This is a genomic window from Mycobacterium sp. NPDC006124 (genome assembly GCF_040614235.1).
Lineage (GTDB): Bacteria > Actinomycetota > Actinomycetes > Mycobacteriales > Mycobacteriaceae > Mycobacterium.
In genome coordinates this window covers 1-57,671 of the sequence record NZ_JBEXUA010000016.1, presented here as the reverse complement: position 1 = coordinate 57,671, position 57,671 = coordinate 1, and the positions used below count along the sequence as shown (strand labels likewise).

The window sequence follows — 57,671 nt, the reverse complement described above, 5'->3', positions numbered from 1 at the left end:
GCGCGCAACGGGCACGCGCCCTGGCGAGACCTCCTCGACGACCCGCTCGACGGTTTCGTCGCGCAGCCGAAGCCGGAGCCGATCGGCTTCGCGCACAACGGCTTCCACGTCGGCGACGAGGTGTTGCCGGCGTCCGGTCGGCATTCCCGCCGGGATCGGGAACCGGGCGAGGACGCGGGAACCTACGGCAAGCACTCGATGCGCTTCCGCGACTGACTCAGGCGAAGAGCACCGCGGGGTTGAGCAGCCGCTGCGGGTCGAAGGCCGCCTTGAGGGCACGCATCGCCGCGACGTCGGCATCGCTCCGCGACATCGTGAGATAGTCGCGCTTGCGGGTGCCAACGCCGTGCTCGCTGCTGACGTTGCCGCGATGCGCGGCGATCAACGCCATCATCGCCGAGTAGAGGGCTCGTTCGCGGTCGGCGTCGAGCACGCAGCGCACCAGGTTCAGGTGCAGGTTGCCCTCGCCGACGTGGCCGAACAGCACCGGGATCGCCTCGGGGGCGTGTTCGGCCACCAACGCCGTTGCCGCCGTGGCGAATTCGCTGATCTCCGACAGTGGCAGCGAGACGTCGAACTTCAGCGGCGGCCCGTAGACTCCCAGCACGTCGGCGACGGCCTCGCGGACCTGCCACAGCCGGAACTGGGTGGCGGCGTCGACGCCGACGGCGGGTTCACCGGTCAGCTCGGCGCTGGAGAGCAGGTCGGCCAACCGCTCGGTGAGGTCGACGTCGCCGGCGAGCTCGATCAACAGCTGCCACGCCCCGTCGACCGCGGGACCGACGCCGGCGTGCTCGGCGGTCAACGCGCTGGCTCTGGTGTCGACCAACTCGAGGGCCGCGATGCCGTCGACGTCGCGGAATTCGCGGCCGACGGCGATCAGCGCGTCGAGGTCCTCGAACCCCACGATCGCCGTCACCCGGTGTGCGGGGGTGGGGTGCAGCCGCAGGTCCAGACTCGTGATCACCCCCAGGGTGCCCTCGGCGCCGACGAAGAGGGAGGCCAGGTCGTAACCCGTGTTGTCACTACGCACTTCGCTGTGGCGGCGCACCACGGACCCGTCGACGAGGGCCACCTCGAGGCCCAGCACCTGCTCGCCCATGTTGCCGTAGCGCACGGTGCGCAGACCGCCCGCGTTGGTCGAGGCCATGCCGCCCACGGTCGCGGAGTCGCGGGCGGCCAGGTCGACGCCGAACGTCAGGCCCGCGTCGGCGGCGGCGCGTTGCACGGCGGCCAGGGTGGCACCCGCACCCGCGCGGACGCGTCGGTCGACGACGTCGACCCCTCCGACGGCGGTGAGTCGCTCGGTGGAGAGCAACACGTCGCCATGCTCGGGCACGGTGCCCGCGACCAGCGACGTGCGCCCGCCCTGCACCGTGACGTAGGCCCCGGCGTCGCGACAGGCTCGCAACACCGCGGCGACCTCCTCGTCGGCGCCCGGACGGACCAACAGGCTCGCCCGCCCCCGGTAGCGGCCCGTGTAGTCGACGCAGCGCCCGGCCAACACGTCGGGATCGCCGCTGACGTACTTGGCGCCGACGATCGCCGCGAGGAGGTCGGTGAGGTCGTCGGTCATCGAGTGGGTCCGTCACGGTCGGTCAGGGACAGGAACGCCCCGAGTTCGATCAGGCCGTCCGGGGTGGACGGCAGGTAGTCCGTCAGCAGCCGGGACCGCACGACCACCGCCGCGTACTTGGCCCGGCTCACCGCGACGTTGAGGCGATTGCGGTTGAGCAGGAACGAGATTCCGCGTGGCACGTCCTCGGCCGAGGAGGCCGTCATCGACATGAACACCATGGGCGCCTGACGGCCCTGGAACTTGTCGACGGTGCCGACCTGCACCTCGCCCAGGTCGGCGGCGTCCAGGCGCCGTCGCAAGGTGACCACCTGGGCGTTGTACGGGGTGACCACCAGCACGTGCTCCTGGCCAAGGGGAGTGGTCTGGCCCCCGTCGGTCCACGGCCGGCCAAGCAGCCCGCGGATCTCGGCGACGATCGCGTCGGCTTCCTCGGGGCTGTCGGTGGAGTTGCCGTCGTGGTCGACCTCGAGCACCCGCACGCCGGGGGTGACGCCGTCGAGTCGGCGCGCCGCGCTGACCGAGGCCATCGCGCAAAGCCGGTCGTCGTAGGACAGTCGCGACACCGGACCGCAGACGTCCGGATGCATGCGGTACGAGGACTCGAGGAAGTATCCGCGTTCCGGCGGCAGGGTGTGGTGACCGTCCACCAGCCAGCCCAGCGCCGAGTGATCCACGGGCGCGGGGTGGGTGCCCTGGCTGACCTGAGGCAACTGCTGCGGGTCGCCCAGCAGCAGCAGGTTCCTCGCGGCGCTGGCGACCGCGATGGTGTTGGCCAGGCTGTACTGGCCCGCCTCCTCGACCACTAGCAGGTCGAGGGCGCCTCGCGGGATGCGGCCCGCGTTGGCGAAATCCCATGCGGTGCCACCGATCACGCCGCCGGCGGGGTCGTCCACGAACGCCGCATAGTCCTTCTCGGCGACGTCGCGCCACGGCGCGTTCGGACTCTTCTTCTTGCCCACCCGGTCCGGATCCACGCCCGCGTCGACGACGCACCCGAGGAGATTCTCGACGACGGCGTGCGACTGGGCGACCACCCCGACGCGCCAGTGGTGCTCGTTGACCAGTCGGCTGATCACCTGGGCCGAGGTGAACGTCTTGCCGGTCCCGGGTGGCCCGTGCACCGCGAGGTAGGACGAGTCGAGGGCCAGCAGGGCCGCGGTGACGTCGGCGGCCACGTCACCGCTGCGAGGCAGCGCGCCGCCGCCGACCATGCGCGGCGGATGCCGCAGCAACACGTCGACGACCGGGTCGGCGGGCAGGTTCGGCAAGCCGGCGCCGATCGAGGCGGCGGTTGCCTCGATGGACTCCTGGATGGGCCGGGTGTTGATCGGCGGTCCCGGCGTCAAGGCGAAGGGCACCTGATCGAACACCTCGCCGTCGGTGGGCCGCTTCTCCACGATCAGCGCCTCGGTGGGTGCTTCCGGGTCGTCGCACCCGATCACCTCGACGGTGGCGAAACCGCGGCGGTCCGGGTCGTCGGCGAATCCGGCGGGAGCCGGCGGCTCGTAGAGGGCGTACATGGTGCGACCCAGGTCGCCGGTGGCGATCTCGCCGAACAGGCGCACGTGGCGCTGGGGCTTGCGCGCCCGCGGCGGCTGGTGCCAGTCGGCGACGATCTCGTGCCGGTCGGCGACGAACACGTCACCGTCGTCGGCCCATTCGTCGACGGGGCTGTTCACGCGGTCGAAGTGCGCCCACCAGAACGGCTTGTCCTCCCGCTTGTGATAACCGCGCGCGGCGGCGACCATCGCGACGGCGGTCTGCTCGGGGGAGCGCGCCTGGGTCCCGTCGCCGGCGAACGCCGTCAACCGGCGATCGAGGGCGTCGGAGATCTCCACGGCCTCGTCGGCCGCGGCGCCGCGGATGGGTTGCGGGCCGCGCGGGGGCACCTCGGACTCGATGGCGCGCGCCACCAGCCAGTCGCGAAGGCGGCGCGTGGACCGGCAGTCGTAGCGGTTGTACTCCTCGATCTGCTTGAGGACGACCGCCGCGTCCTCGGCCCTGCCCTCGTCGCGGAGTTCGCAGAAGCGCGCGTACTGGGTGATCGAGTCGGTCGCGGTGGTCACTTCGCCGTCACGCAGTTCGTTGCCCATGTAGAGCGGTTCGAGGTACTTGATGGAGTAGCTCTCGGTGCCCACGCGAATACTCTTGCGCACCAACGGATACAGGTCGACGAGCACGCCGTTGCGCAGCAGTTCGTCGACCGCGTTCTCCCCGACGCCGTAGCGCCCGGCCAGCCGCAGCAGCGTGCTCTTCTCGTAGGCGGCGTAGTGGTAGACGTGCATGCCGGGGTACTTCTTGAGGCGCTTGCCGACCATGGCCAGGAAGTCCCGAAGGGCCTGGCGCTCACTGGACCGGTCGTGGGCCCAGTAGGGGGTGAAGTCGTCGGTGCTCGTCAGCACGCCCCACAGGTATTCCAGCCCCCACTCCCGGCCGTCGAGCGTCCACAGCGGGTCGCCCTCGAAGTCGAAGAACAGATCGCCCTTGTTCGCGTCCGGCAGCACCATGAGGGGTTGTGCGTCGACCACCTCGTAGGGCGGTTTGACGTTGCCGTTCTCGACGACTCGGTCGGCGACCTGTAGCCGCGCCTGGGCGACCAGCGCCCGAGTGGTGCGCGCGGAGAGCTCGGGCACCGGCGCGTCCAGCTCGGCGAGATCGTGCACCGTGGTGACGCCGGCGTCGAGGAGCCGGGCTCGCTGGCTGACGCGCATGCCGGCGACCAGTAGCAGGTCGTCGCGGGCGCGCACCTCGACGCTGCACTGCGGGCAGCGGAAGCAGGCGCGGACCTCGGTGTCGTCCCAGCTGACCGGCCGGTCGCGGGCGAGGTGGTCGTCGAGCAGCCGCTGCAGCGCCGCCCGCCGCGGCAGGTAGACCGGCAGTAGTTCGTCGACCCGGTAGGCCGACACCGCGCCGTCGCCGAGCACCAGCTCGACCTCGTCGGCCACCGGTACGCCGCCGCGGGTCAGGGTGTCGGCGTAGGCGGCGAGTTGCAGAAGCGCCTCCACCTTGACCGAGCGGGCCAGCTTGGTGTCGCGCAGGACGTACCGGTCACCGGCCAGCACCAGAAAGTCGGCGAAACCCACGAAGCGGCCGTCGAACATCGCCGCCTGGTAGACCACCGGAGCACGGTCCTGGACCGCACGCATCGTCTGTGCCGCCGCGGCGCGCAGTCCCGACGCGCTGTAGGCGGGCCGGCCGATGACGGTGACGTCGCCGAACTCCGCTCGAAGGTCGTCGAGCTGACGGCGTTCGTGGTCGTCACCCAGGGTCGAGGTGCGGGCGAGCAGGTCGTCGGCGACGACGGTCTTGGGGCTGCGGCCCAGCTTCTCGTCGAAGGCGCGCAGCAGCGCGTACTCGCAGCGCGCAGCGGCGGCGAGATCGGAGGCGCTGTAGACGACGCGGTCGACGCCTGCATCGGCTAGGACGAACACGAGCTCGACTGTAGGTCAGCGCGACGACGTCGACGACGAGACGAGCCGGGCCCGAACTAGCCGGTGTTGCCGATCAATTCGACGCCGTTGCCGTTCCAGCGGAACCGCACCACGCTCTTGAGCTTGCTGGTCTCGTTGACGTAGGCCAGCGCGACCGTGTCACCGGTGGTGGCGGTCTCGTCGATGCCGTTGAAGCCGTAGGTGTCCGGAACGCCCGTGGGGATGACCTTGCCCAGGTGGAACATCACGGCGCGGGTGTTCGGGTTGTCGGCGTTGGTGTTGGCCTTGATGACGACCGCCGACAGCTGCGCGCATTCGTTGTAGTTGCCGGCCAGCGGCTCGGAGCTCCACGGCTGGCCGCTGCGAGGGTCGCGCGGCAACTCCGAGACGGCCTTGGCGATCTCCGGCGCGGCGAGGTTCACCGCGCAGGGATCGGCGGGCGCCGGGGTCGGCGACGGTCCGGCGGCCACGGTGGGTGCGGGCGCGGGCGGGGTGGTCTGCGCCGGGGGCACCGTCGCCTCCGGAGTCTTGGACACCGTCGAGTCGCTCGCCCCGCAGCCGGCCAGTGCCGCGACCGCGACCAGAACCGCGAACCACCACTGCAACCTTCGCTTCACCCTCACGCCGGGCCACCGTACCGGCTCCGGGTGTCGTCGCGGCTACGACATGGGGGAGAGAGCTGCGACTACCCGTAGACTGCCACCTCGATGAGCTCTGAAGAATCCGACGCGACGAGCGCCGAAGTGACCTTTGCTGACCTGCAGATTCACCCGAAGGTGCTGCAGGCCCTCGCCGACGTCGGCTACGAAACGCCCTCGGCAATCCAGGCCGCGACGATTCCCGCCATGATGGCCGGCTCGGACGTCGTCGGCTTGGCACAGACCGGCACCGGCAAGACCGCCGCGTTCGCCATCCCGATCCTGTCGCGGATCGACGTCTCCAGCCGCACCACGCAGGCCCTGGTGCTCGCGCCCACGCGCGAGCTCGCCCTGCAGGTCGCGGAGGCCTTCAGCCGCTACGGCGCGCACCTGCAGGTCAACGTCCTGCCGGTGTACGGCGGCTCGTCCTACGGTCCGCAGCTGGCCGGTCTCAAGCGAGGCGCGCAAGTGGTCGTCGGCACCCCCGGCCGCGTGATCGACCACCTCGAGAAGGGCAGCCTCGACGTCTCGCACCTCGACTACATGGTGCTCGACGAGGCCGACGAGATGCTGCAGATGGGCTTCGCCGAGGACGTCGAACGCATCCTCGCCGACACCCCCGAGTACAAGCAGGTGGCGCTGTTCTCCGCCACGATGCCGCCGGCCATCCGCAAGATCACCTCCAAGTACCTGCACGATCCCGTCCAGGTCACCGTGAAGTCGAAGACCGCCACGGCGGAGAACATCACCCAGCGCTACATCCAGGTGGCCGGACCGCGCAAGATGGACGCGCTGACCCGGCTGCTCGAGGTGGAGCCGTTCGAGGCGATGATCGTCTTCGTCCGCACCAAGCAGGCCACCGAGGAGGTCGCCGAGAAGCTTCGGGCCAGGGGGTTCTCGGCCGCGGCGATCAACGGCGACATCGCCCAGGCCGTCCGCGAACGCACCATCTCCCAGCTCAAGGACGGGACGATCGACATCCTGATCGCGACCGACGTGGCGGCCCGTGGGCTGGACGTGGAGCGCATCTCCCACGTGCTGAACTACGACATCCCGCACGACCCGGAGTCCTACGTGCACCGCATCGGGCGCACGGGCCGAGCCGGCCGCTCGGGTGCCGCGGTGCTGTTCGTCACACCCCGCGAGAAGCATCTGCTCAACTCGATCGAGCGGGTGTCACGGCAGAAGCTCGTGGAGGCGAAGCTGCCGTCGGTCGACGACGTCAACGACAAGCGGGTGGAGAAGTTCCGTGAGTCGATCACCGAGGCGCTCAACGCACCCGGGATCGAGTTGTTCCGCAAGCTGATCGAGGACTACGAGCGCGACCACGACGTCCCGACGGCGGAGATCGCTGCGGCCCTGGCCGTGCAGAGTCGTGGCGGCGGTGAATTCCTGATGACCGAGCCACCGCCGGAGAAGCGCCGCGAACGCCCGGACCGTGAGGACGGGCCGCCGCGCAAGCGTCGCGAGAACGTGCGCAGTGACCTCGCGACCTACCGCATCGCGGTCGGCAAGCGGCACAAGGTCGGCCCCGGGTCCATCGTCGGCGCGATCGCCAACGAGGGTGGACTACACCGCAGCGACTTCGGCCACATCACCATCAAGATGGACCACTCCTTGGTCGAGCTGCCGGCGAAGCTCTCCCGGGAGACGCTCAAGAAACTGGAGCACACCCGGATCTCGGGCATCCTGATCGACCTCACACCAGATCGCGGGCCGAGCCACCACAAGCCGAAGTGACGCAGCGCGACACTGACGTTGGCGGCCTCGAGTCGGCGAGCCGGGGCAGAGTCGCCGCACTGACCGGCATCCGAGCGGTCGCCGCGCTGCTGGTGATGCTTACCCACGCCGCGTACACGACGGGCAAGTACACCCACGGCTACGTGGGACTGATCTACTCCCGCATGGAGATTGGCGTCCCGATCTTCTTCGTGCTCTCCGGATTCCTGTTGTTCGCGCCGTGGGTGCGCGCGGCGGCAGGCGGCGGGGAACCGCCGTCGGTCCGTCGTTACGCCTGGCATCGGGTGCGGCGCATCATGCCCGCCTACGTCGTCACGGTGCTGGCCGCCTACCTGCTGTACCACTTCCGTACCGCGGGGCCCAATCCCGGCCACACCTGGATCGGGCTGTTCCGGAACCTGACCCTGACGCAGATCTACACCGACGACTACCTGTATTCCTATTTGCACCAAGGGTTGACGCAGATGTGGAGCCTGGCCGTGGAGGCCGCGTTCTACGTCGCGTTGCCGTTCCTGGCGTACCTGCTGCTGGTGGTGGTGTGTCGCAGGCAGTGGCATCCGGTGCGCCTGGTCGCCGGACTGCTGGCGCTGACGCTCGTCAGTCCGGCGTGGTTGACGCTGGTGCACACCACCGACGTCCTGCCCGACGGGGCACCGCTGTGGCTCCCGACGTATCTGACGTGGTTCCTGGGCGGCATGCTGCTCGCGGCGCTTCTGCCGCTCGGGGTGCGGGCGTACGCGGCGGTCTGCGTGCCGCTGGCCCTGGCCTGCTACTTCATCGTCGCGACGCCGATCGCCGGGGCGCCGACCACCTCGCCCGCCGAGTTGCGGGAGGGCTTGGCCAAGACGGTGTTCTACGCCGTCATCTCGACGCTGGTGGTGGCGCCGGTGGCCCTGCGGGGTGGCGAGGACCTGCGGGGGTGGTACCTGCGGTTCATGGCGAGCCGGCCGATGGTGTTCCTCGGCGAGATCTCCTATGAGATCTTCCTGATCCATCTGGTCACGATGGAGTTGGTGATGGTCGAGATCCTGCGGTTCCCGATCTACACCGGGTCGACGTGGTGGCTGTTCGTGGTCACCCTGGTCGTCACCGTGCCGCTGGCGTGGGGGTTGCACCGGCTGACGAGGGTGCGGACCTAGAGGAATCTCCGCGGCGGCTGCCTGTGCCGCCTACGCTGTGGCCCTCGGGCTCGACTCGATGGTCCGGGATCGCCGGCCGCGGCGATTCATTTCGGCGATCGGCAGCCCAGTGAACTTCTCAGAGCATCCGCCCATCCGACGTGACATCCTGCCCGTTCCCGACGTCGCGCACGTCGGCCTCACGACGTACGACGCGAAGGACCCGGATACCAGCTACCCGCCGATCCGGGACATTCGCCCGCCCGAGACCGCACCCAACGTCCTCGTCATCTTGATCGACGACGTCGGCTTTGGCGCCAGCAGTGCGTTCGGGGGGCCGTGTGACACTCCCAACTTCGAGAAACTGGCTGCGGGTGGGTTGAAGTACAACCGCTTCCACACCACGGCGCTGTGCTCACCGACACGCCAAGCGCTCTTGACCGGTCGCAACCACCACTCGGTCGGCATGGGCAACATCACCGAAACTGCAACGGCCGCACCCGGATACACGTCGGTGCTACCGAACACCAAGGCGCCGCTCGCGTTGACGTTGAAGCTCAACGGATATTCGACTGCGCAGTTCGGCAAGTGCCACGAGGTTCCGGTGTGGCAGACCAGTCCGGCGGGTCCGTTCACGGCGTGGCCCACCGGTGGCGGCGGGTTCGAGTACTTCTACGGGTTCATCGGCGGGGAGAACAACCAGTGGGATCCGGCGCTGTATGAGGGCACCACGCCGATCGAGCCGCCGAAGACGCCGGCCGAGGGCTACCACCTGACCGAGGACCTGACCGACAAGGCCATCAACTGGGCGCGCCAACAGAAGGCCCTGCTGCCCGACAAGCCGTTCTTCATGTACTTCGCGCCCGGTGCCACCCACGCCCCGCACCACGTACCTGCTGAGTGGATCGAGAAGTACAGGGGCAAGTTCGCTCACGGCTGGGACCGCCAGCGCGAGATCACCTTCGAGCGCCAGAAGGAACTGGGCGTCATTCCGCCAGACGCGGTGCTGACCCCGCGCGATGCGGAGATTCCGGCCTGGGACGACATGGACCCCGCACTCACACCGGCGCTCGAACGTCAGATGGAGGTCTACGCCGCCTTCATGGAACACACCGACCATCACGTCGGCCGGTTGCTCGATGCGCTGGAACCCGTGCTCGAGGACACGCTGGTCTACCTCATCATCGGTGACAACGGAGCATCTGCCGAGGGCACCCTGCAGGGTGCGTTCAACGAGATGGCCAACTTCAACGGCATGGCCGACATCGAAACCCCCGAATTCCTGGCGTCGAAGATCGACGAGTTCGGCGGCGAGGGCTCCTACGGCCACTACGCGGTGGGCTGGGCGTGGGCGATGGATTCGCCGTACCAGTGGACCAAGCAGGTGGCGTCGCACTGGGGCGGCACCCGAAACGGCACGATCGTGCACTGGCCCAAGGGTATCGAGGACAAGGGCGGCCACCGCAACCAGTTCAGCCATGTCATCGACTTCGCGCCCACGGTGTTGGAGGTCGCCGGCATTCCGGCGCCAACGTTGGTCAACGGCGTCATGCAAAGCCCGTATGAGGGGACGAGCATGCTCTACAGCTTCAACGACGCCGATGCGCCGGAGCGGCACCAGACCCAGTACTTCGAGATGTTCTGCAATCGTGGCATCTACCACCAGGGTTGGAGCGCGGTCACCAAACATCGCACCCCGTGGGCAATGGGTGGCGCCGTGATGCCGGCCTTCGACGACGACGTGTGGGAACTCTACGACGGTGACGTGGACTGGACCCAGGCCAATGATCTGTCGAAGGAGAATCCGGAGAAACTGCACGAGCTGCAGCGGCTCTGGTTGATCGAGGCGGTCAAGTACAACGTGCTCCCGCTCGACGATCGCCAGATCGAGCGCATCAACCCCGCCACGGCGGGCCGACCGTCACTGATCAAGGGCAACAGCCAGTTGCTGTTCGCGGGAATGGGTCGGCTGTCGGAGAACAGCGTCGTCGACGTCAAGAACAAGTCGTTCGCGGTGACGTCCGCAGTGGACGTGCCCGCCGACGGCGCCGGTGGCGTGATCATTGCTCAGGGTGGCCGGTTCGGCGGTTGGAGCCTCTACGCCAAGGATGGCAAGGCCAAGTTCCATTACAACGTGCTGGGCATCAAGTCCTTTGACGTCGAGGCGACCGAACCCGTTCCGGCAGGCACCACCCAGGTGCGGATGGAGTTCGCCTACGACGGGGGTGGGATGGGCATGGGTGGCACCGTGACGCTCTACTACGACGGTAGGGAAGTCGGCACCGGTCGCGTCGACCAGACGCAGGGCTTCATCTTCTCGGCCGACGAGACGACCGACGTCGGCTATGAGTCCGGGACCACCGTCAGCCCGGATTACACCGCTCACACCAGCAGGTTCACCGGCAAGATCGACTGGGTGCGCATCGATCTCGGCGGGGATGCCAAGGACGCCGACCACTACGTCGACCCCGACGAGCGATTCAGGATCGCGATGGCCAGGCAGTAGCTCAGTGGGCGTGGTCCGTGACATCGGGGGCGACCACCGGAATCACGAACTGGTGCACCATCATTCGCTCGTCGGCGTCGTCTAGTCCGGGGAACGTCAGCAATGAGACGATGACGCGTACCAGCCACCGGGCGGAGGCCTCCACGTCGTCGACCTCCAGTGACGCCAGGAAGGCCTCGGTCAATCCCTGGATCACCGCGGAGCGCTCGGCCATCTCACCGCCGATGGGCCGCTGGCTCGGCGCGAACCACGATGCCAGCGCGGGGTTGTCGCGAACCAGGCGCAGCGCGGCGAGCACGCCGAGGCTCAGTCGTTCTCGGGGATCGGTGACACCGTCGAGATGTTCGCCCAATCGGCCGAAGACGCGGTGGGTCTCGCGATGGACGTAGGCGGTGTAGAGCGCGTCCCGGTTCTCGAAGTAGCGGTAGACCGTGGCCCGTGAGCAGCCTGAGGCCGTGGCGACGTCGGACATGGCGACGGTCGCGGCGTCGTGGCGGGTGAACAAGTCCTCCGCGGCGTCGAGGATACGGTCCGCAGCGACCTCCGAGCGGCGGTCGGCCAACCAGTCGCCTGCCATCAGAGGACGCGCAACGGCATCGACAGCGGCCGGCGCACGTACGCGCCTGGCGCCCAGGCGATCCGGTCCTCGTCGACCTCGAAGTTCGGGATCGACGCCAGCAGTTCCTCAAGCGCGACGCGGGATTGCATGCGGGCTGCGGCGGCACCGAGGCAGTGATGCGCCCCGTGGCCGAATGTCAGGATGTTCCGTGGCCTGCGGATGACGTCGAGTTCGCCTGCGTCGTGGCCGAATTGGCGCTCGTCGCGGTTGCCCGAACCGTAGTGCAGCATCACCCGCCGTCCCGCCTCGATGGTGGTGTCGCCGATGGTGACGTCGCGGGTGGTGGTGCGGCCCAGCATCTGCACCGGTGAGGTCAGGCGCAGGAACTCGTCGACGGCGTCGCCGATCAGCTCGCGGTTCGCGGTGAGCACCATGCGCTGGTCGGGCCGCTGGTGCAGCAATTGCACGGTGCCGCCGAGCATTCCGGTGGTGGTGTCGTTGCCTCCGGTGACCATCGTGAAGGCGAACGCGAGGATCGACAGCAGGCCGGTGACGTCGCCGTCGACGCCGATGCCCGCGTCGACGAGGTGGGAGACGGTGTCGTCGCCCGGCTCGGTCCGGCGGCGTTCGACCAATGCGGTGAAGTAGGCCATCATCTCTCCGAGGGCGTCTCCGAGGGTGCCCAGCGCCCCGCCGATGCCCTCGGCCGAGGTGTTGGCGGCGACGATCGCGTCGGTCCAGCCGTCGAAGCGGCCACGGTCGGCCTCCGGCACACCGAGGTAGTGCGCCACCACCATCGAGGGCAGCGGCTTGAACAATTCGGCGACGACGTCACCGCCGCCGTCGGCCCGCAACGCCTCGACGCGCCCCGCGACGAAGCGTCGCACCGCCGGTTCCACGGCTTCCACCTGGCGCGGTGTGAATCCCCGCGACACCAGCTTGCGGAACGCGGTGTGCGCCGGCGGGTCCTGCATCACCATCGGCGGATTGTCCGCCAGCCCAATCAGTTCCAGCTCGTCGTAGTTCACCGTCAGGCCCCGAGCGGAGGAGAAGGTCTGGTGGTCCCGGGCCGCGGCGAACACGTCGGCGTGCCGCGTCAACACGTAGTAGTCGTGCTCCGGTGCGTCCGCGGGGATCACGTGGTGGACGGGATCGTCGTCGCGCAGGGCGCGGTAGGTCGGCCAGGGGTCCGCCCAGGTCTCGGCGGTCGCCAGCCCGAACCGCGCCGCGCCGCCATGAGACATCTGAGCCGTCATGTCTCATGAATACGACGATGAGGGTTCGGTGTCAACCCCCCGGCGGAGCTAGATCGCGGCCCCGGGGTTGAGGATTCCGTCGGGATCGAGCGCCTGCTTGATGCGGCGGTTCAGGTCCATCGCCTCGGGGCCGAGGTAGCCGGCCAGCCACGGACGCTTGAGCCGGCCGACGCCGTGCTCCCCGGTGATGGTGCCGCCCAAGCCGACCGCGAGATCCATGATCTCGCCGAAGGCGGTCTGCGCGCGCTCGGCCTCGTCCAGATCGGTCGGGTCGAACACGATCAGCGGATGGGTGTTGCCGTCGCCGGCGTGGGCGATCACCGAGATCATCAGCTGATGTCGATCGGCCAGCTTCTCGACGCCTGCGACCAGGTCGGCGAGAGCCGGCAGTGGCACTCCGACGTCCTCCAGGAGCAGCGACCCCTTGGCCTCGACGGCCGGGATCGCGAAGCGACGCGCGGCCACGAAGGCGTCACCCTCGTCGGGGTCGGAGGTCGAATACACCTCCGTCGCACCGGCTTCGGTGAACACCCGGGCCATGAACTCGGCGTCCTCCGACCCGGCGGGTCCACGATCGTCGGACGCGGCGACCATCATTGCGGCGGCACTGCGGTCCAGGCCCATCTTCAGCTTGTCCTCGACGGCGTTGATGGCCACCGAGTCCATGAACTCCAGCGTCGACGGGCGGATCTTGCCGGTGATGGTGACGACGGCGTCGGCGGCCGCGGCGACGTCGTCGAACGAGGCGACGACCGTGCAGCCTCGGTGCTGGGTGGGCAGCAGCTTGAGCGTCACCTCGGTCACGACGCCGAGCGTGCCCTCGCTGCCCACGAACAGCTTGGTCAGACTCAGGCCTGCCACGTCCTTCAGACGGGGCCCACCCAGCCGGACGGCGGTGCCGTCGGCGAGGACGACCTGCAGGCCGAGCACGTAGTCGGTCGTCACGCCGTACTTCACGCAACACAGACCGCCGGCGTTGGTGGCGATGTTGCCGCCGATGCTGCAAATCTCGTACGACGACGGATCCGGCGGGTACCACAGTCCGTACTCGGCGACGGCCGCCTTGACCTCGGCGTTGAACAGGCCCGGTTGGGTGACGGCGGTCCGGGTGACGGGGTCGACGCTGATGTCGCGCATGCGTTCGGTCGAGAGCACGATGCCGCCGTCGAGTGCGGTCGCCCCGCCGGACAGCCCGGTACCCGCGCCGCGGGGGACCACCGGCACCCGGTGCGCGGTCGCCCATCGCATCACGGCTTGCACCTCCTCGGTGGTGCGCGGCCGCACGACCGCCATCGCCGTGCCGGCGTTCGGGTCGGCGGCGCGGTCCTGCCGGTAGGACGCCACGATGTCCGGGTCGTCCACGACGGTGCCCTCGGGCAATTCGGAGATCAGGTCAGCCAGCATGTCCGCGCTCACGATTCGATGCTACGAGTGTCATGGCACCATCCACGACAAGACGGGCGAGGCCTGCAGCGCCGACAGCCCGCACAGGACGAGGAGGAAGCCGAGGCTCCAGAGGACCACCCTGCGGAAGATCTCGCCCTCCTTGCCGTCGAGCCCCACCGCGGCCGCGGCGATGGCGAGGTTCTGCGGGGAGATCATCTTGCCCAGCACGCCGCCGGAGCTGTTGGAGGCGGCCATCAGGACCTCGGAGAGACCGGCCTGGTTCGCGGCGGTCACCTGCAGGGCGCCGAACAACGAGTTCGCCGACGTGTCGGAGCCGGTGACCGCGACGCCCAGCCAGCCCAGGATCGGCGAGAGCAACGCGAACGCCGAACCCGCCCCGGCCATCCACGTGCCCAGGGTGATGGTCTGGCCGGACACGTTCATCACGAAGGCCAGTGCCAGCACGGCCATCACCGTGAGGATCGCCCACCGCAGCTGGTGCAGCGTCGCGCCGTAGGCCTTGAGTGCCCTGGCCGCCGACAGTCTCAGCACGGCCATGGTCAGCACGCCGGCGACCAGCATCTGCGTGCCGGGTGTGGTCAGCAGGTTCAGGGAGAACTTCGCCAGGCTCAACGGGTCGCCGTCGGCGTTCACCACGTCGAGGCCGGGCCAGCTGAAGGTGAACGTGGCGCGGTCGAGCAGCTTCTTGATCGCGCTGATCTGGCAGACGACGAAGACCGCGATGATGATGCCGTAGGGCGCGTAGGCCCTGACCACGTCGGCCCGGGAGTCGGTGACCTCGGCGTCGTCCGGGCCGTCACTCGTCCCCGACGCGCCGACCCGCGCGGCGAGGTCGGCGGTGCGGACCGGGCGCCGGACTCGCACCATGACGACGACGGCGGCCGCGGACGCCAGGGCGGCGACCACGTCGGCCAGCGGCACGGAGACGAAGTTCGAGGTGACGTATTGCGCGACGGCGAACACGACGCCGCACACCAGCGCGACCGGCCAGGTCTGCCGGAGGCCGCGCCGACCGTCGACGATCGCCACCAGGGCCAGCGGCACGAACAGCGCGAGCAGCGGCGTCTGACGGCCGATCATCGCGCCGAGCGTGTCGACCGGAAGTTCGGTGACCCTGCCGAGGGTGATGATGGGGGTGGCCATGGCGCCGAAGGCGACGGGGGCGGTGTTCGCGACCAGTGCCAGCACTGCGGCCTTCATCGGCTGAAAACCCAAGGCCATCAACATGACCGACGTCACCGCGACCGGGGTGCCGAAGCCGGCCAGTGCCTCCATCAGCGCGCCGAACGAGAAGGCGATGATGATGGCCTGCACGCGCTGGTCATCGCTGACGCTGGCGAAGGAGCGCCGCAGGACGTCGAAGTGCCCCGTCTCGACGGTCATCTGGTAGACCCAGATGGCGTTGATCACGATCCACAGGATGGGAAAGAAACCGAACGCCGCGCCCTCGGTGCCGGCGAGCAGTGCCTGCCCGACGGGCATGCCGTAGACGGCGATCGCGATCGCCAGCGACACCGCCAGCGAGATCAGCGAAGCCACCCACGCCGTCATCTTCAGCGCGCCGAGCAGCACGAACAGCAATAGCAGCGGGATGGCCGCCACCACGGCGCTCCAGGCGAGCGAACCGGCGACCGGGTCGAGAACTTGCTGGTACACGCTTACCTCGATTGTGGTGTGTGTCACATGCGAGGGAGGGGTTACCCGAACCGATCAGTCGGAAACCGCGTCGTCCGGATCGTGGTCCAGGTGGCGCAGCGCCGGCAGGAAGATGGCCGCCACCCCGAGCAGCAGCATCGGCAGCGACAGTGCCAGGAACGTGACGTGCAAACCCGCGGTGTCGGCGAGCGGCCCCGCGACGATCAACCCGAGCGGGCCGGCCGCGTAGGCGAGTGACCCCATCACGCCGACCACCCGCCCGCGAAGGTGCGCGGGCGCGCGGGTCTGCATGACGTAGTTGTAGATCGGGGCGATGGGACCGTAGACGAACCCGACCACGGCGCACAGCACCAGGATCACCGGCAGCGGAGGCAGGAAGGCGATGACGGTCATCGACACCCCGAGCACCAGCAGCGCGACGAGCATGATCGTCCGCCGGTCGGAGTACTTCGACAGCACCGCGTAACCAAGGGCGCCAACCAGTCCGCCAATGCTCAACGCCACCAACACCCACCCCAGTTGGGCGGGTTCGCTGCGGTCGGTGAAGTACTTGGGGAACAGCACGCTCTCCATCGGCATGTACAACCCGGTGGCGGTGAGGTCGACGAACGCCAGCGTGCGCAGCACCGGCGTGTGCCAGACGAACTTGAGCCCCTCGACCACACCGGCCCACACCTTCGGCATCTGGTCGCGGTGGGGGACGCCGGCGCCCTCGAGTCGCAGCGCCGCCACCGCCGAGATGGACAGCAGGAAGGCACCGGCCGTCACCCACATGGAGTCGACGCCGCCGAGGGTGGTGATCAGCAGACCGCCGACGCCGGGACCCACGATGTAGGCCAGGTTGAACACCGCCTCGTAGACGCCGTTGGCGCGGTCCAGCGGCCACGCCGCTCGCAGCGCGGCCTCGGGCAGCATGGTCTCGCGGGCGGTCATGCCGGCCGGGTCGAAGAACGCACCGAGCGCGGCGAGTGCGGCGAGCACGGTGACGTCGACCGCGTCGACTCCGAAGGTCAGCGCGATCACCGGCACGGCGGCCACCGAGACGGCGGACAACGCGTCGGAGATCATCGACACCCGCCGACGGCCCAGGTAGTCGACCGCTGCGCCCGCCATCAGCGTGGCGACCAGCAGTGGCAGCGTCCCGGCCATGGCGACGATCGACGCGTCGACCGCAGAACCGTTGCGTTGCAACACCAACCACGGAAAGGCGACCATCGAGACGCCGTTGCCCGCGCCGGCGGTCAGCGCGGCGAAGAAGATCAGGAAGAGGGGACGCCGGGTGGTGGTGATCATGAGGTCTCGCGGCTGAATCTAACAGCGGGTCCGCCCGGTCGGCGAGCCCTCTTCGCGCACGGGCACAGTGAGGGGGTGACACTTCCGCATCCGCGTACGGGTGAGGCGTTCGACTCGCCGGTGCCGCCCGCAACGGGCTGGCCCGGTGACCCCGCGAGTGCCGACACCGCGGTGGCGACGACGGCGGCGCGGGTGCGCCGGTTGGCCTCCCGGGCGCACGAGGTCGCCGAACTCGACGCCGAGGTGAGCGTGTGCCGGGCGTGCGCGCGGCTGGTGGCCTGGCGCGAGAAGGTGGCCGTCGAGAAGCGTCGGTCCTTCGCCGGCGAGCCCTACTGGGGGCGGCCGGTGCCCAGCTTCGGTTCGGCCGAGCCGACCATCCTCGTGGTGGGGCTGGCCCCCGCCGCCAACGGCGCCAACCGCACGGGCCGGGTGTTCACCGGTGACCGCAGCGGCGACGTCCTCTTCGCCTCACTTCACCGCGCCGGTCTGGCGAGTTCGCCGTCGAGCGTCGACGCGGCCGACGGACTGACGCTGATCGGCACCCGCGTCGTCGCCGCCGTGCGCTGCGCTCCGCCGGACAACGCACCGACACCGCAGGAGCGGGCCACCTGTGCGCCGTGGCTCGCCGCCGAGTGGCAACTGGTCCGGCCAGGCGTGCGCGCGGTGGTGGCCCTCGGCGGATTCGCCTGGAAGGTGGCGCTGGACATGGTGCGTGCCGGCGGCGGAACGGTCCCTCGACCGCAGCCCAAGTTCGGCCACCTCGCGGTCGCGGACCTGCACTCGGGGCTCGGCGAGGTCACGTTGATCGGCTGTTTCCACCCCAGCCAGCAGAACACCTTCACCGGTCGGCTCACGCCTGCGATGCTCGACGAGGTGTTCGCCGCGGCCAAGGCGATCGCGGCCGACGGGAACGATCGGCCCGGCCCGGCGGTTGAATGAAGCGTGCGACTCTCGGTACTAGACCTCGTCCCGGTCCGCAGTGACCAGACCACCTCTGATGCGCTCGCAGCCACGGTGTACCTCGCCCAGACGGCGGACGACCTTGGCTACACGCGCTACTGGGTGGCCGAACACCACAACATGCCCGCCGTCGCGGCGACCAGTCCGCCGGTGGTGCTGGCCTATCTCGCGGGCCAAACCCGGCAGGTGCGGCTCGGTTCCGGCGGGGTGATGCTGCCCAATCACGCACCGCTGGCCGTCGCCGAGCAGTTCGCGCTGCTCGAGGCAGCCGCCCCCGGTCGCGTCGACCTGGGCATCGGGCGGGCGCCCGGCTCGGATCCGGTGACCTCGATGGCGCTGCGCGGCGCCGCGGGCCGGGACGATTCGGACATCGAGAACTTTCCGCAGTACCTCGACGACGTGGCCGCGCTGATGGGCACCACCGGCGTTCGGGTCGCCGTCCGCAGCAGAGGGCTACTCGACCAGAACTACGTGCTCAAGGCGACGCCCGCGGCCAAGAGCCAGCCTCGGCTGTGGCTGCTCGGGTCCTCGCTGTATTCGGCGCACCTGGCGGCGGCGAAGGGTCTGCCGTACGTGTTCGCCCATCACTTCTCGGGGCAGGGCACCGAGGAGGCGCTCGCGACCTACCGGTCGGAGTTCCGGCCCAGTGACCTGCTCGCCGAGCCCACCACCTTCATGACGGTCAACGCCTCGGTCGCGCCCACCCGCGAGGAGGCGATGGACCTGATGCTGCCCAACCTGCACATGATGGCGTTCCTGCGGACGGGTCAGCCGTTGCGCGCGCTGGACCTGGTCGAGGACGCCAAGCAGGTGGAGCTCAGCTTTCAGCAGGAGGCCATCGTCGACGCCGGCCTGGAACGGGCCATCGTCGGATCCCCGACGGAGGCGGCCGGTCAGGTGCGCGAATTGGCCGCCCACTTCGGGGTCGACGAGGTGATGGTCAACCCAGTCGGCTCGGCCTTCCGGGGGGTCGACCCGCGGCTGGCGCCGGCCCGAGACCAGACGCTGGAACTGCTCGCCAAGGAGCTGTTCTAGGTCGTCGGTGTCAGCGCGATGATCGGAATCGGCCGCGACGTTCGCTTCTGATACCCGTCGTAGCGGCCAGAGTTGTTCTCGTTGACCAACTTCCACAGCCGGGCGTAGTCCGGATCGTCGGCGCCGATGATGCGGGCGGTGGCCGGCATGCGCGTGGGCCCGACGTTGACCTCGACGTTCGGATCGGCCTTGAGGTTGAAGTACCAGCCGGGGGCCTTGGGATCGCCGCCCTTGGACGCGACGACGTGGTACGAGCCGCCGTCGAGCAGGTAGCTCAGCGCGTTGGTCCGCGCGATCCCGGTCTTCGCGCCGACGGTGTGCAGCAGCAGGATGGGTGCCTGCCCCGGGATCTTGTGGCCGACCCAGCCGTTGGTCTTGCGGTAGATCGCGTCGTGGACCTTGAGAAGCGGAATGCCGAGGTAGCGCTCCCAGACGGGAATGGTGCTCATGGGCCTCAGTCTGTCATCCGATGGCGGTGTGGCGAGGCGGCCATAGCTTGCCGAGGGGATGTGTAGCGGCTGACATTGTCGGTCGTCGTCGCGTCGCGCATGGTGGATCCATGACGACCGGTCCGATCGACGTACACGCGCACTGGCTCCCCGAGGATCTGTTCGGCCTCCCGCCCGGGTCGCCGCTGCCGCCGTTGCACGGCCGCGACGGTCAGATGTACCTCGGCGAGTTGCCGCTGTACATCGACACCGCCGCCATGACCGATCCGGCTCGGGTGCTCGCCGACACCGCCGCGGCGGGGCTGGGCACCAGGGTGCTCTCGGCGCCGCCGTTCGCCTTCCCGGTCGCCGACGACGACGGGGTGGACGACTACGTCGGGCAGTTCAACGACGCGTTGACCCGGGTGTGTCACGACAGCGGTGGTCGACTCCTCGGGCTGGGGCTGGTGTCGCTGCGCGACCCCGATGCCGCACGGGCGCAGATGGATTCGATCGCGGCGACCGACGTCGTGCGTGGCATCGCCGTGCCCCCTCTGCTCGGGTCGACGTCCTTCGACGTCGACCCCATGCGCGAGCTGCTGCGGGCCGCCGCCGAACGCGACCTCGCCGTGCTGGTGCATCCGATGCAGTTGCCCCGGCCGGAGTGGTCGTCGTACTACCTGGTCAACCTGATCGGCAACCCCGTCGAAACCAGCACTGCGGCAGCGTCCCTGGTGTTGGGCGGGGTGCTCGAGGAACTGCCCGGCCTGCGAATCTGCATGCTGCACGGCGGTGGGTGCGCACCGGCGCTGGTGGGCCGGTGGCAGCATGGCTGGGACAAGCGCGCCGACGTTCGCAGCGCGGAAACTCGTTCGCCACGTGAGGGTTTCGCCGGTCTGTGGTTCGACACCCTGACCCACGACGCCGCGACACTGGAGTTGTTGCGCGCGCAGGCCGACCCGACGCACCTGATGTGTGGCAGCGACTACCCGTTCGACATGGGGGTGGCCCGGCCGCAGGACATGCCGAACGCCGCCGGCATCGACGACGTGACGCTGGAACGCAACGCGCGGCGCTTCCTCGGGTTCTAGGCGTCCAAGGCGGTCAGCGCGTCGCGCAGAATGGCAGCGGTCGCCTCCCGGTCGGGATCGCGACGGACCACCAGACCCTTGGCGAAGGTCAGCTTGTCGCCGGTCTTGCGGGGCGCGACGTGCAGGTGGATGTGGAAGACGGTCTGAAACGCCGCCTTGCCGTCGTTGACGACGACGTTGTTGCCGTCGGCGTGCAGTTCGGACACCCGGGCGGCCCTGGCGATCCGTTGCCCGATGCGCATCATCGCGGCCACCGTGTCGGGCGGGGTGTCGGTCAGGTCGACGGTGTGCGCCTTGGGGATGACGAGCACGTGCCCGCGCACGATGGGCCGAATGTCGAGGATGGCGAGGTACTCATCGTCCTCGTAGACGCGGATCGCCGGAGCGTCACCGGCGACGATGGCACAGAACACGCAGGACATGGGGCCACCGTATGGGGCGCCGCGTCAGGTCCTCCGGTCAGGCCTTCGTGAAGGCGGGCCGGCCCCGGTCCGCGTGGACGCGGTCGGCAGCCGGTTCGGTGCGACGGTCGAACATCGCGATCACGTCCTCGGGCATCGGTGCGTGGTCGACCGCGCGGACGAAGTCGCCGATCGAGGAGCCCGTGCAGCGGCCGTCGACGTTTCGCGCACCGAGCCCGGCCCGGACGTCACCGACGTCGACGGTCTCGAATTCGACGGTGAACCGGGTTCGGTCGCACTCGGTCGGGGCGCTGGAGTACAGGTGTTGGCCGGAGAACTGCAGCACGCCCCCGACCGGGGTGACGAACGCGGCGGCCGAGAACGGGTCGACCGTCTCGGTCGGTCCGGGACGGGGCCGAGCGGCGCGGTGCGGATCGTGATGGTGGTAGTGCGCCGAGTCGTTGGCGACCGCACGGCTGAAGTAGTTCGGGTAGAGCGTCATCGTCATGAGTTCGGGTGAAGCGTGCTCGTCGACCTCGTACACGGGAACCCAGTGGTCGAGTTGCGCCGGGGGAGCCGCCCGCCACGTGTCGCGGCACGGACGCCATCCCCCGGGGCCCGTGACGTTGCTGGTCTGGGCGTTCAGGCGTGGTCGGGCGACGTAGGTGGTCTCGGGATCGCAGCCCCGCTTGAGCAGGAGGTCCGCGACCAGTCGAGCGGCCTCGGGGTGGCCGGTGAACCGGCAGAGCAGCGTGCCGAGGATGGCGTCGTGGTCTGCGGCGGGGAGGTCGAACTGGGCGAGTTCGGGGTCCCGTCCGCCAAAGGCGTCGCCGATCAGCTCCCTGGCGAACATGGCCAGGGCGACGGAGGTGGGTGAGGGGGAGGTGACGTTGACCGCGCCGCCGTGGACGAGGGCACGTCGAATGGAACCGCCCACCGGCTGGTCGAAGTGCACTGCGATCGACATGAGCCCGATACCTCCACCCCACGATCAGGCGTTAGCTGCGAGCTGACCGCAGCCGACGAACACGAGCGTGGTACGGCGACTATACCGCCCCCGAGGTTTGCGCGGCAGCGGCAACGCGGGCCGTCGGCTAGAGCACTTCGCGCCACCGCTGGAGCTTGTCGGCCAGCGACATGGGCAGCGCGCCGCTGCTTGACGGCAGCCGGACGGCGGGGATCCCGGTGTCCACCCGCGCCGTGTAGAGATCGAAGGCGGTCGAGCCGTTGGCGAAGATCCGCTCGATTCCCGGGTGCCTCGACAGCAGCGGTGCGACGTCGTTCACCACCAGCGTCGACCGGTCGATCTTGGCGTCCAGGCTGCCGACCCTGCGGCAGCTGTGCACGACGTCCCACAACGCGATCCCGTGATCGGTGAGCGCGTGGATGCGCCGGGGATAGGGCAACTCCACGTCGACGTCGACGAGCGCCGACATCAGTTGCCAGAACTGGTTGCGCCGGTTGGCGTAGTACTCACCGGCAGCCAGTGACCGCTCGCTGGGAAACGAGCCCAGGATCAGTACTCGGGCGCCGTCGGCGACGACGGGGGGAAGGCCTTCTCGCATCGGTTCGGTCATCGGCGTCGATCCTCTCAGGGCGGGGCGCGATCACGGGAGTCCTCCTCGAGTGTGGTTCGAGGGTCTGGACGACTCAGCGGCCCGGAACTCATCGTGGCCGGGATGTCGTCGGATACGTTTGCCGAGTGAAGGACCTCGAGGACTTGGAAGCGGCGGGCCTGCTGGACGGCCTGGAGGGCGCGGCGCGCGCCGAGCGTGCCGAGCTGGTCGAGTGGCTGATGTCGAAGGGCTACACCGCCGCCCAGATTCGCGAGTCGTTCGCCCCCATGCTGCTGGCGACTCGGGCCGCCATCGGTGACGACGGGACTCTGGTGTCGGCCCGGCACATCAGCGAGTCGGCAGGTCTGGATCTCGAACTGCTGGAACGCATGATGCGTGCGGTCGGGTTGCCCAGGGTGGAGGATCCCGACGCCGTCGTGCTGCCGAAGTCCGACGGCGACGCCTTCGCCAGCGCACGGAAGTTCCTCGACCTCGGCATCACCGCCGACCAGGTCGTGCTGGTCCTGCAGGTGCTCGCCGACGGGCTGACGCGCACGGCCGAGGTGATGCGGTACGCGGCGCTGGCCGCCGTGCTCGAGCCCGGCTCCACCGAGTTGGAGACCGCGATGGCCTCCGAGGCGCTGGTGCGGCAGGTGGCGCCGCTGCTCGGTCCGATGATCGAGGACACCTTGCGGTTGCAGCTGCTCCACGTCATGGAGAACGAGGCGGTCACCAACACCGAACGGGCGGAGGGTCTTCCGCTGCCCGGCGCGCGCCTCGTCACGATCGCGTTCGCCGATCTCGTCGGCTTCACCCGCCTCGGTGAGGCCGTGCCGCCGGAGGACCTCGAGGCGCTGGCCCACCGGCTCGCCGATCTGGCGCGCGAGGTTGCGGAGCCTCCCGTGCGCTACGTCAAGAGCATCGGTGACGAGGTGATGCTCGTCAGCAGTGATCCGGTGGCGATGGTCCACGCCGTGCTGAATCTGTTGGCCGCCACCGAGGTCGACGAGGACTTTCCCCGGCTGCGGGTGGGGCTCGCCACCGGAATGGCGGTCAGCCGGGCGGGCGACTGGTTCGGCAACTCGGTGAACCTCGCCAGCCGCGTCACGGGTGCCGCCCGGCCCGGCGCCGTTCTGGTCTCGGAGTCCACCCGGGAGGCCGTCGGCGAGGTCGACGACTTCTCCTGGTCCTTCGCCGGCGCGCGACACCTCAAGAACATCAAGGACGAGGCCAAGCTCTTCCGGGTCCGCCGGGCTACCGCGACGGAGTGAACCGCCGCAGCCGCAGGCTGTTGCTCACCACGAACACCGAGCTGAATGCCATTGCGGCACCGGCGATCATCGGGTTGAGCAGGCCGAGTGCCGCCAGCGGTATGGCCGCGACGTTGTAGGCGAATGCCCAGAACAGGTTGCCCCGGATGATCCGCAGGGTCGCCCGGGAGAGCCGGATGGCGTCGGCAGCCGCGCGCAGGTCGCCGGTGACCAGCGTCAGGTCCGAGGCCTCGATGGCGACGTCGGTACCGGTGCCCATCGCCAGGCCGAGGTCGGCCTGCGCGAGGGCCGCTGCGTCGTTGACGCCGTCGCCCACCATGGCGACGACCTTGCCCTCGGACTGCAACCGCTTGACGTGGTCGACCTTGTCGGCCGGGAGCACGCCGGCGATCACCGCGTCGACGTCGGGGTCGATCCCGACCTCGCGGGCCACCGACCGGGCCGCGCGTTCGTTGTCCCCGGTCAGCAGGACGGGGGTCAGCCCCAGTCGGCGCAACTCTCGGATCGCCTCTGCAGCAGTGTCCTTCACGGTGTCGGCGACCACGACGACGGCCTCGATCTCGTCGCAGACGGCGATCCACACCGGTGTGCGGCCCCGGGATTCGGCGTCCTCGGCGGCAGCCGTCAGATCCGTCGACGGCGCGGCGATCCCGCCGTCGCGCAGCCAGCTCAGGCGACCAGCCGCGACCCGTACCCCGTCGACGACGCCGGTGACGCCGTTACCGCCGTGGTTGACGAAGTCGACGACCGGGGCGAGCGGACCGGCAGTGGCGGCGTGGTCGGCGATCGCCCTGGCGATGGGGTGTTCGGATCCGCTCTCGAGAGCGCCTGCGCGCCGCAGGGTCTCGTCGTCGCCGACGACGTCGACGACCGTCATCCGGCCGGTGGTGATCGTGCCGGTCTTGTCGAGCACGATGGCGTCGACGCGTCGGGTCGACTCGAGTACCTGCGGCCCCTTGATCAGGATGCCGAGCTGGGCGCCGCGGCCGGTGCCCACCAGCAGTGCCGTCGGGGTCGCGAGCCCCAGGGCGCATGGGCAGGCGATGATCAGGACGGCGACCGCAGCGGTCAGTGCGGCCGTGGCGGAGCCGCCGGCCAGCAACCAACCGGCGAACGTGACTGCGGCCAGGGCGATCACGATCGGTACGAACACCGCCGAGATGCGGTCGGCCAGCCTCTGCACCTCGGCCTTGCCGCTCTGGGCGTCCTCGACCAGGCGGGCCATCTGCGCGAGCTGGGTGTCGGAGCCGACGCGGGTCGCCCGGACCCGAAGTAGTCCGCTGACGTTCACGGTGGCTCCGGTCACCTCGTCGCCGACGGCGACCTCGACGGGCACCGACTCGCCGGTGAGCATCGAGGCGTCGACCGCCGACGCGCCGCCGACGACCACGCCGTCGGCGGCCACCTTCTCACCCGGTCGCACCACGAAGACGTCGCCGACGGCCAAGCGCTCCACCGGAATGCGTTCCTCACGGGTGCCTCGGACGACGGCGACGTCCTTGGCGCCCATGTCGAGCAGGGCCCGCAGGGCGGCTCCGGACCGGGTCTTGGCCCTGGCCTCGAAGTGACGTCCGGCGAGGATGAAGGTGGTGACGACCGACGCAACCTCCAGGTAGAGCTGGTGGTGGGTCTCTCCGGAGAACACCTGAACCGCCGACCACAGGTAGGAAGCGAGCACGCCGATCGAGACCAGGGTGTCCATCGTGGTGGCGCCGTGCCGCAAATTGGCCAGCGCCGCCCGGTGGAACGGCCACGCGCCCCAGCTGACCACGGGGGTGGCCAGGGCCAGCGCGGCCCACTGCCAACCGGTGAACTGCCAGGCCGAGATCATCGAGACGGCCAGCACGGGCACGCTGAGGACGGCGGAGACCACGAGCCGCCGTCGGTATTCGTCGTCGTCGCGACGGCGTTCGGTGCGGTGAATCGTCGCGGTGTAACCGGTGGCCTGGACCGCGGCCACCAGGTCGTCGGTGGTGACGCCCGCGTCGAAGTCGACGGCGGCCTGTTCGGTCGCGAAGTTGACGTTGGCGCGCACGCCGTCGATCTTGTTGAGCCGCTTCTCGATTCGTGCCGCGCAGGACGCGCACGTCATGCCGTCGACGTCGAGGGTGACGGTGCTCATCTCGTGACGACCGGCACGGTGACGTCGTAACCGGCGTCCTCGATGGCCTCGGTGACTGAGTCGAGGTCGGGGGTTCCCTCGACGCGCACGGTGCCGTCTGCCAGCGCTACGTCGACGTCGGTCACCCCGGGCAGCGCAGACACCGCGGAGGTGATCGACGCGACGCAGTGCGCGCAACTCATGCCGTGCACGTTCAGCAAGACGCTCATGACGCCACTATATACCCGTAGGGGGTATGGGTAGGTGAGTCGTCGGTCACCCGAAAGCGGCGGCCAACCTCTTCTTGTCGACCTTCTCGCCGGCGAGGGTCGGGAGCGGTTCGGCGCGGATCTCCCAGCGTGTCGGGATGGCGAAGTAGGACAGCACCCCGTCGAGGTGGCGGGCCAGCTCCTCCGGCGTCGGCGCGGCGGCGCCCGGCTGGTGGACGACGACGGCCACCAGTTCCTCGCCGAGGTCGGGGTGGGGCAGGCCGAGGGCGGCCACCTCCACGACGGCGGGATGGGTGGCGATGGCCGCTTCGACGTGCGGGCAGGCGATGTTCTCCCCGCCCCGGATGACGACGTCCTTGCTCCTGCCGTCGATGAACAGGTAGCCGTCCGTGGTGAGGTGGCCGAGGTCTCCGGAGTGCAACCACCCGTCGGCGTCGACGGTCTCGGCGTTGACCGTGTCGTCGACTCCCACGTAGCCGTTCATTACCGTGGGAGAACGGGCCAGCACCTCGCCGACTCCGGCGTCGTCGGGATCGGCGATCCGGATCTCCACGACCGGGTAGGGCCGTCCCACCGACCCGGGGTGCACGGCCAGGTCCCGGGCGTCGGCGACGGTGAGGAAGCCGCCGGCCTCGGTCATGCCCCAGGTGTTGCTCAAGCCCCGCTCACGCAGCTTCGGCAGCTTGGTGCGGATGCGGTCCAGCAATGCGGTGGTGACCGGTGCCCCGCCCAACGGCCACGACTTCAAGCTCGACAGGTCGTGGGCGTCGAAGTCGGGATGCTCCAGGATGCGGATCGCCATGGTGGGCACCGCTCCCCACACCTGAATTCGCTCGCGCTCGATCAGGGTGAGGATCTGTCCCGGGTCGAATCGGCCCTCCGTCATGACGATCTTGCCGCCGGTCAGGAAGTGGGTGAGCAGGCTCGACAGGCCGCCTACGTGGAACATCGGCGTCGTCGCCAGGCTGACCACCTGGGCCGACTGGTCGTCGAGCAGATGCGGAAGCCGACCCGTGCGCGCCATGATGTCGTGCTGGTTGCAGATCACCGAGCGGCGGGACAGTTCGACGGCCTTCGGCATGCCCGAGCTGCCCGAGGTGAACAGGATCAGCGCGGCCGCGTCGGAATCGGACTCGGCCGACGGGGAAGGCTCGACCGCGGGCGCGTCGAAGACGGCGCGCAGATCGCCGAGCCGGCTGACCGGCACGGACACGTCCAGCACGGTGTCGGCCAGCACGTGGGCGGGAGCGAGAACGCTTACGGCATGGTCGATTTCGCTCGCACTCCACCACCGGTTGGCCAGCACGGGCACCGCGCCCGCCAGCCACAGCCCCCACAGCGCGACCACCCATTCGGGACTGTTGTAGCCGTGCACCATCACGCGGTCGCCAGGCCGGATGCCGAGCCCGGACAGGTGGGTGCGGGCGGCGTGGGTGGCGGCCCGGAACCCCGAGAAGCTCACCCGTCGGTCGCCGTGGACGAGGAACGTCCGGTCGGTCCACACCTCGGTGCCGGCCATCAGTTCTGCGAAGCCGTCGGGGGTGCGGTCGTAGAGCAGTCCCGGGTGCCCGCCGTAGGTGCCCTCGCGGACCTCGATTCCCCACGCGCCCGTCACGGCGTCGGAATCTGGATGCCCTCCGAGGGCTGCACGATGACGAAGCCCTGACCGTGGAAGGCGACCTGCAGGGCCTCGCCGGACCCGCGCCCGATCAGTGCGCCCGCCTTGAAGCTGGTCTTGAGCTGGGTCTGCAGATTCGCCGACCAGGCGACGACGGCGTTGGTGTCGGCGAAGGTCGGCGCCTCCCCGGCGTTGAGCACCACCGGGGGTCCGTCGGTGGTCAGGGCCACCCAGCCGGTGCCGCGCAGCGTCGTGTTGAACAACCCGCCGGTGGCCATGCTGCCGCCCTTCACCCGCTCGATGTTCCAGTCCAGGCTCGAGGAGAACGCCAGCACGTTCTTGCCGCTGATCGACAGACCCGAGTTGGTCAGGTTCAGCAGGTGCACGTCGTGGGCGAGTTCGGCGAGGAAGACGTCACCCTGACCCTGGCAGCGCATCAGCGGGACACCCTCGCCGGTCAGGGCCTTCTTGATGAACTTCGACGCGCCGCCGCCCTCGAAGGCGAAGTCCACGTTGCCCTGGTAGGCCACCATCGAGCCCTGTCGTGCCATGAACGGCTCGCCCAGGCGGACGCGGAGCAGCTTCGCGTTCTGGTTGGCGATCGGTGTGGATTCCTTCTCGGTGAACCGGCCGTCGACCAGGTCACCGGTGATGCCCTCGAAGCCGTCGCCGACGGGCTGGCCGGGGTCGTACACCGACGCCTGCGGAGCCTGGGCCTGGGCTTGGGCTTGCGGCGCCGGCGCACCGCCGAGTGGTGCGCGCCCGGCCTGGCCCTGGTGCGACACCTGGTCGGTCCAGGCCTGACCGTCCCACCAGCGGTAGTCGAAGCGGCCCTCGGGATCGGGCTGCCAGCTTCCTTGTCCGGGTCCAGTCACCGTGTCACTCCTCGGTTCGATGTCGGCGTCTCCTGACCCGACCCTAGGCCAACTGACCTGGCTGACGTGGCGGGTGCTGGCATGCTGGGGCGATGTCCAAGGAGATCGACCCGGCGCGTGCCCGCAGCGCCCTCGAGGTCGTCAAGCAGCATCCCGGAATGGTCCTGTTCCTCGCCTCGCCGGGGATCGTGGCGGTCGTGGCGGTCTGGCTCTTGGCTGGCGCCGGCTGGGGGATCGTGCTCCTGCTCGCGTTGCTCGTCGGCGGCGGTGTGGCGCTCAATCGCAAGCTGCGCTGAGGGTGTCCGTTCGCCCTGGGAGAAGTCTGCCCCGTTGAGTCTGTAACAGCGTAATCATGTAATCATGAAACAACATCACCGCGGCCGCTCCGGCGGCTGGCAGCAGTCCCAACAGCCCGACGCGACCGACGCTCCCGACTGGATCGCCGGACGCCTGCCCGAGGGCTGGTTCTCGGGTGACCCGACGGTCGTCGTCGACCGCGAGGAGATCAGCGTCGTCGGTCATCTGCCCGATGCCGACGGCGAGGAGAGTGACGCCCGCGCCTCCGGTCGCGCCGCCCGCTTCCGCGAGGAGACGCGGTCGGAACGGATGCGGATTGCCGACGAGGCCGAGCACCGCTACGGCCGCAAGGTGGCCTGGGGCGTCCAGGTCGGATCCGAACGAATCCTGTTCACCCACATCGCGGTACCGGTCATGACGCGCCTGCGCCAACCCGAGCGTCAAGTCCTCGACACCCTCGTCGACGCCGGAGTGGCACGGTCGCGCTCGGATGCGCTTGCGTGGTCGGTGCGACTCGTCGGCGAGCACGCCGACGAATGGCTCGGCAAGTTGCGTGAGGCCATGACCACGGTCGACGACCTCCGCGCCGAGGGCCCCAAGCTCTGAGTCAGGCCTGGGTCATCGCCCAGTACTCGCCGCGACGGGCGACCAACTCGTCGTGAGTGCCGCGTTCGCAGATCCGGCCCGCCTCCATCACCAGGATCACGTCGGCGTCGCGAATCGTCGAAAGGCGGTGCGCGATGATGAAACTCGTCCTGTCCCGGCGAAGTTCGGCCGTCGCCTGCTGGATCAGCAGCTCGGTGCGGGTGTCCACCGAACTGGTGGCCTCGTCGAGGATCAGCAGGCTCGGCTGGGCCAGGATCGCCCTGGCGATGGTGATCAGCTGCTTCTCGCCGGCACTGATGTTGCCGCCGTCGTCGGCGATGCGCGTCTGATAGCCGTTGGGCAGGGTCGCGACGAACCGGTCGACGTGCGCGGCCGTCGCAGCCTCGACCACCTGCTCCTCGGTGGCCTCGGGGCGACCGTAGGCGATGTTGTCATAGATGGTGCCGCCGAAGAGCCAGGTGTCCTGCAGCACCATGCCGATGCTGGACCGAAGGGCATGGCGGCTCATCGCGGTGACGTCCACGCCGTCGATGGTGATGCGACCGGAATCCACCTCGTAGAACCGCATCAGAAGGTTCACCAGGGTCGTCTTGCCCGCTCCGGTGGGCCCCACGATGGCTACGGTGCTGCCCGGCTCGGCCACCAGCGACAGGTCCTCGATGATCGGCGTGCCCGGGCGGTACTCGAACTCGACGTGCTCGAATTCCACCCGGCCCGGTCCCCGTCGCTCGGGGGCCGAGTCGGGTGGGTCGGGCGTCTGCTCCTCGGTGTCGAGGAGGTCGAATACCCGCTCGGCACTTGCAATTCCGGACTGCAGCGTGTTGTACATCGACGCCACCTGCGTCAGCGGCTGGTTGAACTGGCGGACGTACTGGATGAAGGCCTGGATGCTGCCGAGGGAGATCTGACCGGTCGCCACCTGCAGACCGCCGACCACGGCGACCGCGACGTAACTCAGGTTGCCCACGAAGGTGGTCGCGGGCGACACCAGACCGGAGAGGAACTGTGCCCGGAAGCTGGCGTGGTACACCTCGCCGTTGAGTTCGCGGAACCGTTCCTCGGCGATGGCGCGGTGCCCGAAGGTCTTGACGACGGTGAACCCGCTGTAGGTCTCCTCGACGTGCGCGTTGAGACGGCCGGTGTTGCGCCACTGCGCCACGAACTGATCCCGGCTACGACGGGCGATCGTGCGGGTCGCCCACAGCGACAACGGCACGGTCAGCACGGTGATCGCGGCGAGCACCGGCGAGATGGTCAGCATCATCGCCAGCACCGCGACGACGGTCAGGACCGAGGTCAACAGTTGGCTGATGGTCAACGACAACGAGGACTGAATGTTGTCGACGTCGTTGGTGACCCTGCTCAGCACCTCGCCGCGCTGGCGAGAGTCGAAGTACGACAACGGCAGTCGATGAACCTTGTCCTCGACGTCGGAGCGCAGCGACACCATCGTCTTCTGGATGATGACGTTGAGCAGGCGGGCCTGAATCCAGACCATCAGGGCGGCAACCAGATACAACGCGAGCGCCAACAGCAGCGTCCGGCCGACCGCGTCGAAGTCGACGCCTCGGCCCGGCACCACGTCCATGCCGGAGAGCAGGTCGGCGAACGTGCTGTCGCCGCGGGCCCTGGCCGCCTCGACCGCCTGCTCCTTGGTGAGGCCGGCGGGCAGCCCACGTCCGATGACGCCGCTGAACAACAGGTCGGTGGCGTGGCCGAGGATCAGCGGTCCCACCACGCCGATGGCGATGCCGACGACGCCCAGCGACAGCACCGTGACGGTGGGGATCCGTTGCGGGGTGAGTCTGCGCACCAATCGCACCGCGGTGCCCCGGAAGTCCCTGGAGCGCTCCGTCGGGGTGTCGAGTCCGGCGTTGAGCCGGCGGCCGACCGGCCCGCTCATCGACGATCCCCTATCGCCACGGCCTGGGAATCGGCGAACTCCGCGTAGACGGGGCAGTCCAGGATCAACTCGTCATGGGTGCCGACGCCCACCACCGCGCCGTCGTCGATCACGACGATCTGGTCGGCGTCCATCACCGTCGAGATGCGTTGGGAGACGATCACGACCGTGGCGTCGGCCGATGCCTCGGCCAGGGCGGCGCGCACCCGCGCGTCGGTGCGCACGTCGAGGGCGGAGAACGCGTCGTCGAACAGATAGACCGCCGGGCGACGGATCACCGCGCGCGCGATGGCCAACCGCTGCCGTTGTCCGCCGGAGAAGTTGATGCCGCCCTGGGCGACGCGCATCTGCAACCCGTCGGCATGTGCGGCGACGAACTCGTCGGCCGCCGCGACGCGCAGCGCAGCCCACATCTCGTCGTCGGTTGCGTCTGCCCTGCCGTAGCGCAGGTTCTCGGCGACCGTGCCGGAGAACAGGTAGCCGCGCTGGGGAACGAGCCCGATCCTCGACCACAGGGTCTCGACGTCGTAGTCCCTGACGTCGACGCCGTCGATGGTCACCGACCCCTCCGTGACGTCGAACAACCGGCAGATCAGGGAGATCAGCGTCGACTTGCCCGAGCCCGTCGAGCCCACCACGGCGGTCGTGGTGCCGGGTTGGGCCGTCAGGGAGACCCGTTGCAGCACAGGGCGGTCCGCGCCCGGATACCGAAAGCTGGCGTCGACGATCTCGACGGCGCCACGGGCGAGGGCCGGGGTGGTGGGCGTCGCCGGGCTGGTGATCGCCGGCGTGGTGCCGAGCACCTCGCTGATGCGCTCGGCGCACACCGAGGCCCGCGGCAGCATCACCAGCAGCAGCGTCGCCATCAGGACCGCCATCAGGATCTGCATGAAGTAGGACAGGAACGCGATCAGCGAGCCGACCTGCATCTCACCCGCGTCGATGCGCAACCCGCCGAACCAGATCAGCGCCACGCTGGACAGGTTGATCACCAGCGTGGTGAACGGCAGCATCAGGGCCTGCAGCCGGCCGACCGTCATCGCCGTGTCCGCGAGCGCCTCGTTGGCCTCGCCAAACCGGCTGCGCTCGAACGGCTCCCTGGCAAAGGCCCGGATGACGCGAATGCCGGCGAGCTGCTCGCGGAGCACGCGGTTGATGCCGTCGATCAGCCGCTGCATCCGACGGAAGATCGGCAGCAGCTTGGAGACGATGATCCAGTTCGACAGTCCCAGCAGCGGCACGCTGACCATCAGCAGCCAGGACAGCCCGGCGTTCTGGTGGATCGCCATCGCGATGCCGCCGACGCACATGATCGGTGCGGCGATCAGCATGGTGCACGTCATCTGCAGGAGCACCTGGATCTGCTGGACGTCGTTGGTGGTGCGGGTCAGCAGCGTCGGGGCGCCGAAGCGGGCCGTCTCCTCGGCGGACAGTCCGACCACGTGGTGAAACATCGCCGACCTCAGGTCGCGGCCGAAGCCCATGCCCACGCGCGAACCGAAGTAGACGGCGCCGATCGCGCAGAGCACCTGCAGTGCGGTGACGCCGAGCATCATCGCGCCGAGTTCGACGATCGTGGTGGTGTCGCCCTTGGCGACGCCGTCGTCGATGATCGCGGCGTTGATCGTCGGCAGGTATAGCGACGCGAGCGAACTGACCATCTGGAGCGCGGCGACGACGGCGACCGCCCCGCGGTAGGGCCCCGCATACCGTCGCAGCAACGCCCAGAGCATTCCGCAACTGTCGCACACCGGGGCCGCGACGCTGACACCCGTGGATTTCCTTAGAAAACTCCAGGTCAGTCGGCATGTCGGTGGTTGTGCCCCCAGGCTGCCGCTACAGTGTCGGGCGTGATGGGAAGACGCGGCCACCGACTGGGCGGACGCACCACGAAGGCGTTGGCGGTACTCGCCGCCGCCGTGATTCCACTCGTGGCGGCGTGCTCGGGAAGCTCCGAGGAGTCCAGCGGGCCCGGCAGTTCGTCGGCCCCCGCGCCCGCGGGCGACGCCAAGCACGGCGCGATGTTCACCGAGTGCGGCGGCATCACCGACGACACGATGGCACAGCTGACGAAGATCAACGGACTGGTCAACACCGCGAAGACGTCCGTCGGCTGCCAGTGGTTGCTCGGCGGCGGCATCCTCGGTCCCCACTTCTCCTTCAACTGGTACCGCGGCAGCCCAATCGGGCGTGAGCGCAAGACCGAGGAACTGTCGCGCACCAGCGTGGAGGACATCAACATCGAAGGTCATGACGGCTTCATCGCCAAGAACGACGATCCGAACCTGGGCACTTCGCTGTGCGAGATCGGCATCCAATTCGACGACGACTTCATCGAGTGGTCGGTGAACTTCACCGAGAAGCCGTTCCCGGATGCCTGCGACGTCGCCAAGGAACTCACCCGCCAGTCGATCGTGAACTCCAAGTGAGCGCGCTGAGGCGCGGAACTGCCGCGCTGGTCGCCATTCTGGCGACGGTGACGATGCTCGTCGGATGTTCCCGCGACGTGACGGGCCAGGCCGTCAAGGCCGGTGCCGGCGGCAACACCCCCCGCAACGACAACTCCGCCAAGACCTACCCCAACCTGCTCAAGGAGTGCGACGTCCTGACCACCGACGTCCTCGCCAAGACCGTCGGCGCCGATCCGCTGGACATCCAGAGCACCTTCGTCGGCGCACTGTGTCGCTGGCAGGCGCTCAACCCCGCCGGGCTGATCGACATCACCCGGTTCTGGTTCGAGCAGGGCAGCCTGGACAACGAGCGCAAGGTCGCCGACTTCCTGAAGTATCAGGTCGAGAGTCGTTCGGTGGCGGGCGTGCAGTCGATCGTGATGAAGCCCAACGACGCCAGCGGGGCGTGCGGCGTGGCCAGTGACGCGGCCGGCGTGGTCGGCTGGTGGGTCAACCCGCAGGTGCCCGGCATCGACGCGTGCGGCATGGCGATCAAGCTGATGGAGCTCACGCTCAACACGAACAACTAGCGCTGGCGGCTAGCGCGGCACGTGGAAGTCGACCAGGGTCGCGCCACCGAGTTCCAGACGCGACCAGGGTTGGTCGGTGACGAGCACCGCGATCGCCGACGTCGGGTACTTCTCCGTCATGCGTTCCAACGCGGCAGGGTCTGAATCACCCCCGGCAAGGCCGAAGGCCACGCTCGACGTCGTGGGCTCGTGGCCGACCACCAGCAGCGTCTGGACGTCGTCGCCGACGCCGTTGACCAGGTCGACCACGATGCCGGGCAGAGAGTCGTACAGGGCGTCCTCGTAGCGGGTGTCCGCCTCGATTCCGGTGCGCGCCAACGTCTCACGAGTCCGCGTGGCCGTCGAGCACAGCACGGCGTCGACCGGGGCGACGTTCGCCCGGATCCAGTCGCCCGCAAGCGCCGCCTCCCTGATGCCGCGCGGCGCCAGCGGCCGGTCGTGGTCGGAGACGCCCGTCGGGTAGTCCGACTTGGCGTGCCTCAGCAGGATCAGGGTGCGCTCTGGGCTGGTCATCGACATCACGTTACCCACATGCCGACCGAGGTCCGCCGACTTGTCGGAGTGCCCACCTACACTCGCCGCATGCGCTTCCTGCACACCGCCGACTGGCAGCTCGGCATGACGCGCCACTTCCTCAACGGTGAGGCGCAGCCGCGGTATTCGGCCGCGCGCCGCGACGCGGTCGCCAGCCTCGGTGCGGTGGCGGCGCAGACGGGCGCCGAGTTCGTCGTCGTCGCCGGTGACGTCTTCGAGCACAACCAACTGGCCCCGCGTGACGTCAGCCAGTCCCTGGAGGCCATGCGGGCCATCGGCGTGCCGGTGTATCTCCTTCCCGGCAACCACGATCCGTTGGACGCGTCCTCGGTCTACACCAGTGCACTGTTCGCCGCGGAGCGCCCGGACAACGTCGTGGTCCTCGACCGTGCAGGCACGTTCGAGGTGCGCCCCGGTCTCGAGATCGTCGCGGCGCCTTGGCGTTCCAAGAAGCCGACCACCGATCTCCTAGGTGAGGTCCTCGAGGGGATTCCCGCCGACGGCGTCACCCGCATCGCGGTCGGGCATGGGGGCATGGATCTCTTCGAGCCCGATCGCGACAAGCCGTCGCTGATCCGGCTGGCCACCGTCGAGGCGGCGCTCACCCGCGGCGCCGTGCACTACGTCGCGCTTGGCGACAAGCACTCGCGCACCCAGGTGGGGTCCACCGGCCGCGTTTGGTACTCGGGTTCGCAGGAGGTCACCAACTACGACCACGTCGAGCCCGACCCCGGTCACGTCCTCGTGGTCGACGTCGACGAACGCGACCCGGCCCGGGCGGTCCACGTCGACGGCCGGCGGGTCGGTCGCTGGAAGTTCCTGACGTTGCGTCGATCCGTCGATGACGCACGCGAAGTCGTCGACCTCGACATCAACCTCGACCAGCTGCCCGACAAGGAGCGCACCGTCGTGCAGATCGCGTTGACCGGCACGCTGACGGTGACCGACAAGGCGGCGCTGGACGCCTGCCTGGACAAGTACGCCCGCCTGTTCGCATCCCTCGGCACGTGGGACAGGGAGACCGACATCGCGGTGATGCCCGCCGACGGCGAGTTTGACGACCTGGGCATCGGTGGCTTCGCCGCCGCTGCCGTCGACGAGTTGGTGGCCACGGCGCGCACCGACACCGCGCAGGCCGACTCTGCCCGGGCGGCGCTGGCGCTGCTCCTGCGACTGACCGATCGGGGGAACGTGGCGTGAAGCTGCACCGCCTGGTCCTGCGCAACTATCGAGGTGTGGCGCACCGCGACGTCGAGTTCCCCGACCGCGGCGTGGTCGTCGTCTCCGGTGCCAACGAGATCGGCAAGTCCTCGATGATCGAGGCGCTCGACCTGCTGCTGGAGTCCAAGGACCGCTCGACCAAGAAGGAGGTCAAGCAGGTCAAGCCGACTCACGTCGACGAGGGTGCCGAGATCACGGCCGTCATCTCCACCGGCCCCTACCGCTTCGAGTACCACAAGCGCTTCCACAAGCGGCCCGAGACTCGCCTGACCGTCACGGCGCCGCAGCGCGAGCAGCTCACCGGCGACGAGGCTCACGAGCGGGTGCTGGCCATCCTCGCCGAGACCGTCGACGCAGAACTGTGGCAGGCGCAACGAGTCCTGCAGTCGGGTTCCACTGTGTCGGTGGATCTCTCGGGATGTGACGCCTTGGCGCGTGCGCTCGACGCCGCGGCCGGCCAAGCGGTGACGCTGTCGGGGTCCGAGCCGCTGCTCGTCGACCGGATCGACGCGGAGTGCCGCCAGTACTTCACCGCGACCGGCCGCGCGGCGGGCCCCCTTGCCGCGGCGGTCACCCGATTGCGGGACGCCCGGCTGCACGTCGAGCAGTGCCGAGCCGCCGTCGAGGAGGTGGACGAGGCCGTCGTGAGGCACGCCGAGCTCTCGGAGGAGGTGGTCCGGCTCTCGCAAGAGCGGGCGCCGGCCGCCGAACGGACGCGAGTCGCCGGCGTCGCCGCGGCCGCCGTCAAGCACCTCGAGGACCGGCTGGCGCATGCTCGCGCGCTGGCCGCACCGGCCGAGATGGCCCGGGCCGCTTCGGAAGCCGCGCTCGGCGAGCGCCGCAGGCTGCGCGCCGACTTGACCGAGCGCACGGCCGTCATCGCCCAACTGGACGCGTCGGTGGCGGTCGCGGTGGAGGACGAGGTCACCACCGGCCGGGCCGCCGTGACGACCGCCGCAGCCGCCGAGGCGGCACGTGCCGCGGTCGCGGATTCGTCGGCACGGGTGGAGGGCGTGCGTCGAACCGTCGAACGAATCGCCCGCCGCGACGAGATCGCGAGACTGACGGCCAAGCTGGCCAAGGTCGACGCCACCACGGCCGAGCTCGCCGACGTCGAGGCGGAGTTGGCGCGGATCAACCTGACCGACGAGGTGATGCGCGACGTCGAGATGGCTGCCCTGGCGACCGAGCGCGCCGCGTTTCAGGCCGAACTCGCCTCGGCGCGAATGGAACTCGACGCGGCGGTCGCGGTTCAGGTGCTGGTCGACGGTCAACCGGTCGAGATGTCGCCGGAGGTCGAGTGGACCCAGAGCGTGACGACCTCGACCACGCTCGAACTGCCCGGTGTGATGACCGTACGGCTCATTCCTGGTGCGCCCGCGGCGGATTCGCAGGGCACGCTCGACAGGGCACGGGAGATGCTGACCGCACTCCTCGAGGAGGCCGGTGTCCCGGACCTGGCGGCGGCGCGGGTGGCCGACGCCCGGCGGTGCGAGCTGTCGGGGACGGCGGACCGGTTGCGCGCCATCGGTGATGCGCTGCTCGGCGACGAGTCGGCCGCCGACCTGCGCGCCCGACTGGCGGAACTGCGGGAGCAGGTGGCGTCGACCGGTGACGTCGACGACCCGGGCGTCGACGCAATCCGGGCCGAACTCGAGGCGGCGACCGAGGCCCTCCACCTCGCGCGGGCGGACGACGAGGCGCGCCGCGCCGCCGCCACCGCGGCCAACGCGCAGGCCGTGTGCGCAGCGGGTGTGGTGACGGTGTTGAGGTCGAAGTTGGACACCGCTCGCGATGAGGTCGCCACTGCCTCGGATCGTCTTGCCCGGCAACGGGAGTCGCAGTCCGACGACGATTTGGCGATCCAGGCCGAGGCCGACGCCGAGCGGGCGGCGGCGATCGTCGCAGGGGTGACGACGCTCGAGGCCGAACTCGCCGACATGGGCCCTGCGGCGGTGGCCGCCGAACTGGCCGATGCGGAGGCCGCCGTGGCCACGCTCGACGAGCGCCACGGGGCCCTCACCGGTGACCTTCGCGAGGTGGCGGCGCAACTGAGGGTCTACGGTTCCGAGGGTCGCAAGGGTCGGCTCGACGCGGCGCTGACCGAGTACGAGCACGCCACGACCGAACACGACCGGGTGCAGCGGCGGGCGGCCGCGGCCCAGTTGCTGCACTCGGTGATGACGCGCCACCGCGAGGAGTCCCGACTGCGCTACGTCGAGCCGTTCCGCACCGAGGTGCAGCGGTTGGGCCGCATCGTGTTCGGCGCCGACTTCGAAGTCGAGATCGACGGTGACCTGCGCATCCTCAATCGCACCGTCAACGGCTGCACGGTGCCGTTCGACTCACTGTCCGGTGGGGCGAAGGAACAACTGGGCATCGTGGCCCGCCTGGCCAGTGCGGCGCTGGTGGCCAAGGAGGACGGCGTACCCGTGGTGATCGACGACGCCTTGGGCTTCAGCGATCCGGACCGACTGGCCAGGATGGGCGAGGTGTTCGACGCCGTAGGCGGCGACGGTCAGGTCATCGTCCTGACGTGCAGCCCGGAGCGGTATGCGGGCATCGTCGACGCCCACCATCTGGAACTGAGCGCCTAGCTCGCGGCCGCCACACTTCGGCGCCGCGGCGTCTGGAACGTCGCGGCCGGAAGGCCCAGGTGGTCGCGCAGCGTGGTGCCCGTGTACTCCTCGCGAAAGAGCTTGCGGCGCTGCAGTTCCGGCACCACGAAGTCGACGAAGTCGTTGAAGGTGCCCGGCGACTGCGCCGCGGAGACCATGAAGCCGTCGGCCTCGCCGGCGGTGAACGATTCCTCGATCTGGTCGGCGACCTGTGTGGCGGTCCCCACGAACTGGGGCAGCAGCACACCCTGGGCGTACCACTTGCCGATGTCGCGCAGGGTCAGGTTGTCGCGCTGCGCGACTCGCCGGGCGGTGTCGAACAGGCCCTGGGTGCCCGTGACGGCGATGTCCTCCACGGGAGCGTCGAGGTCGTAGCGGGAGAAGTCGTGGTCGGTGTGCACCGACAGGGTGATCAGCCCCGAGATCGGGTCGGCGAGTTCGTTGTGGAAGGCCTGCTTCTCCCGGGCGATGGACTCGGTCTCTCCGATGAACGGGATGAACGCCGGGAAGATCTGCACCCCGTCGGGGTCACGGCCGTAATCGGAGACCCGGCTCTTGATGTCGTCGTAGTACGCCTTGCGACCCTCGGGCGTGGGGTCGATCTCGAAGATCGCCTCGGCCCATCGCGCGGCGAAGTCCCGTCCGGTGCTCGACGATCCGGCCTGGATCAACACCGGCCGGCCCTGCGGTGAGCGCGGCACGTTGAGCGGTCCGCGGGTGCGGAAGTACTCCCCGTCGTGATCCACCCGTCGCACCTTGTCGGGGTCGGCGAACACCCCGGCCTCCTTGTCGAACACCAGCGCGTCGGCATCCCAGCTCGACCAGAGCTCCAGCGCCGTGCGGACGAACTCCTCGGCACGGTCGTAGCGGTGCTCGTGGCCAAGATGCTCGTCGTGGCCGAAGTTCTGCGCCTCGCTCTGGGTCAGCGAGGTCACGATGTTCCACGCCACCCGGCCGCTGCTCACGTGGTCGAGGCTGGCGAAGATGCGGGCCAGCTCGTAGGGATGGAAGTAGGTGGCGGACTTGGTGATCGCGACGCCCAGCTTCGTGGTCACCGCGGCGATGCTGGCGGCCACGATCGACGGGTCCAGTGTCGCGGTGGCCTGCGTCCCGCGACGCAGCGGTTCGGTCACGTCGTCCCCAAAGCGGGCCGGTGCGGCCAGCAGGTCGGCGAAGAAGACGAAGTCGAACTTGCCGCGTTCGAGAATTCTCCCGATGCGGTGGTAGTACTGCGGCGTGGTGAACCCGGTGTCGCTGCCGGGGTGCCGCCATGCGGCGTGGGAGTGGGTGACCTGGGAGGCGATCTGGAATCCGCCCAGGTGCAGTTGACGCGTCATGGGGTTCTCATTTCCTCGCGATTTGTGCACGCGCAGTTGCGCTCACCGCAACCACGCGTGCACGAATCGCGTGTTAGAAGTAGGCGTTGGCGGGCAGGGGAGTGCCATGCAGCAGGTTCGCACCGATCGCGACGGCCTTGTAGGCCACCGGATTGTGCAGCGTGATGGTGCGGATGTTGCGCCAGTGGCGGTCGAGCCCCTTCTGCCGGCTGGCCGCACTGGCGCCCCCGAGCTCCAGCAACCGCGTCGCGGCTTCCGGGGCGATGGCGTCGAGGTGGACCTTGACCTGGGCGACCTTGACCTGGGCGTCCTGAGCAAGCTGGGCGTCGGGGTTGCCGTCGGGTGTCGTCGCCGCGGAGTTGGTGGCGACCGCGACGGCCTCGGCTGCGTCGAGCACCGCTGCCTTCGCGATGAAGGCCGTGCTGGCCAACTCGCCGAGCAGGCGCTGCAGCAGGGGATCGTCGGTGGGGCGGTCGGTGGGGGCGTGGCTGAAACTGCGGTCGCGCGATCGCAGCAGGGCGACCCCGTCGTCCACCACCCCGGCGAGGATGCCGGCCACGACGGCGTGGATGAACAGCTGCAGCGAGGCATACTGCACCGACGGCACGGGTTGGGCGTCATAGGGCGAATCGGTGAGGATCTCGTCGCTGGTGACCGCCACGTTCTTGAACACGGTGGTTCCCGTGCCGGTGCGCCGCTGGCCGAAGCCGTCCCAGTCGTCGATCAGCTTGACCCCGGTGCGGTCGGCGGGCACCACGACCGTGGCGACCGAGTCGTGGTCGGTGGTGGCCGTGACGGTCAGATGGTCGGAGAACAGCGTGCCGGTGCTGTAGAACTTCTCGCCCTCGAGGCGGTAGCCGCCCGCCGGATCGGGCAGCAGCCGGGTGTTGAACACCAGGCTGCCGACGGCATTGGTGCCCTTCTCGCTGAACGCGTTGCCGAAGAGCTGCCCGTCGGCCACCTTGCGCAGCCATTGCCGTGACGTGGGGTCACCCAGGGCGGCGGTGCGCAGCCGTTCCTCGGTGAACCAGAAGTGCGTTCGGAAGATGTGTGCCACAACCGGATCCGCGCGGGCCACATCGACGACCGCGGAGAACAGCTGTGGCACGGTCAATCCTGCGCCACCGAGCTCCGGTGGTAGCCGCAGCGTGCCGAAGCCGGCCTGCTTGAGGGCGGCGACTTGGTCAAAGGGATTCTCGTCGTTGAGGTCTCGGTCCTTGGCTCCTGCCGCGATACGGCCGAGCAGCTCGTCCCACTGAGGCGAGCCGGGGAGAATGCGTGCGTTGTTCTCGACGGTGGTCATGTCGTCGTTTCTACGCAAGGCCCGCACCGGCGACACTGCTTTGGCTCACCCCGAACCTAAGAGCGTCCGGTGAGGGCACAATGGGGGGCGATGACGATGAATGCCGGACGCCGGCGAGTGCACGACAGGTTGGCCGCGTTGCCCGGGGTCACCTCGGTGCGCAGGCCCATTCTCGACGGCGGGTCCGAGGAGTTCGACCTGTTCTACGTGCGGACGGGGGAGAAGTCCGACCACCCGCTGCTGATCATTCCCGGCGGGCCGGGCGCGGCGTCGATCGCGCTGTACCGGAGTCTGCGCAAGCATGCCGTCGCCGAGGGGCTCGACGTCATCATGGTGGAGCACCGCGGTGTCGGGATGTCTCGGCACGACGACGACGGTGCCGACCTGCCTCTCGAGGCGATGACCGTCGAGGCGGTGGTCGGTGACCTCGCCGCCGTACTCGAGCACGCCGACGTCGAGTCGGCCGTGGTCTATGGAGCGTCCTACGGCACCTATCTGGCTGCGGGGCTCGGCGTCCGCCATCCCGACCGGATTCACGCGATGATCCTGGATTCGCCGCTGCTGTCGGCCGATGACGTCGACCTGGTCCGCGAGGCGGTGCGTCGTGTGCTGTGGGACGGCGTGGACGGGGAGACCGACGAGCTCGCCGCGAAGGTGCGTCAGCTGGTCGCCGACGGGGTGCTCACCCCGGCGGCCACGCAGCTGGCCGCCGACATGTACGGACTCGGGGGCGCCGACCTGCTCGGCCGTCAGCTCGACCTGTTGCTCTCCGATCACGACTGGGTCTGGGGTGCGGTCGGATTGGGCACGCGCCTGCTCGTCGAGCGCAAGACGCCCTTCCACAACGAGCCGGATCTGGTCGGGCGCATCGGCTATCGCGAACTCAACTACGGGGCGGTGCCCGACGGGCACCCCCTCGACCCGGCGGTGGCGCTGCGTGACATGGCCACCGGGGAGGTCGACTTCGTCGCGGAGCCCTACGACCTGATCTCCGAAATGCCGAAGTTCAGCTGGCCGACCGTGATCGTCTCCGGCGGCCGGGACCTGACCACGCCGCGCGCGGTGGCGTGCCGGATCGCCAACCTCGTCCCGAATTCGGTGCTGGTCGAGATGCCCAGCAGCGGGCACAGCATCATCGACACCAAGGAGCGTCCGGCGCTGGACGTCGTGCAGGCCGTCTACGCCGGCGAGTTCGGCGAACTGCCCAGTCGCTCAGCCGAACTCGACGCCGTGCCAAGCCAGCTCAGCGTTCGCCTGCTCAAGCGCGCGATCACCGCGGCCGCCGTCGCGGAGTCGGTGGTGCCGTCGGCGGTGCCGCGCGCGGTGCGCAACGTCACGACTTCATGAACCCGATCGCGGTGTAGTCCACGTCGGCCAGCCCGGCCGCACCGAAGTTGGCCAGATTGCTGCGCACCGCGACGTTTCCGGCGGACTGGAACAACGGCAGGCTCGCGCCCTCGGCCCAGACCAACTCGTCGACCTCGTTGGCCAGCGCGCGGGCCTTGTCGGCGTCGAGTTCGGAGAGGGTCTGCTCGATCTTGGCGTCGATCTCCGGGCTGCCGATCTTGCCGAAGTTGCTGTCGCCCTGGGACGCGTAGATCTGCGTCAGACCCGAGAGCGGGAATGCGTCGGCCACCCAGCTGAATTGGGCGATGTCGAAGTTTCCGACGGTGATGTAGTTGGTGAAGAAGCCACTGCCGCCCTTGGCCTGAAGATCGAGTTTCACCCCGATCTGCGCCAGGCTGTTCTGGGCGATCTGGCCCACCTGGCGGGTGCTCTGCGCGTCGTAGAACAGGTCGCGGATGACGAGTTGCTTGCCGTCCTTCTCCCGGAACTGGCCGTTCATCTTCCAGCCCAGCTCGTCGAGTTCCTTCTTGGCTTCCTCGGGGTTGAAGGCCACGACGCCGCTGTTGTCCTGGTAGCCCTTCTGGCCTGCCACGTAGATGTGGTTGTTCAAAGGTGCCGGGTTGTCGGCGAGTCCGCGCTGGGCCACGTTGGCAATGGTTTGGCGGTCGATGCCCTTGGCGATCGCGTTGCGCAGCTTGGGGTCGGCGAGGATCGATCCGGGCGCGCCGTTGAAGGTGAAGTGGTACCAGCTGGGGCTCGGTGCCCGCCGAATGGTCACGCCCGCGGTGCGGCGGGCGATCGTCACGTCGTCCAGCGACGCGAGCCCGGCGGCGTCGATGGCGTTGTTCTGCAGTGCCGGCAGCCTCGCGGCGTCGTCGAGGACCAGGAACGTGATCGTGTCGAGCCGTGGCGGCGTTCCCCACCACTTCGGGTTGCGGCCCAGGGTGATTCGCTGCGCCGTGCGATCCAGTGCGGTCACGATGAACGGCCCCGCAGACGGGCCCGGACCCTTCAGTTGTGCGTTGTTGAAGGCCTCCGGGGTGGCGGTCATGCTCTTGGGCGAGAGAACGGTGTTGCCGGCGAACATGCCCTTCCACTCGGCGTAGGGCTTGGCGAAGGTCATGACGGCTTGGCGGTCGTCGACGCCGCGCGTCACCGAGGCGACTCGGTCGCTGCCATTGGGCGCCGAGATGGCGAAGTCCTTGTTCTTGCCGCTGGTCGCGTCGATCTGGGACTTGATGTCCTCCCAGGTGACCGGCGTGCCGTCGCTCCACACCGCCTTCGGGTTGATCGTGTAGGTGACGACCTGGGGATTGGTCTTGGTCAACTCCACGTTGGTGAAGAAGTCGGTGTTCACCGATGCGGTGCCGTCGGCGGCGATGCGGAACGCCCGGGGCATGGTGGCCCTCGAGATCGCGGCCGCATCGGAGGTGGGTCCGTTGATGTGCATCGTGTTGAAGTTGTCGGGGAAGTTCGTCAGGGGGATGCGCAGGTTGCCCCCCTCCTGCAACGAGGCGGGATCCTGCGGGTTCATGTCGTTGGTGGAGCCGACCTCGGCCTTGCCGCCCGCCGACGGTGCCTCCTGGTTGCCGCCGGAACACCCGGCGAGCACGAGTCCGGCGACGAGAAGTGCACTGGCGAGACGTCGGATCTGCATGGGACAGACTCTAACCGCTCACGGCTGCGGCACGGCGGCCAGCAACTTCTGCGTGTAGTCGTGCCGAGGGCGGGCGAATATCTCCGCCGCGTCACCCGACTCGACGATCGACCCCTGGAACATCACGACCAGTCGGTCGGCGAGGTGCTTGACCACCGACAGATCGTGGGAGACGAAGAGATACGAGAGGCCGAAGCGCTCCTGCAGATCCAGCAGCAGGTTGACGATGCCGGCTTGAATCGAGACGTCCAGGGCGGACACCGGTTCGTCGAGCGCCAGGATCTTCGGTCGCAGCGCCAGCGCACGGGCGATCCCGATCCGCTGCTTCTGGCCGCCGGAGAACTCGGCCGGGTAGCGGCTGGCGTCCTCGCGCCGCAGACCGACGGTGGTCAACAGCTCGGCGACGCGTTCGTCGATGCTCGAGTCGTCGAAGCCGTTGGCGGTCAAGGGTTCTGCCAGGACGTCGAAGACGGGCAGCCGTGGATCCAGTGAGGCGACGGGATCCTGAAACACCACCTGGAGGTCACCACGCAGCGCCCGGCGGGCGCGGTGATCGAGGGTGGCGACGTCGTGGCCGAGCACTTCGATCGAACCACCCTGGGGTGCAGTCAACTCCAGGACCTGGTGCAGGGTCGTCGACTTTCCGGAGCCCGATTCCCCCACGATGCCCAGGGTTTGGCCCTGCCGCAGCTCGAAGCTGACGCCGTCCACCGCCCGCACTTCGCCGATGCGGCGCCGGAACACCGCTCCCTTGGTCAGGGTGAAGGTCTTGACGAGATCCGCGACACGGAGCACGACGGGAGCGTCCGGGTCGGCCCGGGCGTCCGGCGGCGCCGTCGACACGCCGTACACGTCGGCGGCCGAGCGGCCGGCGACGTCGTCGGTGCGGATGCAGGCCGCGCCGTGACCGGGCCCGATCGGCACCAACTCCGGTTCCGCGGTGCGGCAGTCGTCGACGGCCATCGGGCACCGGGGCGCGAACGGGCAGCCCGGGGGCAGGGCGGCCATCGACGGGGGAGCGCCGGGAATGGGCACCAGGCGCGAGCCCTGGGCGGCGTCGAGTCGGGGCACCGAACCCAGCAGGCCGACGGTGTAGGGCATCACCCGGCGCTCGGCGAGGCCGGCCACCGGGGCCGTCTCGACGGCCTTGCCGGCGTACATGACCAGCGCCCGGTCGGCGAATTCCGAGACCACCCCGAGGTCGTGGGTGATGATCAGCACGCCCGCACCCGTCACGTCGCGGGCGGTGCGCAACACGTCGAGGATCTGCGCCTGCACCGTGACGTCGAGCGCCGTCGTCGGCTCGTCGCAGATGATGAGGTCCGGGTCGTTGGCGATTGCGATCGCGATCACCACGCGCTGGCGCTCACCGCCGGAGAGCTCGTGGGGGAACGACTTGGCCCGGCGTTGCGGCTGCGAGATGCCCACCAGCTCCAGCAGTTCCACGGCCCGTGTCGCAGCGGCCGCGCGGCTCAGGTCGCGCTGATGCACTCGCAGCGCCTCCGCGATCTGCTGGCCGACGGGGTAGACCGGCGTCAGCGCCGACATCGGATCCTGGAAGACGGTGCCGACCACCCGCCCCCTGATGCGTGACATCCGTTGGTCGTCGAGGCCGATGAGTTCGTCGCCGTGCAGTCGCACCGATCCCGACACCCGCGCGTACTCCGGCAGCAGCCCGACGACGGCCATCGCCGTCGCCGACTTGCCCGCGCCGGACTCGCCGACCAGGGCGACGACTTCCCGGGGTTCGACGTCGAACGTCATGCCGCGGACGGCCTCGACGTCTTCGGCGTCGCTGCTGAAGCCGACGCGCAGATCCTTGACCTCCAGCAGTTCGCTCACGAGCGCCGCCGCCGGCGGGGCTTGCTGCCCGGGTCGATGGCGTCACGCAGGCCGTCGCCGATCACGTTGGCGCACAGCACGATCAGCACCAGGATTCCGGCCGGAAACAGGAACACCCATGGAAACGTCGTCACCGACGGGGTGCCGTCGGCGATCAGCGTGCCCAGCGAGACGTCGGGCGGCTGGATACCGAAGCCCAGGAACGACAGGCCGGTCTCGGCGAGGATGGCGACGCCTACGTTGAGGGTGGTGTCGATGATCAGGATCGACGCGACGTTCGGCAACACGTGACGAACGATGATCCGCCGGTTCGACACACCCATGTACCTTGCGGCGGTGACGAATTCGCGTTCGCGCAGACTCATCGTCATGCCGCGCACGATGCGCGCGCTGATCATCCAGCTGAACGCCGCCAGCAGCAGGATCAACGAGAACACTCGGCCCGACTCCCCGAGTCGCGGTGTCACGATCGCGATCAGGATGAAACTCGGCACGACCAGCAGGAGGTCGACGACCCACATCGCCGTGCGGTCCCGCCACCCACCGAAGTAGCCGGCCACGGCGCCGACGGTGGCCGCGATGATCGTGGACAGGAACGCCACGCAGACGCCGATCAGCAGCGACTTCTGCATGCCGCGCAACGTCTGTGCCAACAGGTCCTGGCCCAAGCCGTTGGTGCCGAACCAGTGGCTGGTGCTCGGCGGCTGCTGCAACGCCAGGAAGTCCAGATCGGTGTAACTCCACGGCAGCAGCGGCGGCAGTGCGTAGCACCCCACGAACATCACCGCCAGCACGACCAGCGCGGCCACCGCGAGGCGGTTGCCGAGGAAGCGGCGGGTGGTCAGCGTGCGGCGGGAGGCGAATCGGCCTGCCGCCACGCCAGATCGAGCCGTCGACGACGCCTCGGTGGTCACGGGTTCGCTCACGCCACCCTCACCCTCGGATCCAGGGCCGCGTAGATGACGTCGGACAACAACCCGGCCAGCAGGATGGTGGCTCCGGTGAACACCGTGATCGCGGCGATGATGTTGGTGTCCTGGGTGGCGATGCCCTGAACGACCCACTCGCCCATGCCGTGCCAGCCGAAGATCTTCTCGACGAACACCGCTCCGGTGACCAGTCCACCCACGCCGTAGGCGAACAGCGTGGCCATCGGTATCAGCGCCGTGCGCAGACCGTGCTTGAACAACGCTTGGCGTCGGGTGAGGCCCTTCGCGCGGGCGGTGCGGATGAAGTCCTGCCCGAGCACGTCGAGCATCGCGTTGCGCTGATATCGGCTGAACCCGGCGATGGAGAACAAGGCCAGCGTGGTGGTCGGAAGGACCAGGTGCTGCAGGCGGTCGACGAATTGGCTTCCGGCCCCGCCGGTGAGCGTCGGCGAGGACTCGCCGGTGTATTCGAAGAGGTTGAAGCCGAGTGAGGTGTTGGCGCGCAGCGCGCCGAGGATCAGCAGGTTCGCCACGACGAAGGTGGGCATGCTGATCAACAGCAGCGACAGCACGGTGATCACCCGGTCTGACACCCGGTACTGCCGCACGGCGCCCCACGCTCCGACCACCACACCGATCACGGTGCCCAGAACCGAGCCGAGGAACACCAACCGCAGGCTCACCCCGATGCGCCGTCCCAGTTCGTCGGACACCGGCTGTCCGGCCACGGTCGTGCCGAAGTCTCCCGTCACGGCCTCCGACACCCAATGCACGTAACGCAGGGGGATGGGCTTGTCGAGCGCGAGTTCGGCTGCCTTGGCGTCGATCACCGACTGCGGGGGCCGGGGGTTGCGACCCTCGAGACTGTCGAGTGGCTTGAATGACCAGGAGGCGAGCGCGAAGGTCAGGAACGAGGCGAGAAGGAGCAGAACGACGTAGTTCAGCGCCCGGCGGGCGAGGAAGCGCGTCATGACGCGCCCGTCGGAAACTGCATGGCCACAGGGTAGGAGATGGACCGCTGATTGCCGTTCTCCGGTCCACGTGAGTCTTGACTGGCAGAAAGCTTCGTGTTTGATGCGCGTCCGCTGGGGCTACCCGAGGGTGCAGCGGGGGTCGGCCAAACCTCCGAGGTCCGAACAGCCCCGATCGAGAGGACGACCATGAACGGCAAGAGCATGAGGGTGATCGCCGCAAGCGTCGGTGCAGGGGCACTGATCGCGGGTGGCGCGTTGACCGCGGCGTCGTCGAGTTCCGCCGAGCCGTCGACCCCGGGCCCCGTGCCCACGGTGGACGCCACGACCGGCGAGACCACGACCGAGACCACGGCACCACAGACGCCGACCACGTCGTCGGCGGTCCCCGAGATCGAGGGCCCGGCCGAGTTGCCGCCCGAGCAGCAGGATGCGCTCTGATCCTGGCTCACCGACCAGGCGACGGGGGAGGTCCCATGGTGGAGACCATGGCGGCCTCCCCTTCTCGCGTCGCGGTGATGACGACCGTGTCCCCGGCGACGAAGGTCGGCGTGCCTGCCCCGGGCGCTTCGCGAACGTAGGTCTGGGAGAAGCCGTCTGCGCTGCGGGCGGTCACCGAGATCGGTGAGATGGCGGTGATCGTGCCGGTTTGTTCGACGATCGTGGAGAATCCGCCATGATCGCCCGCGACGACGTACTCCCCGTGCAGAGTGCCGGGCTCGTGCTGGGCTCGCGGTCCGCCCGGAGGTGGTCCGGGCGGTCCGCCACCGAAGTCGCCAAATCCACCAAATCCGCCGAAGTCGCCGTGAGAGTTCGTCTGCGTCGCCGCCGTGACGGCCACCCCTCCCACGCCAGCGACGGCAGCCGCCACCGCGACGGCGCCGAGCGTCTTGCGCATTCCCCACGTGTTCACGACAGCCACTGTGCCGGTCGAGACTATGCGCCAGCTGTGAGCCGGTCTTCACAGCTTGGGCATAGGGTCGGCACAGGAGCCCCCCATCGCGCGGATTCACACTGAGGACGTGACCACCATGAACGGCGCCGATCGCGAACACGCCGACCCCGCCCGGCTCGTCATGCGCCGTTCGGACGGCAAGCCGATCAACGTGCTGGTGGTCGACGACGAACCGGTGCTCGCCGAGCTGGTGTCCATGGCTCTGCGTTATGAGGGCTGGGACATCTCGACCGCGGGTGACGGGCAGACGGCCATCGCGCTGGCCAAGGAGAACCCACCCGACGTCGTGGTGCTTGACGTGATGTTGCCCGACATGAGCGGACTCGACGTCCTGCACGAGCTTCGCGCGCAGATTCCCGGTCTGCCGCTGCTGCTGCTCACGGCGAAGGACTCGATCGAGGACCGCATCGCCGGACTCACCGCGGGCGGCGACGACTACGTCACCAAGCCGTTCAGCCTCGAAGAGGTCGTCTTGCGGCTGCGCGCGTTGCTTCGGCGCACCGGGGTGGCCGACGAGACGGGCGGCGCGCAGATCGTGGTCGGGGACCTCGTGCTCGACGAGGACAGCCACGAGGTCACGCGCGCCGGGGAGCCAATCACGTTGACCGCGACCGAGTTCGAGCTGTTGCGGTTCATGATGCGCAACGCCAAGCGGGTACTGAGCAAGGCGCAGATCCTCGACCGGGTGTGGAGCTACGACTTCGGTGGCCGGTCCAACATCGTCGAGCTCTACGTGTCGTACCTTCGCAAGAAGATCGACAGCGGCCGCGAGCCGATGATCCACACGTTGCGCGGCGCCGGGTACGTGCTCAAGCCTCCGCGATGAGCGCAGGCGCCGCTCGGCGGTCGGAACCACACAGCAAGGTGCTCTCGCCGCGTACGTGGTCGCTGCGCGTCCGGCTGCTACTCACCCAGGTCGTGCTGCTCGCCGTCGTCTGCGCGAGCATCGGCATCGCCACCGAATTCGCGTTGGAACGCTTTCTGATGCGTCAGCTCGACAACCAGCTCGTGGAGGCGGGGAAGCGTTCGGCGGCGATCTTCGACCTGCCACCCCCCAGGTCGTTGCCCGTTCCGTTCCGCGACCGGATGTTCGATCCGGAGATCGGTCCGGGGCCGGGCTTTCTCAACGCGCCCGGCCAGGCGACGCGCACCGTCGGTGCCGTCGTGTCCCGCGACGGCGCCGTCGACGCCGGTGTCATCACCCCCGACGGCGGCCGCGCCGAGGTGACCTCGGCGGCGTCTGCTGCCCTGGCCAAGGTCCCGCCGACACGCACTCCGATGACGATGGAGCTCGACGGTCTCGGCCGGTATCGCGTCATCGCGCTTCATGCCCGCCATGGCAGCGAGACGATCGTGACCGGACTGCCGACGGCGGTCGTGGACGACACCCTGCTGTGGGTGGTCGGCATGTTCTGCATCCTGGGGGCGATCGCTCTTCTCGCGGCCGCCACCGTCGGCATCCTCGTCATCCGGCGTCAGCTGGCACCCCTGACCAGGGTCACCGAGGCCGCGCGCGACGTCGCGGCCCTGGAACTCGACAAGGGCGAGGTCAACCTGCCGAGCGAGATCGTCCGCGTCGACCCGGACGGCGCCCACACGGAGGTGGGTCAGCTCGGCACCGCGCTGAACACGATGCTCGACCGGGTCGCCGGGGCATTGTCGGCACGGCATGCCAGCGAGACGCGGGTGCGTCAGTTCGTCGCCGACGCCAGCCACGAGCTGCGCACGCCGTTGGCCGCGATCCGCGGGTATACCGAACTGGCGCAACGCAAGCGGCGCGAACTACCCGACGACGTCGCTCACGCGATGAGTCGCGTCGAGTCCGAGACCGGTCGCATGACCCACCTGGTGGAGGATCTGCTGCTGCTGGCGCGGCTCGACTCGGGGCGGGCCCTGGTGCGCGAACCGGTCGACGTGTCGCGGCTCGTCGTCGACGCCGTCAGCGACGCGCACGTCGCCGGGCCCGACCACGAGTGGGCGCTCGACCTGCCCGAGGATCCGGTCACGGTGGTCGGCGACGAGGCGCGGTTACAGCAGGTGCTGGTGAACCTGTTGGCCAACGCCAGGATTCACACGCCGGCGGGTACCTCGGTCACGACGTCGCTGAGTCGCGACGGTGACACCGCCGTGCTCACCGTGGCCGACGACGGACCGGGCATCGCCGCGAGCCTGTTGCCGGAGATCTTCGAGCGGTTCGCCCGGGGTGACACGTCCCGCTCGCGGTCGGGGGCCGCCCCGGCCGGGGGCAGCACGGGTTTGGGTCTGGCGATCGTCGCCGCCGTGGTCAAGGCGCACGACGGCACCATTGCGGTGCGCAGCGACGCCGGCCGCACGGAGTTCGTCGTCCGGTTGCCCACGTACACGGAGAGCTCACAGCCTGCGCACAGCTCGAACCAATACGGTACCTAGCCGACGTGCCGACGATGAATGAGGTGACCGCCGTACTGACGCGCCCCGCGCACGCCGCCGACGGCGCCGACGACCATGTCGACCCGCAGCGTGCACCCGCGACGGTCGGGGAGCGGATCGCTCTCGGCGTCCTGCTGGCGGCCACGGCGCTGCTGTACCTGTGGAACCTGTCGGCCAGCGGTTGGGCCAACGGCTTCTACTCGGCGGCCGTTCAAGCCGGCGCCCAGAATTGGACGGCCATGCTGTTCGGGTCCAGCGATGCCGGAAACGCGATCACCGTGGACAAGACGCCCGCCGCGCTGTGGGTGATGGACCTCTCGGTGCGGCTGTTCGGACTCAGCTCGTGGAGCATCCTCGTGCCGCAGGCGCTGGAGGGCGTGGCCGCGGTCGGGCTGCTCTACGCCGCGGTGCGCCGGGCTGCCGGTCCGTCGGCGGCGTTGCTCGCCGGCGCGGTGTTCGCGCTCACCCCCGTCGCGACGTTGATGTTTCGTTTCAACAACCCGGACTCCCTGCTGGTGCTCGCCCTCGTCGCCGGTGCCTACTGCGTCCAGCGGGCATGTGAGCGGGATGCCAACCGGTGGTGGCTGATCGGCGCGGGTGCGGCTGTCGGCATCGGCTTCCTGGCCAAGATGATGCAGGCCTTCCTGGTGCTGCCCGCGTTCGGGCTGGCCTATCTGATCGCCGCCGCCGTGCCGCTGCGAACCCGGCTGCTCAGGCTGGCCGGAGCGCTGGCGGCGATGGTGGTCAGCGGTGGGTGGTATCTGCTGCTGGTGGAGCTGTGGCCGGCGTCGTCGCGGCCCTACGTCGGCGGTTCCCAGAATGACAGCATCGTCGAATTGGCATTGGGCTACAACGGAATCGGCAGACTCACCGGGGAGGAGACCGGCGGCCTGGGCAACATGAACTTCGACGTCGGTTGGGGCCGGCTGTTCGGCGTCTCGATGGGCACCTACAGCGCCTGGCTGATTCCCGCTGCGGTGATCTCCGTCGCCGCCGGCCTGATCCTGACCCGCCGCGCCCCGAGGACCGACCCCGCGAGGGCCGGCCTGATCGTGTGGGGCGGCTGGCTGGTCGTCACCGCCGTGGTGTTCAGCTTCGCCAACGGGATCCTGCATCAGTACTACACCGTCGCCCTCGCGCCCGCGATCGGCGGAAGCATCGGTATCGGCGCGGTCCTGCTGTGGCGCAACAGAACCGACGTCCGGTCGGCCATCGCACTGGCCGGCACCGTTGCGGTGACGGCGATCCTCGCGGCGGTGCTGCTGGCCCGCCGCCATGACTGGCTGCCGTGGCTCGGTACCGCCGTCGCCGTCGCCGGAATCGGCGCCGCCGTGTTGCTCCTGGTCGTCGGCCGGCTGCCGCGACGCGTCGCCACCGGGGTGGCCGGACTGGCGATCCTGGCGTGCCTGGCCGCACCGACGGCCTACTCGCTCGCGACGGCCGCCACGCCGCACGCCGGAGCCATTCCGTCGGTCGGCCCGGCCCGGGGGAGCGGCGCCTTCGGCGGTCCGGGCGGTCCCGGCGGTGGCTTCCTCGACATCCCCAAGGCGGGTCCTGGGCTCGTCGACCTGCTGACCGACGGTGCGGACCGATTCGAGTGGGCCGCGGCGGTGGTGGGCTCGAGCAACGCCGCGGGCTACCAACTCGGCTCCGGGGTTCCGGTGATGGCCGTCGGCGGGTTCAACGGCACCGATCCGGCGCCGACGCTCGCGGAGTTCCAGAGCGACGTCGCCGACGGTCGAATCCACTACTTCATCCGCGCGCACTCCATGTTCGGCATGCCGGTGGGCCGCGGTTCGAGCGGCAGTCGCGAGGCCGCCGACATCGGCGAATGGGTCGAGGCGCACTACTCGCCCGTCACGGTCGACGGCGTCGTCCTGTACGACCTGACGAAGGCGCCGACTCATTCATAGCCGACGCATAGCTCGCGCCAACGGCCACCACAATCCGCGGCACGACGATGGAGACATGACCGACATTCAGGATGTGGACCTCACGGAGGTCGCCATGGTTCCCCGGGAGATCGCCTTCGGATCTCGGCCCAACGCCGCCTTGGAGGCCCGCAGGCTCGACGTCCCCGTGCTCGACGTGGTGATCCCGGTCTACAACGAGCAGGCCGCCCTGGCCGACTCGGTGCGCAGGCTGCACGGCTACCTCGCCGACAGCTTCCCTTACCGGGTCCGCATCACCATCGCCGACAACGCCAGCATCGACGACACCCCGCGCATCGCGGCTGCGCTAGCCGAGGAACTCGACGGCGTGCGCGCGGTACGGCTGGAGGAGAAGGGCCGCGGACGCGCGCTGCATCAGGTGTGGTCGCAATCCGATGCGATGGTCCTGGCCTACATGGACGTCGACCTGTCGACCGACCTGGCCGCGGTCGGCCCGCTCGTCGCCCCGCTGATCTCCGGTCACTCGGACCTGTCCATCGGCACCCGGCTCGGTCGGGGCTCCCGCGTCGTGCGCGGGCCGAAGCGGGAGATCATCTCGCGTTGCTACAACTTAATCCTGCGCTCGACGCTGCAGGCCCGCTTCTCCGATGCCCAGTGTGGTTTCAAGGCGATCCGCGCCGACGTCGCCCAGCGGCTGCTGCCCCACGTCGCCGACACCGGCTGGTTCTTCGACACCGAACTGTTGGTGCTCGCCGAGCGCAGCGGTCTGCGCATCCACGAGGTTCCGGTCGACTGGGTCGACGACCCCGACAGCCGGGTCGACATCATCGCGACGGCGACCGCGGACCTCAAGGGCGTCGGCCGATTGCTCCGCGGGTTCGCCAGCGGCTCGATCCCGGTGAATGCCATTGCCGCCCAACTGGCCCCGTCGCAGTCGTCGACGGCCGCGCCCAACTCGCTGTTCCGCCAGGTGGTCCGGTTCGGTGCCATCGGCGTCACGTCGACCGTGGCCTACCTGCTGTTGTTCATGGTGTTGCACCCGCTGATCGGCGCACAGGTGGCCAACTTCACCGCGCTTCTGGTGACGGCGATCGCCAACACCGCGGCCAACCGCCGCTTCACCTTTGGCGTCTCGGGCACCAGCAAGGCAGGCCGCCACCACGTGGAGGGGCTCATCGTGTTCGCGATCGCACTGGCGATCACCAGCGGCGCGCTGGCCGGGCTACATGCCTTCGTCGACCAGCCGCACAAGATGGTCGAACTCTCGGTGCTGGTGCTGGCCAACCTGTTGGCGACCGCCGTCCGCTTCGTCCTCCTGCGCGGCTGGGTGTTCCACCCCCGCCGCAACCGCTGAGTCCGACCACCACACTGACGAGGGAATCACCCGTGACACTGACAGCCGACGACGTCGCCCGCGACGCCGTTCCCCATGACCAGGGCGCACCGCCCGCACCACGCTGGACGCGCCCCGCGTTCTGGGCGCTGCTGGTGGGCACCGGCGTGCTGTACCTGTGGGGGCTCGGCTCCTCCGGGTGGGCCAACAGCTACTACGCAGCCGCCGCCCAGGCCGGCACGCAGAGCTGGAAGGCGTGGCTCTTCGGTTCGCTGGACTCCGGCAACGCGATCACGGTCGACAAGCCGCCCGCCGCGATGTGGGTCATGGGTCTGTCCGGCCGGCTGTTCGGGTTCAACGAGTTCACCATGCTGCTGCCCCAGGCGTTGATGGGCGTCGGCGCGGTCGCGATGCTCTACCTCACCGTGCGGCGGACCAGCGGCCCGTCGGCCGGTTTGATCGCCGGCCTGGTGCTGGCGCTCACCCCGGTGGCGACGTTGATGTTCCGCTTCAACAATCCCGACGCGCTGCTGGTGCTGCTGTTGCTGGTCGCCGCCTACTGCACCGTGCGGGCCATCGAGGCCGAGACGGTGCGACGGATGACCACGTGGATGGCGTGGACCGGGTGCGCCGTCGGCTTCGCCTTCCTGACCAAGATGCTGCAGGCCTTCCTGGTCGTGCCGGGACTCGCGGTCGCCGTTCTGGTCGCGGCGCCGTTCGGGGTGTGGCGGCGACTGGGCGCGGTGCTCGTCGCCGGCGCGACGATGATCGTCTCTGCTGGCTGGTACATCGCACTCGTCAGCCTGTGGCCAGCCGATTCCCGTCCCTACATCGCAGGGTCGACCGACAACAGCCTGCTGCAGTTGGCCTTTGGCTACAACGGCATCGAGCGCATCGCCGGCAACGAGGGCGGTGGCTTCGGTGGCGGCGGCCCCGGACCCGGGCACGGTCCCGGCGGCGGGGCGAACCTCTTCTTCGGCGGCGAGCCCGGCATCGGCCGGCTGTTCGGGGCGTCGATGGGCGCCGAGGCGTCCTGGCTGCTTCCCGCCGCCCTGATCGGCATGGTCGCCCTGGCCTGGCTGACGCTGCGGGCGCCGCGCACCGACCGCGTCCGTGCGGGGTTGTTGCTCTGGGGTGGTTGGCTTTTGGTCACCGGCGCGGTGTTCAGCTTCATGGCTGGCACGGTGCATCCCTACTACAACGTCGCGCTTGCGCCCGCCGTGGCGGCACTGGTCGGCATCGCCGTCGCTCAGCTCGTGGCGCGTCGTGACGCGCTGCTGGCGCGCGTGGTTTTGGCCGTAATGCTGCTGGGTACCGGCGTCTGGTCCTTCGTCCTGCTCGATCGAACCCCCGACTGGTGGCCGGCGATCCGATGGATCGTGCTCGTCGGATCGGTCGTGGTGGCCCTGCTGCTCGCGTTGCGGGCGAACCGGCTGGGCAAGGCAACGGTGGCGGTCGTGCTCGCCACGATCGTCGTCGGCCTGGGCGGCCCGACGGCGTTCTCGATCTACAACGCAGCCAACGCCCACGGCGGCCCCGGCACCATGTCCGGTCCGCAGAAGGCGGGCGGCTTCGGTGGCTTTGGCGGACCGGGCGGTCCCGGCGGCCCCGGCGGACGTGGCGACAGTGCCCAACTCGAGGCGTTACTGGAGGGCACCCACACCCGCTGGGCCGCAGCCGGTATCGGTTCGATGCAGGTCGGCGATCTGGAGCTGAAGACCGGTGCCTCGCTGATGGCGATCGGTGGCTTCACCGGTGGGGATCCGTCGCCGACGCTGGCGCAGTTCCAGCAGTACGTGGCCGACGGCCAGGTGCGTTACTTCCTGGCCGACTCGGGCCGAGGCGGGCCGAACTGGCACCGCACCGGCTCGGCGGGTGACATCACGGCGTGGGTGGAGAAGACCTTCACCAAGACCGACGTCGGCGGCACGACCGTCTACGATCTTCAATCATCACGATCCTGAACCTCCGGCCGCGGGCTGACGGCGACTAGCGTCATCTCCGTCGTCAGCCCGTGGAGGAGATCTCAGTGTCCGTGACCGACGAATACCTGAAGAACAACGAGGCATACGCCGCGGCGTTCAGCGGTCCCCTGCCGTTGCCGCCGAGCAAGCACGTCGCCGTCGTCGCGTGCATGGACGCCCGCCTCGACGTGTACCGGATCCTGGGTCTGGCCGAGGGGGAGGCGCACGTCATCCGCAATGCCGGTGGCGTGGTGACCGATGACGAGATCCGTTCCCTGGCAATCAGTCAGCGACTGTTGGGTACTCGCGAGATCATCTTGATCCACCACACCGATTGCGGGATGCTGACCTTCACCGACGACGGTTTCAAGCAGGAGATCCAGGACGAGACGGGCCTCAAGCCCGAGTGGGCTGCCGAGGCGTTCGCCGATCTCGACGAGGACGTTCGACAGTCGCTGCGACGCATCGAGACCAGTCCCTTCGTCACCTTGCACTCGTCACTGCGGGGGTTCGTGTTCGACGTGGCGACGGGCACGTTGAACGAGGTCACCATCTGATCTCCGCCGACTGCACGCTTGTTCGCGGGGTCTCTCGGTGTTTGCGTACGTCAAGCGTGCGCTCGGCGAGGGATTCAGTTCAGGAAGCGCTCGGCGTAGGGGGCGAAACGTTCCCGCACGACGTCGCCACCCGGCCCAGTCGATTGCGTTGATGCGCCGCCGACGGCGGTGCACTAGTGTTCTGAGTCGTTAATTCGTTGGCAGTAGTTGCCGATGCTGGCGAGGATTTGATCGGCGGTCTTGGTCCACACGTAGGGACGTGGGTTC

48 protein-coding genes (1 of these 48 running past the window's edge) are annotated in these 57,671 nt (G+C 69.1%); 22 read left to right on the top strand and 26 right to left on the bottom strand.

Going from position 1 to position 57,671, the window contains the following annotated elements:
* A protein-coding gene (locus ABZ195_RS24665) for an MFS transporter (RefSeq protein WP_355222422.1) crosses the window boundary here: on the top strand, window positions 1-216 show its 3' portion. It extends 1,842 nt beyond the left edge of the window; 216 of the gene's 2,058 nt are visible here — the last part of the coding sequence; its start codon lies off the left edge, out of view; its stop codon occupies window positions 214-216.
* Window position 217: 1 nt separating this feature from the next.
* Here ABZ195_RS24665 and ABZ195_RS24660 read toward each other — a convergent pair whose 3' ends face one another.
* From ABZ195_RS24660 to ABZ195_RS24650, 3 genes are read right to left on the bottom strand one after another with little or no spacing between them, the layout of a single operon-like run.
* Entirely contained in the window at window positions 218-1,576 is a 1,359-nt protein-coding gene (locus ABZ195_RS24660) for an FAD-binding oxidoreductase (protein ID WP_355222420.1), read from the bottom strand.
* Complete coding sequence (locus ABZ195_RS24655) at window positions 1,573-5,010, bottom strand: TM0106 family RecB-like putative nuclease (protein WP_355222418.1); 3,438 nt, start codon at window positions 5,008-5,010, stop codon at window positions 1,573-1,575. Before ABZ195_RS24655 ends, ABZ195_RS24660 begins: the two co-directional genes overlap by 4 nt.
* A gap of 56 nt (window positions 5,011-5,066) precedes the next feature.
* Window positions 5,067-5,633, bottom strand: a complete 567-nt coding sequence (locus tag ABZ195_RS24650) for an LppP/LprE family lipoprotein (RefSeq protein WP_355222416.1) — start codon at window positions 5,631-5,633, stop codon at window positions 5,067-5,069.
* 84 nt (window positions 5,634-5,717) lie between these two features.
* Here ABZ195_RS24650 and ABZ195_RS24645 point away from each other — a divergent pair, with 84 nt between their 5' ends.
* The 3 genes from ABZ195_RS24645 to ABZ195_RS24635 all read left to right on the top strand — a co-directional run bounded on the left by ABZ195_RS24645 (window position 5,718) and on the right by ABZ195_RS24635 (window position 11,012).
* Window positions 5,718-7,388: a DEAD/DEAH box helicase gene (locus ABZ195_RS24645; RefSeq protein WP_355222415.1), complete on the top strand. Its 1,671-nt coding sequence runs from the start codon at window positions 5,718-5,720 to the stop codon at window positions 7,386-7,388.
* Window positions 7,385-8,527, top strand: a complete 1,143-nt coding sequence (locus ABZ195_RS24640) for an acyltransferase (protein ID WP_355222414.1) — start codon at window positions 7,385-7,387, stop codon at window positions 8,525-8,527. Before ABZ195_RS24645 ends, ABZ195_RS24640 begins: the two co-directional genes overlap by 4 nt.
* A gap of 109 nt (window positions 8,528-8,636) precedes the next feature.
* Window positions 8,637-11,012 (top strand): arylsulfatase, encoded by a 2,376-nt coding sequence (locus ABZ195_RS24635; protein WP_355222412.1) that lies wholly within the window; start codon window positions 8,637-8,639, stop codon window positions 11,010-11,012.
* Between the two features lies 1 nt (window position 11,013).
* Here ABZ195_RS24635 and ABZ195_RS24630 read toward each other — a convergent pair whose 3' ends face one another.
* From ABZ195_RS24630 to ABZ195_RS24610, 5 genes are read right to left on the bottom strand one after another with little or no spacing between them, the layout of a single operon-like run.
* Window positions 11,014-11,589 (bottom strand): TetR/AcrR family transcriptional regulator, encoded by a 576-nt coding sequence (locus ABZ195_RS24630; protein WP_355222410.1) that lies wholly within the window; start codon window positions 11,587-11,589, stop codon window positions 11,014-11,016.
* The gene (locus ABZ195_RS24625) at window positions 11,589-12,827 is read right to left on the bottom strand and encodes a cytochrome P450 (RefSeq protein ID WP_355222409.1); all 1,239 of its coding nucleotides are present in this window, start codon (window positions 12,825-12,827) and stop codon (window positions 11,589-11,591) included. Before ABZ195_RS24625 ends, ABZ195_RS24630 begins: the two co-directional genes overlap by 1 nt.
* Window positions 12,828-12,875: 48 nt before the next feature.
* Window positions 12,876-14,243 carry an FAD-linked oxidase C-terminal domain-containing protein gene (locus ABZ195_RS24620; RefSeq protein WP_355222407.1) on the bottom strand — a complete coding sequence of 456 codons (1,368 nt, stop codon included), beginning with the start codon at window positions 14,241-14,243 and terminating at the stop codon, window positions 12,876-12,878.
* A gap of 18 nt (window positions 14,244-14,261) precedes the next feature.
* The gene (locus ABZ195_RS24615; protein ID WP_355222405.1) at window positions 14,262-15,890 is read right to left on the bottom strand and encodes an L-lactate permease; all 1,629 of its coding nucleotides are present in this window, start codon (window positions 15,888-15,890) and stop codon (window positions 14,262-14,264) included.
* A 54-nt stretch (window positions 15,891-15,944) separates the two neighbouring features.
* Window positions 15,945-17,183 carry an MFS transporter gene (locus ABZ195_RS24610; protein WP_355222404.1) on the bottom strand — a complete coding sequence of 413 codons (1,239 nt, stop codon included), beginning with the start codon at window positions 17,181-17,183 and terminating at the stop codon, window positions 15,945-15,947.
* A gap of 75 nt (window positions 17,184-17,258) precedes the next feature.
* Here ABZ195_RS24610 and ABZ195_RS24605 point away from each other — a divergent pair, with 75 nt between their 5' ends.
* Both ABZ195_RS24605 and ABZ195_RS24600 read left to right on the top strand, forming a co-directional pair.
* Entirely contained in the window at window positions 17,259-18,122 is an 864-nt protein-coding gene (locus ABZ195_RS24605) for a uracil-DNA glycosylase (RefSeq protein ID WP_355222402.1), read from the top strand.
* 3 nt (window positions 18,123-18,125) lie between these two features.
* Window positions 18,126-19,178, top strand: coding sequence for an LLM class flavin-dependent oxidoreductase (locus tag ABZ195_RS24600; RefSeq protein ID WP_355222400.1), 1,053 nt, complete (start codon window positions 18,126-18,128; stop codon window positions 19,176-19,178).
* On the opposite strand, the gene ABZ195_RS24595 is transcribed toward ABZ195_RS24600, so the two are convergent.
* A complete protein-coding gene (locus tag ABZ195_RS24595) occupies window positions 19,175-19,627 on the bottom strand; it encodes a nitroreductase family deazaflavin-dependent oxidoreductase (RefSeq protein WP_355222398.1) in 453 nt (150 codons plus the stop codon). The genes ABZ195_RS24600 and ABZ195_RS24595 overlap by 4 nt on opposite strands.
* 110 nt (window positions 19,628-19,737) lie before the next feature.
* Here ABZ195_RS24595 and ABZ195_RS24590 point away from each other — a divergent pair, with 110 nt between their 5' ends.
* Window positions 19,738-20,697 (top strand): amidohydrolase family protein, encoded by a 960-nt coding sequence (locus tag ABZ195_RS24590; RefSeq protein WP_355222396.1) that lies wholly within the window; start codon window positions 19,738-19,740, stop codon window positions 20,695-20,697.
* Here ABZ195_RS24590 and ABZ195_RS24585 read toward each other — a convergent pair.
* From ABZ195_RS24585 to ABZ195_RS24575, 3 genes are all read right to left on the bottom strand, one after another.
* Window positions 20,694-21,119, bottom strand: a complete 426-nt coding sequence (locus ABZ195_RS24585; RefSeq protein ID WP_355222395.1) for an HIT family protein — start codon at window positions 21,117-21,119, stop codon at window positions 20,694-20,696. The two genes, ABZ195_RS24590 and ABZ195_RS24585, sit on opposite strands and share 4 nt — an antisense overlap.
* 37 nt (window positions 21,120-21,156) lie before the next feature.
* Entirely contained in the window at window positions 21,157-22,065 is a 909-nt protein-coding gene (locus ABZ195_RS24580) for a hypothetical protein (RefSeq protein ID WP_355222393.1), read from the bottom strand.
* Between the two features lie 127 nt (window positions 22,066-22,192).
* Entirely contained in the window at window positions 22,193-22,675 is a 483-nt protein-coding gene (locus ABZ195_RS24575; protein WP_355222392.1) for a DNA-deoxyinosine glycosylase, read from the bottom strand.
* 125 nt (window positions 22,676-22,800) lie between these two features.
* Between ABZ195_RS24575 and ABZ195_RS24570 the strand changes: the two genes are divergently transcribed.
* On the top strand, window positions 22,801-23,925 hold the full coding sequence (locus tag ABZ195_RS24570) for an adenylate/guanylate cyclase domain-containing protein (protein WP_355222391.1): 1,125 nt from the start codon (window positions 22,801-22,803) through the stop codon (window positions 23,923-23,925).
* Here ABZ195_RS24570 and ABZ195_RS24565 read toward each other — a convergent pair.
* The 4 genes from ABZ195_RS24565 to ABZ195_RS24550 are packed head-to-tail and all read right to left on the bottom strand — an operon-like array spanning window position 23,909 to window position 28,749.
* The gene (locus ABZ195_RS24565) at window positions 23,909-26,047 is read right to left on the bottom strand and encodes a heavy metal translocating P-type ATPase (RefSeq protein WP_355222389.1); all 2,139 of its coding nucleotides are present in this window, start codon (window positions 26,045-26,047) and stop codon (window positions 23,909-23,911) included. The two genes, ABZ195_RS24570 and ABZ195_RS24565, sit on opposite strands and share 17 nt — an antisense overlap.
* Window positions 26,044-26,256 carry a cation transporter gene (locus tag ABZ195_RS24560; protein WP_355222388.1) on the bottom strand — a complete coding sequence of 71 codons (213 nt, stop codon included), beginning with the start codon at window positions 26,254-26,256 and terminating at the stop codon, window positions 26,044-26,046. Before ABZ195_RS24560 ends, ABZ195_RS24565 begins: the two co-directional genes overlap by 4 nt.
* A gap of 46 nt (window positions 26,257-26,302) precedes the next feature.
* Window positions 26,303-27,871, bottom strand: a complete 1,569-nt coding sequence (locus tag ABZ195_RS24555; RefSeq protein ID WP_355222386.1) for a class I adenylate-forming enzyme family protein — start codon at window positions 27,869-27,871, stop codon at window positions 26,303-26,305.
* Complete coding sequence (locus tag ABZ195_RS24550) at window positions 27,868-28,749, bottom strand: AIM24 family protein (RefSeq protein ID WP_355222385.1); 882 nt, start codon at window positions 28,747-28,749, stop codon at window positions 27,868-27,870. Before ABZ195_RS24550 ends, ABZ195_RS24555 begins: the two co-directional genes overlap by 4 nt.
* 92 nt (window positions 28,750-28,841) lie before the next feature.
* On the opposite strand from ABZ195_RS24550, the gene ABZ195_RS24545 reads away from it, so the two are divergent.
* The gene (locus ABZ195_RS24545; RefSeq protein ID WP_355222383.1) at window positions 28,842-29,045 is read left to right on the top strand and encodes a hypothetical protein; all 204 of its coding nucleotides are present in this window, start codon (window positions 28,842-28,844) and stop codon (window positions 29,043-29,045) included.
* A gap of 64 nt (window positions 29,046-29,109) precedes the next feature.
* On the top strand, window positions 29,110-29,652 hold the full coding sequence (locus ABZ195_RS24540) for a hypothetical protein (RefSeq protein WP_355222382.1): 543 nt from the start codon (window positions 29,110-29,112) through the stop codon (window positions 29,650-29,652).
* A gap of 1 nt (window position 29,653) precedes the next feature.
* Here ABZ195_RS24540 and ABZ195_RS24535 read toward each other — a convergent pair whose 3' ends face one another.
* On the bottom strand, window positions 29,654-31,555 hold the full coding sequence (locus ABZ195_RS24535; protein ID WP_355222381.1) for an ABC transporter ATP-binding protein: 1,902 nt from the start codon (window positions 31,553-31,555) through the stop codon (window positions 29,654-29,656).
* Complete coding sequence (locus tag ABZ195_RS24530) at window positions 31,552-33,288, bottom strand: ABC transporter ATP-binding protein (protein ID WP_355222379.1); 1,737 nt, start codon at window positions 33,286-33,288, stop codon at window positions 31,552-31,554. Before ABZ195_RS24530 ends, ABZ195_RS24535 begins: the two co-directional genes overlap by 4 nt.
* A 120-nt stretch (window positions 33,289-33,408) precedes the next feature.
* On the opposite strand from ABZ195_RS24530, the gene ABZ195_RS24525 reads away from it, so the two are divergent.
* Together ABZ195_RS24525 and ABZ195_RS24520 are read left to right on the top strand one after the other, a co-directional pair.
* Window positions 33,409-33,984, top strand: a complete 576-nt coding sequence (locus tag ABZ195_RS24525; RefSeq protein WP_355222535.1) for a DUF3558 domain-containing protein — start codon at window positions 33,409-33,411, stop codon at window positions 33,982-33,984.
* Window positions 33,985-34,037: 53 nt separating this feature from the next.
* Complete coding sequence (locus ABZ195_RS24520; protein ID WP_355222533.1) at window positions 34,038-34,535, top strand: DUF3558 domain-containing protein; 498 nt, start codon at window positions 34,038-34,040, stop codon at window positions 34,533-34,535.
* Window positions 34,536-34,544: 9 nt separating this feature from the next.
* Here ABZ195_RS24520 and ABZ195_RS24515 read toward each other — a convergent pair whose 3' ends face one another.
* Window positions 34,545-35,048 (bottom strand): histidine phosphatase family protein, encoded by a 504-nt coding sequence (locus ABZ195_RS24515; RefSeq protein WP_355222377.1) that lies wholly within the window; start codon window positions 35,046-35,048, stop codon window positions 34,545-34,547.
* Between the two features lie 69 nt (window positions 35,049-35,117).
* On the opposite strand from ABZ195_RS24515, the gene ABZ195_RS24510 reads away from it, so the two are divergent.
* The gene (locus ABZ195_RS24510; RefSeq protein ID WP_355222375.1) at window positions 35,118-36,269 is read left to right on the top strand and encodes an exonuclease SbcCD subunit D; all 1,152 of its coding nucleotides are present in this window, start codon (window positions 35,118-35,120) and stop codon (window positions 36,267-36,269) included.
* Window positions 36,266-38,887 carry an AAA family ATPase gene (locus ABZ195_RS24505; protein WP_355222373.1) on the top strand — a complete coding sequence of 874 codons (2,622 nt, stop codon included), beginning with the start codon at window positions 36,266-36,268 and terminating at the stop codon, window positions 38,885-38,887. The genes ABZ195_RS24510 and ABZ195_RS24505 overlap by 4 nt, the downstream gene beginning before the upstream one ends.
* Here ABZ195_RS24505 and ABZ195_RS24500 read toward each other — a convergent pair.
* Both ABZ195_RS24500 and ABZ195_RS24495 read right to left on the bottom strand, forming a co-directional pair.
* The gene (locus tag ABZ195_RS24500; protein WP_355222371.1) at window positions 38,884-40,245 is read right to left on the bottom strand and encodes an LLM class flavin-dependent oxidoreductase; all 1,362 of its coding nucleotides are present in this window, start codon (window positions 40,243-40,245) and stop codon (window positions 38,884-38,886) included. The genes ABZ195_RS24505 and ABZ195_RS24500 overlap by 4 nt on opposite strands.
* A gap of 73 nt (window positions 40,246-40,318) precedes the next feature.
* Entirely contained in the window at window positions 40,319-41,548 is a 1,230-nt protein-coding gene (locus tag ABZ195_RS24495; RefSeq protein WP_355222369.1) for an acyl-CoA dehydrogenase family protein, read from the bottom strand.
* Window positions 41,549-41,638: 90 nt separating this feature from the next.
* Here ABZ195_RS24495 and ABZ195_RS24490 point away from each other — a divergent pair, with 90 nt between their 5' ends.
* Complete coding sequence (locus tag ABZ195_RS24490; protein WP_355222367.1) at window positions 41,639-42,895, top strand: alpha/beta fold hydrolase; 1,257 nt, start codon at window positions 41,639-41,641, stop codon at window positions 42,893-42,895.
* Here the strand turns inward: ABZ195_RS24490 and ABZ195_RS24485 are convergent.
* Genes ABZ195_RS24485 through ABZ195_RS24470 form a run of 4 tightly spaced genes read right to left on the bottom strand, consistent with a single transcriptional unit; the run spans window position 42,882 to window position 48,294 of the window.
* Window positions 42,882-44,552 (bottom strand): ABC transporter family substrate-binding protein, encoded by a 1,671-nt coding sequence (locus tag ABZ195_RS24485; RefSeq protein ID WP_355222365.1) that lies wholly within the window; start codon window positions 44,550-44,552, stop codon window positions 42,882-42,884. The two genes, ABZ195_RS24490 and ABZ195_RS24485, sit on opposite strands and share 14 nt — an antisense overlap.
* A gap of 18 nt (window positions 44,553-44,570) precedes the next feature.
* Window positions 44,571-46,394: an ABC transporter ATP-binding protein gene (locus ABZ195_RS24480; RefSeq protein WP_355222363.1), complete on the bottom strand. Its 1,824-nt coding sequence runs from the start codon at window positions 46,392-46,394 to the stop codon at window positions 44,571-44,573.
* Window positions 46,391-47,272 carry an ABC transporter permease gene (locus ABZ195_RS24475; RefSeq protein ID WP_355222531.1) on the bottom strand — a complete coding sequence of 294 codons (882 nt, stop codon included), beginning with the start codon at window positions 47,270-47,272 and terminating at the stop codon, window positions 46,391-46,393. The genes ABZ195_RS24480 and ABZ195_RS24475 overlap by 4 nt, the downstream gene beginning before the upstream one ends.
* A 44-nt stretch (window positions 47,273-47,316) precedes the next feature.
* The gene (locus ABZ195_RS24470) at window positions 47,317-48,294 is read right to left on the bottom strand and encodes an ABC transporter permease (RefSeq protein WP_355222361.1); all 978 of its coding nucleotides are present in this window, start codon (window positions 48,292-48,294) and stop codon (window positions 47,317-47,319) included.
* Window positions 48,295-48,483: 189 nt separating this feature from the next.
* Between ABZ195_RS24470 and ABZ195_RS24465 the strand changes: the two genes are divergently transcribed.
* A complete protein-coding gene (locus ABZ195_RS24465; RefSeq protein ID WP_355222359.1) occupies window positions 48,484-48,735 on the top strand; it encodes a hypothetical protein in 252 nt (83 codons plus the stop codon).
* A 7-nt stretch (window positions 48,736-48,742) separates the two neighbouring features.
* On the opposite strand, the gene ABZ195_RS24460 is transcribed toward ABZ195_RS24465, so the two are convergent.
* The gene (locus tag ABZ195_RS24460) at window positions 48,743-49,207 is read right to left on the bottom strand and encodes a hypothetical protein (protein ID WP_355222357.1); all 465 of its coding nucleotides are present in this window, start codon (window positions 49,205-49,207) and stop codon (window positions 48,743-48,745) included.
* Window positions 49,208-49,370: 163 nt separating this feature from the next.
* Between ABZ195_RS24460 and ABZ195_RS24455 the strand changes: the two genes are divergently transcribed.
* From ABZ195_RS24455 to ABZ195_RS24430, 6 genes are all read left to right on the top strand, one after another.
* Window positions 49,371-50,075 carry a response regulator transcription factor gene (locus tag ABZ195_RS24455; protein ID WP_355222529.1) on the top strand — a complete coding sequence of 235 codons (705 nt, stop codon included), beginning with the start codon at window positions 49,371-49,373 and terminating at the stop codon, window positions 50,073-50,075.
* Window positions 50,072-51,658, top strand: a complete 1,587-nt coding sequence (locus tag ABZ195_RS24450; protein WP_355222355.1) for a HAMP domain-containing sensor histidine kinase — start codon at window positions 50,072-50,074, stop codon at window positions 51,656-51,658. Before ABZ195_RS24455 ends, ABZ195_RS24450 begins: the two co-directional genes overlap by 4 nt.
* A 116-nt stretch (window positions 51,659-51,774) precedes the next feature.
* A complete protein-coding gene (locus ABZ195_RS24445) occupies window positions 51,775-53,571 on the top strand; it encodes a glycosyltransferase family 39 protein (RefSeq protein WP_355222527.1) in 1,797 nt (598 codons plus the stop codon).
* 55 nt (window positions 53,572-53,626) lie between these two features.
* Window positions 53,627-54,904 carry a bifunctional glycosyltransferase family 2/GtrA family protein gene (locus tag ABZ195_RS24440; protein WP_355222353.1) on the top strand — a complete coding sequence of 426 codons (1,278 nt, stop codon included), beginning with the start codon at window positions 53,627-53,629 and terminating at the stop codon, window positions 54,902-54,904.
* A 38-nt stretch (window positions 54,905-54,942) separates the two neighbouring features.
* Window positions 54,943-56,847, top strand: coding sequence for a glycosyltransferase family 39 protein (locus ABZ195_RS24435; RefSeq protein WP_355222525.1), 1,905 nt, complete (start codon window positions 54,943-54,945; stop codon window positions 56,845-56,847).
* 65 nt (window positions 56,848-56,912) lie between these two features.
* Entirely contained in the window at window positions 56,913-57,404 is a 492-nt protein-coding gene (locus ABZ195_RS24430) for a carbonic anhydrase (RefSeq protein ID WP_355222351.1), read from the top strand.
* Window positions 57,405-57,671 lie beyond the last annotated feature (267 nt).

Excerpts from the sequence above, each read along its gene's own strand:
- ABZ195_RS24660 (WP_355222420.1), bottom strand. The coding sequence starts at position 1,576 with ATGACCGACGACCTCACCGACCTCCTCGCGGCGATCGTCGGCGCCAAG.
- ABZ195_RS24645 (WP_355222415.1), top strand. The coding sequence starts at position 5,718 with ATGAGCTCTGAAGAATCCGACGCGACGAGCGCCGAAGTGACCTTTGCT.
- ABZ195_RS24630 (WP_355222410.1), bottom strand. The coding sequence starts at position 11,589 with ATGGCAGGCGACTGGTTGGCCGACCGCCGCTCGGAGGTCGCTGCGGAC.
- ABZ195_RS24625 (WP_355222409.1), bottom strand. The coding sequence starts at position 12,827 with ATGACGGCTCAGATGTCTCATGGCGGCGCGGCGCGGTTCGGGCTGGCG.
- ABZ195_RS24610 (WP_355222404.1), bottom strand. The coding sequence starts at position 17,183 with ATGATCACCACCACCCGGCGTCCCCTCTTCCTGATCTTCTTCGCCGCG.
- ABZ195_RS24595 (WP_355222398.1), bottom strand. The coding sequence starts at position 19,627 with ATGAGCACCATTCCCGTCTGGGAGCGCTACCTCGGCATTCCGCTTCTC.
- ABZ195_RS24590 (WP_355222396.1), top strand. The coding sequence starts at position 19,738 with ATGACGACCGGTCCGATCGACGTACACGCGCACTGGCTCCCCGAGGAT.
- ABZ195_RS24585 (WP_355222395.1), bottom strand. The coding sequence starts at position 21,119 with ATGTCCTGCGTGTTCTGTGCCATCGTCGCCGGTGACGCTCCGGCGATC.
- ABZ195_RS24580 (WP_355222393.1), bottom strand. The coding sequence starts at position 22,065 with ATGTCGATCGCAGTGCACTTCGACCAGCCGGTGGGCGGTTCCATTCGA.
- ABZ195_RS24575 (WP_355222392.1), bottom strand. The coding sequence starts at position 22,675 with ATGACCGAACCGATGCGAGAAGGCCTTCCCCCCGTCGTCGCCGACGGC.
- ABZ195_RS24565 (WP_355222389.1), bottom strand. The coding sequence starts at position 26,047 with ATGAGCACCGTCACCCTCGACGTCGACGGCATGACGTGCGCGTCCTGC.
- ABZ195_RS24560 (WP_355222388.1), bottom strand. The coding sequence starts at position 26,256 with ATGAGCGTCTTGCTGAACGTGCACGGCATGAGTTGCGCGCACTGCGTC.
- ABZ195_RS24545 (WP_355222383.1), top strand. The coding sequence starts at position 28,842 with ATGTCCAAGGAGATCGACCCGGCGCGTGCCCGCAGCGCCCTCGAGGTC.
- ABZ195_RS24540 (WP_355222382.1), top strand. The coding sequence starts at position 29,110 with ATGAAACAACATCACCGCGGCCGCTCCGGCGGCTGGCAGCAGTCCCAA.
- ABZ195_RS24535 (WP_355222381.1), bottom strand. The coding sequence starts at position 31,555 with ATGAGCGGGCCGGTCGGCCGCCGGCTCAACGCCGGACTCGACACCCCG.
- ABZ195_RS24530 (WP_355222379.1), bottom strand. The coding sequence starts at position 33,288 with ATGCTCTGGGCGTTGCTGCGACGGTATGCGGGGCCCTACCGCGGGGCG.
- ABZ195_RS24525 (WP_355222535.1), top strand. The coding sequence starts at position 33,409 with ATGGGAAGACGCGGCCACCGACTGGGCGGACGCACCACGAAGGCGTTG.
- ABZ195_RS24520 (WP_355222533.1), top strand. The coding sequence starts at position 34,038 with ATGCTCGTCGGATGTTCCCGCGACGTGACGGGCCAGGCCGTCAAGGCC.
- ABZ195_RS24515 (WP_355222377.1), bottom strand. The coding sequence starts at position 35,048 with ATGACCAGCCCAGAGCGCACCCTGATCCTGCTGAGGCACGCCAAGTCG.
- ABZ195_RS24510 (WP_355222375.1), top strand. The coding sequence starts at position 35,118 with ATGCGCTTCCTGCACACCGCCGACTGGCAGCTCGGCATGACGCGCCAC.
- ABZ195_RS24500 (WP_355222371.1), bottom strand. The coding sequence starts at position 40,245 with ATGACGCGTCAACTGCACCTGGGCGGATTCCAGATCGCCTCCCAGGTC.
- ABZ195_RS24495 (WP_355222369.1), bottom strand. The coding sequence starts at position 41,548 with ATGACCACCGTCGAGAACAACGCACGCATTCTCCCCGGCTCGCCTCAG.
- ABZ195_RS24490 (WP_355222367.1), top strand. The coding sequence starts at position 41,639 with ATGACGATGAATGCCGGACGCCGGCGAGTGCACGACAGGTTGGCCGCG.
- ABZ195_RS24485 (WP_355222365.1), bottom strand. The coding sequence starts at position 44,552 with ATGCAGATCCGACGTCTCGCCAGTGCACTTCTCGTCGCCGGACTCGTG.
- ABZ195_RS24470 (WP_355222361.1), bottom strand. The coding sequence starts at position 48,294 with ATGACGCGCTTCCTCGCCCGCCGGGCGCTGAACTACGTCGTTCTGCTC.
- ABZ195_RS24465 (WP_355222359.1), top strand. The coding sequence starts at position 48,484 with ATGAACGGCAAGAGCATGAGGGTGATCGCCGCAAGCGTCGGTGCAGGG.
- ABZ195_RS24455 (WP_355222529.1), top strand. The coding sequence starts at position 49,371 with ATGCGCCGTTCGGACGGCAAGCCGATCAACGTGCTGGTGGTCGACGAC.
- ABZ195_RS24450 (WP_355222355.1), top strand. The coding sequence starts at position 50,072 with ATGAGCGCAGGCGCCGCTCGGCGGTCGGAACCACACAGCAAGGTGCTC.
- ABZ195_RS24440 (WP_355222353.1), top strand. The coding sequence starts at position 53,627 with ATGACCGACATTCAGGATGTGGACCTCACGGAGGTCGCCATGGTTCCC.